This window comes from Flavimarina sp. Hel_I_48 (assembly GCF_000733945.1).
GTDB lineage: Bacteria > Bacteroidota > Bacteroidia > Flavobacteriales > Flavobacteriaceae > Leeuwenhoekiella.
The window spans coordinates 932,544-990,214 of the sequence record NZ_JPOL01000002.1; the positions used below are offsets into that span (position 1 = coordinate 932,544).

54 protein-coding genes (2 of these 54 cut by a window edge) are annotated in these 57,671 nt (G+C 40.5%); 27 read left to right on the forward strand and 27 right to left on the reverse strand.

Annotation, left to right across the window (positions count from 1 at the left end; translation table 11 throughout):
- The 5 genes from P162_RS04245 to P162_RS04265 all read left to right on the forward strand — a co-directional run.
- On the forward strand, nt 1–924 hold the 3' portion of the coding sequence (locus P162_RS04245) for an SDR family oxidoreductase (protein WP_031425992.1). Its footprint begins 531 nt before the window's first position; only the last 924 of its 1,455 coding nucleotides appear in the window; the start codon falls outside the window, past its left edge; its stop codon occupies nt 922–924.
- A gap of 23 nt (nt 925–947) precedes the next feature.
- A complete protein-coding gene (locus tag P162_RS04250; protein WP_241077728.1) occupies nt 948–2,453 on the forward strand; it encodes a BCCT family transporter in 1,506 nt (501 codons plus the stop codon).
- A gap of 98 nt (nt 2,454–2,551) precedes the next feature.
- The gene (locus P162_RS04255) at nt 2,552–3,031 is read left to right on the forward strand and encodes a hypothetical protein (RefSeq protein ID WP_031425994.1); all 480 of its coding nucleotides are present in this window, start codon (nt 2,552–2,554) and stop codon (nt 3,029–3,031) included.
- 235 nt (nt 3,032–3,266) lie between these two features.
- Entirely contained in the window at nt 3,267–4,463 is a 1,197-nt protein-coding gene (locus P162_RS04260) for a hypothetical protein (protein ID WP_051907773.1), read from the forward strand.
- Between the two features lie 8 nt (nt 4,464–4,471).
- Nucleotides 4,472–4,918 (forward strand): DUF6265 family protein, encoded by a 447-nt coding sequence (locus P162_RS04265; RefSeq protein WP_031425996.1) that lies wholly within the window; start codon nt 4,472–4,474, stop codon nt 4,916–4,918.
- A gap of 19 nt (nt 4,919–4,937) precedes the next feature.
- On the opposite strand, the gene ctlX is transcribed toward P162_RS04265, so the two are convergent.
- The 3 genes from ctlX to P162_RS04280 form a co-directional block, all read right to left on the reverse strand.
- Complete coding sequence (ctlX, locus tag P162_RS04270; protein ID WP_031425997.1) at nt 4,938–5,894, reverse strand: citrulline utilization hydrolase CtlX; 957 nt, start codon at nt 5,892–5,894, stop codon at nt 4,938–4,940.
- Between the two features lie 303 nt (nt 5,895–6,197).
- Entirely contained in the window at nt 6,198–6,377 is a 180-nt protein-coding gene (locus tag P162_RS04275) for a CPXCG motif-containing cysteine-rich protein (protein ID WP_081868374.1), read from the reverse strand.
- Between the two features lie 46 nt (nt 6,378–6,423).
- Nucleotides 6,424–8,340 (reverse strand): ABC-F family ATP-binding cassette domain-containing protein, encoded by a 1,917-nt coding sequence (locus P162_RS04280; protein ID WP_031425998.1) that lies wholly within the window; start codon nt 8,338–8,340, stop codon nt 6,424–6,426.
- 136 nt (nt 8,341–8,476) lie between these two features.
- Between P162_RS04280 and P162_RS04285 the strand changes: the two genes are divergently transcribed.
- Nucleotides 8,477–8,869, forward strand: a complete 393-nt coding sequence (locus P162_RS04285; protein WP_031425999.1) for a DUF983 domain-containing protein — start codon at nt 8,477–8,479, stop codon at nt 8,867–8,869.
- 39 nt (nt 8,870–8,908) lie between these two features.
- Here the strand turns inward: P162_RS04285 and P162_RS04290 are convergent, their stop codons facing one another.
- From P162_RS04290 to topA, 7 genes are all read right to left on the reverse strand, one after another.
- Entirely contained in the window at nt 8,909–9,970 is a 1,062-nt protein-coding gene (locus P162_RS04290) for an NAD(P)/FAD-dependent oxidoreductase (protein ID WP_031426000.1), read from the reverse strand.
- Between the two features lie 73 nt (nt 9,971–10,043).
- Nucleotides 10,044–10,934, reverse strand: a complete 891-nt coding sequence (gene gldN, locus P162_RS04295; RefSeq protein ID WP_081868375.1) for a gliding motility protein GldN — start codon at nt 10,932–10,934, stop codon at nt 10,044–10,046.
- A 6-nt stretch (nt 10,935–10,940) separates the two neighbouring features.
- Nucleotides 10,941–12,473 carry a gliding motility protein GldM gene (gldM, locus tag P162_RS04300; protein WP_031426002.1) on the reverse strand — a complete coding sequence of 511 codons (1,533 nt, stop codon included), beginning with the start codon at nt 12,471–12,473 and terminating at the stop codon, nt 10,941–10,943.
- 50 nt (nt 12,474–12,523) lie between these two features.
- Nucleotides 12,524–13,162 (reverse strand): gliding motility protein GldL, encoded by a 639-nt coding sequence (gene gldL, locus P162_RS04305; RefSeq protein WP_031426003.1) that lies wholly within the window; start codon nt 13,160–13,162, stop codon nt 12,524–12,526.
- A gap of 65 nt (nt 13,163–13,227) precedes the next feature.
- On the reverse strand, nt 13,228–14,589 hold the full coding sequence (gene gldK / locus P162_RS04310) for a gliding motility lipoprotein GldK (protein ID WP_031426004.1): 1,362 nt from the start codon (nt 14,587–14,589) through the stop codon (nt 13,228–13,230).
- 108 nt (nt 14,590–14,697) lie between these two features.
- Nucleotides 14,698–15,864 carry a formimidoylglutamase gene (locus P162_RS04315; protein ID WP_031426005.1) on the reverse strand — a complete coding sequence of 389 codons (1,167 nt, stop codon included), beginning with the start codon at nt 15,862–15,864 and terminating at the stop codon, nt 14,698–14,700.
- A 3-nt stretch (nt 15,865–15,867) separates the two neighbouring features.
- Nucleotides 15,868–18,426: a type I DNA topoisomerase gene (gene topA / locus P162_RS04320; RefSeq protein ID WP_031426006.1), complete on the reverse strand. Its 2,559-nt coding sequence runs from the start codon at nt 18,424–18,426 to the stop codon at nt 15,868–15,870.
- Between the two features lie 410 nt (nt 18,427–18,836).
- Between topA and P162_RS04325 the strand changes: the two genes are divergently transcribed.
- Nucleotides 18,837–19,745, forward strand: coding sequence for an SMP-30/gluconolactonase/LRE family protein (locus tag P162_RS04325; RefSeq protein WP_031426007.1), 909 nt, complete (start codon nt 18,837–18,839; stop codon nt 19,743–19,745).
- Between the two features lie 71 nt (nt 19,746–19,816).
- On the opposite strand, the gene P162_RS04330 is transcribed toward P162_RS04325, so the two are convergent.
- The 3 genes from P162_RS04330 to P162_RS04340 form a co-directional block, all read right to left on the reverse strand.
- On the reverse strand, nt 19,817–21,079 hold the full coding sequence (locus P162_RS04330) for an LVIVD repeat-containing protein (RefSeq protein ID WP_031426008.1): 1,263 nt from the start codon (nt 21,077–21,079) through the stop codon (nt 19,817–19,819).
- A 32-nt stretch (nt 21,080–21,111) separates the two neighbouring features.
- Nucleotides 21,112–21,495 (reverse strand): hypothetical protein, encoded by a 384-nt coding sequence (locus P162_RS04335; RefSeq protein WP_241077729.1) that lies wholly within the window; start codon nt 21,493–21,495, stop codon nt 21,112–21,114.
- A 106-nt stretch (nt 21,496–21,601) separates the two neighbouring features.
- Nucleotides 21,602–22,021 carry a lipocalin family protein gene (locus P162_RS04340; RefSeq protein ID WP_031426010.1) on the reverse strand — a complete coding sequence of 140 codons (420 nt, stop codon included), beginning with the start codon at nt 22,019–22,021 and terminating at the stop codon, nt 21,602–21,604.
- Between the two features lie 193 nt (nt 22,022–22,214).
- Here P162_RS04340 and miaB point away from each other — a divergent pair, with 193 nt between their 5' ends.
- From miaB to groL, 7 genes are all read left to right on the forward strand, one after another.
- Entirely contained in the window at nt 22,215–23,678 is a 1,464-nt protein-coding gene (gene miaB, locus P162_RS04345) for a tRNA (N6-isopentenyl adenosine(37)-C2)-methylthiotransferase MiaB (protein WP_031426011.1), read from the forward strand.
- 113 nt (nt 23,679–23,791) lie between these two features.
- Nucleotides 23,792–25,045 (forward strand): sigma-54 interaction domain-containing protein, encoded by a 1,254-nt coding sequence (locus P162_RS04350; protein ID WP_031426012.1) that lies wholly within the window; start codon nt 23,792–23,794, stop codon nt 25,043–25,045.
- 110 nt (nt 25,046–25,155) lie between these two features.
- On the forward strand, nt 25,156–25,641 hold the full coding sequence (locus P162_RS04355) for an LptE family protein (protein ID WP_031426013.1): 486 nt from the start codon (nt 25,156–25,158) through the stop codon (nt 25,639–25,641).
- A 3-nt stretch (nt 25,642–25,644) separates the two neighbouring features.
- A complete protein-coding gene (locus P162_RS04360; protein ID WP_031426014.1) occupies nt 25,645–26,514 on the forward strand; it encodes a hypothetical protein in 870 nt (289 codons plus the stop codon).
- A 6-nt stretch (nt 26,515–26,520) separates the two neighbouring features.
- Nucleotides 26,521–26,877 (forward strand): preprotein translocase subunit SecG, encoded by a 357-nt coding sequence (gene secG / locus P162_RS04365; protein WP_031426015.1) that lies wholly within the window; start codon nt 26,521–26,523, stop codon nt 26,875–26,877.
- A gap of 148 nt (nt 26,878–27,025) precedes the next feature.
- Complete coding sequence (gene groES / locus P162_RS04370) at nt 27,026–27,301, forward strand: co-chaperone GroES (RefSeq protein WP_031426016.1); 276 nt, start codon at nt 27,026–27,028, stop codon at nt 27,299–27,301.
- Between the two features lie 78 nt (nt 27,302–27,379).
- On the forward strand, nt 27,380–29,023 hold the full coding sequence (gene groL, locus P162_RS04375) for a chaperonin GroEL (protein ID WP_031426017.1): 1,644 nt from the start codon (nt 27,380–27,382) through the stop codon (nt 29,021–29,023).
- 205 nt (nt 29,024–29,228) lie between these two features.
- On the opposite strand, the gene P162_RS04380 is transcribed toward groL, so the two are convergent.
- From P162_RS04380 to xrtF, 3 genes are read right to left on the reverse strand one after another with little or no spacing between them, the layout of a single operon-like run.
- The gene (locus P162_RS04380; RefSeq protein ID WP_051907774.1) at nt 29,229–29,780 is read right to left on the reverse strand and encodes a DUF3347 domain-containing protein; all 552 of its coding nucleotides are present in this window, start codon (nt 29,778–29,780) and stop codon (nt 29,229–29,231) included.
- A 29-nt stretch (nt 29,781–29,809) separates the two neighbouring features.
- Entirely contained in the window at nt 29,810–30,244 is a 435-nt protein-coding gene (locus tag P162_RS04385; protein ID WP_031426019.1) for an exosortase F system-associated membrane protein, read from the reverse strand.
- Entirely contained in the window at nt 30,237–30,782 is a 546-nt protein-coding gene (gene xrtF, locus P162_RS04390; RefSeq protein ID WP_031426020.1) for an exosortase family protein XrtF, read from the reverse strand. Before xrtF ends, P162_RS04385 begins: the two co-directional genes overlap by 8 nt.
- Nucleotides 30,783–30,818: 36 nt before the next feature.
- On the opposite strand from xrtF, the gene P162_RS04395 reads away from it, so the two are divergent.
- A complete protein-coding gene (locus P162_RS04395) occupies nt 30,819–31,277 on the forward strand; it encodes a GAF domain-containing protein (protein WP_031426021.1) in 459 nt (152 codons plus the stop codon).
- 79 nt (nt 31,278–31,356) lie between these two features.
- Here the strand turns inward: P162_RS04395 and P162_RS04400 are convergent, their stop codons facing one another.
- On the reverse strand, nt 31,357–32,613 hold the full coding sequence (locus tag P162_RS04400) for an ABC transporter permease (RefSeq protein WP_031426022.1): 1,257 nt from the start codon (nt 32,611–32,613) through the stop codon (nt 31,357–31,359).
- A 230-nt stretch (nt 32,614–32,843) separates the two neighbouring features.
- On the opposite strand from P162_RS04400, the gene purH reads away from it, so the two are divergent.
- From purH to rodA, 6 genes are all read left to right on the forward strand, one after another.
- Nucleotides 32,844–34,370, forward strand: a complete 1,527-nt coding sequence (gene purH, locus P162_RS04405; protein ID WP_031426023.1) for a bifunctional phosphoribosylaminoimidazolecarboxamide formyltransferase/IMP cyclohydrolase — start codon at nt 32,844–32,846, stop codon at nt 34,368–34,370.
- A 71-nt stretch (nt 34,371–34,441) separates the two neighbouring features.
- Nucleotides 34,442–35,470: a rod shape-determining protein gene (locus P162_RS04410; protein WP_031426024.1), complete on the forward strand. Its 1,029-nt coding sequence runs from the start codon at nt 34,442–34,444 to the stop codon at nt 35,468–35,470.
- A gap of 141 nt (nt 35,471–35,611) precedes the next feature.
- A complete protein-coding gene (gene mreC / locus P162_RS04415; protein ID WP_031426025.1) occupies nt 35,612–36,436 on the forward strand; it encodes a rod shape-determining protein MreC in 825 nt (274 codons plus the stop codon).
- The gene (locus P162_RS04420; protein ID WP_031426026.1) at nt 36,426–36,932 is read left to right on the forward strand and encodes a hypothetical protein; all 507 of its coding nucleotides are present in this window, start codon (nt 36,426–36,428) and stop codon (nt 36,930–36,932) included. The genes mreC and P162_RS04420 overlap by 11 nt, the downstream gene beginning before the upstream one ends.
- A complete protein-coding gene (gene mrdA, locus P162_RS04425) occupies nt 36,929–38,857 on the forward strand; it encodes a penicillin-binding protein 2 (protein ID WP_051907775.1) in 1,929 nt (642 codons plus the stop codon). Before P162_RS04420 ends, mrdA begins: the two co-directional genes overlap by 4 nt.
- Complete coding sequence (gene rodA / locus P162_RS04430; RefSeq protein WP_031426028.1) at nt 38,829–40,085, forward strand: rod shape-determining protein RodA; 1,257 nt, start codon at nt 38,829–38,831, stop codon at nt 40,083–40,085. The genes mrdA and rodA overlap by 29 nt, the downstream gene beginning before the upstream one ends.
- Nucleotides 40,086–40,405: 320 nt before the next feature.
- Here the strand turns inward: rodA and P162_RS04440 are convergent, their stop codons facing one another.
- The 3 genes from P162_RS04440 to P162_RS04450 all read right to left on the reverse strand — a co-directional run bounded on the left by P162_RS04440 (nt 40,406) and on the right by P162_RS04450 (nt 44,640).
- Nucleotides 40,406–41,215: a DNA/RNA non-specific endonuclease gene (locus P162_RS04440; protein ID WP_031426029.1), complete on the reverse strand. Its 810-nt coding sequence runs from the start codon at nt 41,213–41,215 to the stop codon at nt 40,406–40,408.
- A gap of 70 nt (nt 41,216–41,285) precedes the next feature.
- Complete coding sequence (locus P162_RS04445) at nt 41,286–42,401, reverse strand: ABC transporter permease (protein WP_031426030.1); 1,116 nt, start codon at nt 42,399–42,401, stop codon at nt 41,286–41,288.
- Nucleotides 42,402–42,429: 28 nt separating this feature from the next.
- Nucleotides 42,430–44,640 (reverse strand): carboxy terminal-processing peptidase, encoded by a 2,211-nt coding sequence (locus P162_RS04450; protein WP_031426031.1) that lies wholly within the window; start codon nt 44,638–44,640, stop codon nt 42,430–42,432.
- A gap of 140 nt (nt 44,641–44,780) precedes the next feature.
- Between P162_RS04450 and surE the strand changes: the two genes are divergently transcribed.
- The 4 genes from surE to P162_RS04470 are packed head-to-tail and all read left to right on the forward strand — an operon-like array spanning nt 44,781 to nt 49,300.
- On the forward strand, nt 44,781–45,557 hold the full coding sequence (gene surE / locus P162_RS04455; RefSeq protein ID WP_031426032.1) for a 5'/3'-nucleotidase SurE: 777 nt from the start codon (nt 44,781–44,783) through the stop codon (nt 45,555–45,557).
- A 48-nt stretch (nt 45,558–45,605) separates the two neighbouring features.
- On the forward strand, nt 45,606–46,724 hold the full coding sequence (gene lpxB / locus P162_RS04460) for a lipid-A-disaccharide synthase (RefSeq protein WP_031426033.1): 1,119 nt from the start codon (nt 45,606–45,608) through the stop codon (nt 46,722–46,724).
- A 7-nt stretch (nt 46,725–46,731) separates the two neighbouring features.
- Nucleotides 46,732–47,223, forward strand: coding sequence for a C40 family peptidase (locus P162_RS04465; RefSeq protein ID WP_031426034.1), 492 nt, complete (start codon nt 46,732–46,734; stop codon nt 47,221–47,223).
- A gap of 52 nt (nt 47,224–47,275) precedes the next feature.
- On the forward strand, nt 47,276–49,300 hold the full coding sequence (locus P162_RS04470) for a ComEC/Rec2 family competence protein (protein WP_051907776.1): 2,025 nt from the start codon (nt 47,276–47,278) through the stop codon (nt 49,298–49,300).
- A 7-nt stretch (nt 49,301–49,307) separates the two neighbouring features.
- Here the strand turns inward: P162_RS04470 and P162_RS04475 are convergent, their stop codons facing one another.
- The 3 genes from P162_RS04475 to P162_RS04485 form a co-directional block, all read right to left on the reverse strand.
- A complete protein-coding gene (locus P162_RS04475) occupies nt 49,308–49,853 on the reverse strand; it encodes a thioredoxin family protein (RefSeq protein ID WP_031426036.1) in 546 nt (181 codons plus the stop codon).
- 158 nt (nt 49,854–50,011) lie between these two features.
- Complete coding sequence (locus P162_RS04480) at nt 50,012–51,562, reverse strand: peptide MFS transporter (RefSeq protein WP_031426037.1); 1,551 nt, start codon at nt 51,560–51,562, stop codon at nt 50,012–50,014.
- Nucleotides 51,563–51,584: 22 nt separating this feature from the next.
- Entirely contained in the window at nt 51,585–53,756 is a 2,172-nt protein-coding gene (locus P162_RS04485; protein ID WP_031426038.1) for a S9 family peptidase, read from the reverse strand.
- 281 nt (nt 53,757–54,037) lie between these two features.
- On the opposite strand from P162_RS04485, the gene P162_RS04490 reads away from it, so the two are divergent.
- Nucleotides 54,038–54,391, forward strand: a complete 354-nt coding sequence (locus tag P162_RS04490) for a DUF3140 domain-containing protein (protein ID WP_031426039.1) — start codon at nt 54,038–54,040, stop codon at nt 54,389–54,391.
- A gap of 23 nt (nt 54,392–54,414) precedes the next feature.
- Here the strand turns inward: P162_RS04490 and P162_RS04495 are convergent, their stop codons facing one another.
- Both P162_RS04495 and P162_RS04500 read right to left on the reverse strand, forming a co-directional pair.
- A complete protein-coding gene (locus P162_RS04495) occupies nt 54,415–54,747 on the reverse strand; it encodes a type II toxin-antitoxin system PemK/MazF family toxin (protein ID WP_031426040.1) in 333 nt (110 codons plus the stop codon).
- On the reverse strand, nt 54,744–54,986 hold the full coding sequence (locus tag P162_RS04500) for a CopG family transcriptional regulator (protein ID WP_031426041.1): 243 nt from the start codon (nt 54,984–54,986) through the stop codon (nt 54,744–54,746). The genes P162_RS04495 and P162_RS04500 overlap by 4 nt, the downstream gene beginning before the upstream one ends.
- A gap of 108 nt (nt 54,987–55,094) precedes the next feature.
- Between P162_RS04500 and P162_RS04505 the strand changes: the two genes are divergently transcribed.
- Entirely contained in the window at nt 55,095–55,919 is an 825-nt protein-coding gene (locus P162_RS04505; RefSeq protein ID WP_031426042.1) for a Cof-type HAD-IIB family hydrolase, read from the forward strand.
- 95 nt (nt 55,920–56,014) lie between these two features.
- Here P162_RS04505 and P162_RS04510 read toward each other — a convergent pair whose 3' ends face one another.
- Entirely contained in the window at nt 56,015–57,325 is a 1,311-nt protein-coding gene (locus P162_RS04510; protein WP_031426043.1) for an ABC1 kinase family protein, read from the reverse strand.
- A 12-nt stretch (nt 57,326–57,337) separates the two neighbouring features.
- On the reverse strand, nt 57,338–57,671 hold the 3' end of the coding sequence (locus P162_RS04515; RefSeq protein WP_031426044.1) for a TetR family transcriptional regulator C-terminal domain-containing protein. 359 nt of this gene lie beyond the right edge of the window; 334 of the gene's 693 nt are visible here — the last part of the coding sequence; the start codon falls outside the window, past its right edge; the stop codon is at nt 57,338–57,340.

Here is a 57,671-nt window from a genome sequence, read left to right on the forward strand (position 1 = left end):
CGCTGCCAACCCATTGCTATACGCAACGTTTTACATTTTCTTACCGGCGTTTTGGGCAAAGAGGAATGTTATGACGATTCTTTTGATATTGGTGGACCAGATATTTTGAGCTACAAAGAGATGATGCTCGAGTATTCGCGTATTCGGAAATTATCGCTGACCATTGTTGACGTACCTTTTTTAAGTCCGAAAATCTCCTCGTACTGGTTATATTTCGTGACCTCCACTTCCTATAAACTAGCGCTCAACCTTGTGGACAGTATGCGCATCGAAGTAATCTCCAGGGATACGCGTTTACAGGAAATGCTAGACATTGAACCCATAAGTTATGCCGAAGCCATACAGCTAGCTTTCGAAAAGATTGAACAGCATCAGGTTGTTTCCAGCTGGAAGGACAGTATGGTAAGCGGCCGCTTTAGCAGCGATCTGAAAAAGTATGTGAAAGTGCCGGAATATGGCTGTGTCAAAGACCGGAAAACCCACAAACTTGAAAATCCACAACAAGCGCTCGAAAATATCTGGGCAATAGGCGGAGAACGCGGTTGGTATTACGCTGATCTGCTGTGGAAAATCCGCGGTTTTATGGACAAAATGATAGGCGGCGTGGGCCTTAGGCGCGGCCGCACACATTCCTTTCAAATCTCTGAAGGTGACGTGCTCGATTTCTGGCGGGTGATCCTGGCCGATAAGCAAAAAAAACGCTTATTGCTGTTTGCAGAGATGAAAGTACCTGGCGAAGCGTGGCTAGAATGGGAAATAGATGATAAAAATGTACTTCATCAAACTGCCACCTTTAGGCCTAAAGGACTGCTGGGCAGGCTTTACTGGTATACCATGTTACCGTTTCATTATTTTATTTTTGACGGAATGATACGTAATATTGCCAATTATAGTCCTAAAAATCCGCAAACATTAAACACCTAAACTATCTTCGGCAAAATCCCCTGTTGAGCATACCTCTGGCTTTACTCTTGTTTTGCTGTATTCCTTTCTATTTTTTTACCCAGGCCAGTTACGATGCAATTGAAACGGCTTCTCTCTGGGTTCGCACCTATTTTGGAGCTTTCTACCTTTATCTGGGACTTATTTGTGTTCTACTTTTGATTGCTATCGCTATTTCCCGCTGGGGAAATTACAAACTGGGCAAACCTGATGATAAGCCGGTTTTCAACCGTTTAGCCTGGATCTCGATGCTCTATAGTGCGGGCATGGGCGCGGGTATTTTACTGCGTGCCGTACAAGAACCGGTTTATATGTTTTTGAATCCGCCCTTGCAAATTGACGCATCCGCGGAAATTATATCGCTGGAGTTCACTTTTTACCAGTGGGGATTTACCGCATGGGCATTCTACACGATTTTTGCCCTTGCCATAGGGTATGCCATTTTTAAACGCAAACTTCCCGTGGCGACCAGTAGTAGTTTTGCACGCCTTTTCAAAAACAAAAATAGCAAGGTTTCAACAGCGTTTTTTAACGGTGTAGATGTACTTACCATACTTACAACCGTATTTGGCCTGGTCGCTGCTGTGGGGCTGGGCGCTTCACAAATAAAAGGAGGGCTAAATCACTTACTGGGCTACAAGTTGGAGTATACGGTGATCATCATTTTAGTGATCATCATTTGTATTTTAGCCCTGCTTTCCGCGCTTAGCGGAGTGGAGAAAGGTATCAAAAACCTGTCTACCTGGAACATATACCTTACGGTTGCACTGCTGCTTTTTGTATTGCTGCAAAGTGATATTTTTACCATTTTTGAACAGTTTTTTGCCGCTTTTTACCGGTATATTGTTGATTTTGTCCCCATGAGTATCGCTTATGGAAACTATGATCCTGGGCAGGCATTCCTTACCGACTGGACGTATTATTACTGGGCATTCTGGCTGGCGTGGGCACCATTTACCGGTATTTTTATCGCACGTATTTCGCAAGGGCGCACGCTACGTGAAATCATCATCGGTGTATTGTTGATTCCTTCTTTAGGTACATTCTTCTGGTTTAGTACGTTTGGTACTTCAGCATTCCAATTGATACAGGAATGGGGAGGTTATAATCAGGAGTTTGACAACGTTTTTACTTCAATTTTTAAGTTCCTCGAACACTATCCTTTACAATTTGTCGTGAATAGCGTGGTAATTTTATTACTGGTTAGTTTTTTGGTAACATCGGTAGATTCTGCGATTTATGTACTCAGCATGTTTACCGATAAACGCCCCGAACCCGGGAAATTACACCGCACGCTATGGGGCATTATCCTGATGATTTTTTCGGTAGCCATAGTGCTTTTAGGCCAGGCTCGCGCGGATAGTGATGTGCTTACCGCCATGCAAAAACTGCTTATTATTACTTCGCTTCCGCTAAGCCTGCTTATGGTGCTTATGATCCTGCTATGGTTCATTGATCTTTGGTTTTGGAGAAGGGATACGCAGGAACGGGAGCGTTCGTCGAGAGAATGAATAAAGCCTGACTGAAATTTTAAGAAAAAAATTCCTAATTCCTAATTCCTAATTTTAAGAAAAAGCAAACATCATTTGTTAATCCTCAAAATAAACACATGAAAAATCTAATCCTAATTTTAGTTTTGATGAACACACTCGGCTGCAGCGAAGGTGATGATGATGCGAGTGATCAATATAATTTTGATGTTGGCTTACGTTTTACGGTGGTCAACGATGATGGTGAAAATCTTCTTGATCCCGATAATCCCGAGCACTTTTCAAAAGATACGATCAAACTTTTTTACCTCATCAACGGGGAAAAACAGGAGGTTTATGACGGAAATCTTGATAGTCCCAGAAATTATAAAATTTTTGAAGTTGAAAATGAATATGTAATTGGAATCACTCCCAATTATTCTGAAACCGAAGAAACCCCCATCACCTACATTCAATGGGATGAAAACGATACCGATACTTTAGAAGTTTCCTACGAGCGCAAGCGCAATGCCGTAATTCAGACCAAAATATGGCTCAATGGGGAACAGATCTGGGAGCGCTACACTAATGAAGACCCTTATTTTACGCTGGTGAAATAGACAACACAACTATTAATATTAAACCTGTGGTTTTAAGTGTAAAACCGCAGGTTTTTTGTTGAGGGTGAAAATGTTCTGCAATTTTTCACTTTGGAAATTCATCGATATATCTTATAAATCAGGCTTTTTACCCGATTAAATTGACTTTAAGGAGCTTAAAATGGACGGTATCGTTATATTGCGCGACAAATAGGATCAAACCCAGATTATAATTCATCTTTTACAACAGAACTTCATGAAAAATCTTTTTATTCTGGTTTTTTGCATGGTTTTCAACTTCATGAGCCTTGCCCAGATCACTTTTGAAAAAGGATATTATATTTCTAATCTTGATACGCGTATAGATGGCTATATCAAAAATGAAGACTGGAAAAACAATCCTACAAAGTTCGAATTTAAAGCTGCGGAAAATGAGGAACCAAAGATTATCACTTTAAAATACGCAAAGGAGTTCGCTTTTGAAAACAAACTAAAATACATTAGGGAGACGGTAAATTTAGACCGTTCATCAAATACCCTTAACCAATTAGATAACAACCGACAGCCACAACTAGTAGAAAATGAACTTTTCTTAAAAGTACTGGTGGAGGGCGATGCCTCGCTATATCGATATGAAGATGGCAATTTGACCCGCTATTTTTATAAGCAAAAAGAAAAACCCATAACCGCGCTGATCTACAAAGAATATATGGATGGCAGTCAGGATATAAAGAAAAATGAAGCCTATAAGCAGGAGCTTTACAGTTCTTTAAAATGCAGTTCGATCACTCTTAATGACGCAGAACGCCTCAGATATATCAGTTCTGACCTGGAACGGCTCTTTATTAAGTACAATACTTGCCAAAATCCAGATTATTCAAACACGATTGCCAAACGAGATCGGCAAATTTTTCATCTCAATATAAGGCCGGGAGTTAAAAACGCGAGTCTTGATTATGAACGCTTTTCAACAATAGGCTTGCCTACCATAAATGTGGATTTTGACAGGAAATGGAGCCTTAGGATAGGTCTTGAAGGTGAATTTATACTACCGTTTAATAAAGATAAATGGGCGGTCATACTGGAGCCCACTTATCAATCCTATAACGCAGAGACTGATATAGATGAAGCAAAAACCTCCGTAGATTATAAATCTATAGAGCTTCCGCTGGGGGTAAGACACTACTTTTTTCTTAATGAGGATTCAAAAATCTTTGTAAACGCATCTTTTATACTTGATTTTCCATTTAATTCTACTTTCATCTATAAAAATCGCATTCCTTTAGATATTAAATCGCGTAACAATTTTGCCCTTGGTACCGGTTTTAAATATGGCGATAGCTATAGCCTTGAATTTAGATATGACCTCAACCGAAATGTTCTTAGCGATTATATTTACTATAACTCTAATTATGGCGGATTTTCTATTATTTTTGGTTACACTCTTTTTTAAAAGCAATTATGAAAATAGTTTTACTTAGTTTTTTCCTAGTAGCAATAAGTTGTCAATCTGATAAAAATAGCACTCCTTTTTTCGACAAATTCCCCGGTAAATGGATACGTACGAATGAAGAAGCCGGAAAATCAACGTATGAACATTGGGAAAAAGCGGCTGACCAGGAATTTACCGGGATGGCTTTTACGCTAGAGAAAAACGACACCATTTTTAAGGAAGACCTGAGAATATATAAAGAAGAAAATACCTGGAACCTCGAAGTTACCGCTCCTAAAGAGCAGCCCGCTATTTTTAAAGTAACTGAACAAAATGCTGATGGTTTTACTGCTGAAAGTCCACAGAATAAATATCCTAAAAAAGTGGAATATTCGCTTAAAAACGGTCAATTAACGGCTAAAATCTCCGGCGGCGGACCAGAAATCGTCTTTGATTTTGAGAAAATAAAGGATTAAACCTGGCGGATTAGTAAAACTAAACCTTTGGCAGAAAAATTTCAGCCATCATACAGCGTGCGCTTCCCCCGCCGCAGGTTTCAATGGTGGTGAGGTCACTGCTCAAGATCTTGCAGTATTTTTCTATACGTGAAATTTGTTCTGAACTAAGGGAATTATGTGCACTCTGGCTCATCGCCAGTATTTTCTCTCCCTTTTCATTCATAAGCTGTAACATGTTTCCGGCAAAAAGTTCCAGTTGCTTTTCGGTAATGGCAATGATCTCTTTTCCCGAATCTTTTAAATGCTGAACCACATTTTTACGTTCCTTCTTATCATCAATGCATTCCAGGCAGATCACACAAAAATCTTCTGCCACGCACATCATCACATTGGTATGGTAGATAGGCAAACGCTTTTCATTTTTAGTCTGAAAAGCATTAAAAACTACTGGAAAATACTCAAATTCCTCGCAATATTCGATAAATAGTTCCTCATCTGCCCGCGCTGAAAGGGCACAATATGCTTTTTCATTGGCACGGTCCAGAACGATACTTCCCGTACCTTCCAGAAAAATACCTTCTTCTTCTGCCTTGGTATAGTCTACGATATTTTTGATCTCAAAATCGTGCTCTTCCAGCAAGATAAAGAACGCGTCCCGCCTTTCCCTTCGCCTGTTTTCGGCATACATGGGATAAATGGCGATATCGCCGTTTGCGTGGGTAGAAACCCAGTTATTGGGAAAAATGGAATCAGGGGTATCTTCAGCAAGATCGTCGTTGAGCACGAGTACTTCAATACCTGCATCTTTCAGCTTGTTGACCATGGCATCAAACTCGGCCTGGGCCTTACGGTTTATTTCTGCGTTTTTAACCTTTAGGTCTTCCTGAAAATAATTGTTTACCGCAGTTTGCTCGTTCATTCTAAAGGCCACGGGTCTTACCATTACGATGGTACCGGTTGCTTGCGCTGGAATAACATTTTTTATTGAAGCCATAAAATCAATACTGATTAGGGGAATTTACTTCTTTATTTAGTAGGTAAATCATGTACAAACTTACGTTGCACAACATTATTCTACCTCACTGGAAATTAGATAATATAAACAACTATTTAGCATCTTTAGAAAGAGGAAATACGGCAAAAGGTTCAACCGGAAAACATTTATAAATTGCCAAAAAAGCTGTTTTCACTTCCGTGAAAATTATCTATTCCCTGAAAATCAAAAAGAAAATCTGGGATTAAACATTAAAAAACCATGAAAAAAGGCCTGAAAACGTCTTCTACAACAAGAATCAGTCTATTGTTCTATACTGGTAGCATCAAATTGCACTAATTCCCCAGCCTCAAAACGGACGTGCAGCTCAATAGGGTTACAACACACTTCACAATCTTCAATATACGTGGTGCTGACTGATGGATCGAGTAGCATGGAGATTTCTTCCCAACAGTGCGGACAAGAAAAAAAATGTTCTATCATTTAAAAGGACCGTATTTGTACTAAAATCGGTAAAAAATGACCAATTTTAAGCATATTCTTCCAATTCTTCAGAGATTTTTGCCCAGTCTTCCATGAGGCGCTCCACCTTCTTCTTTTTCGCCTGATAAGTATCAAAAAAGCCATCCTTTGAAGCTGTTTTTTCATAGTTGGCCGCAAGTTCACCATCCAGTTTCTTGATCTCCCGCTCCAGCTTGTTCACGTCAGATTCAATATTGCTTAATTTATTGGTAAGCGACTTATATTTTTTCTGATCGTGCTGTACGTTTTTTTTTGCTTGCTGCTTAGGCGCAACGCTTTTTTTCTGAACGTCACGCTTCTCAATATCACGCATACTTTCTACAGCGCGCTGTTCTAGATAGAAATCTATATCGCCCAGGTATTCCTTGATCTTATGATCTTTAAATTCATAAACGGTCTTGGTAAGCCCCTGTAAAAAGTCCCTGTCATGAGAAACAATGATAAGCGTTCCCTCAAAGCGCTGCAGGGCATCTTTGAGTACATTTTTTGATTTTATATCCAGGTGGTTTGTGGGCTCATCCATCACCAGCACATTAAAAGGCTGTAACATCAGTTTCGCCAGAGCAAGCCTGTTGCGTTCTCCCCCAGAAAGTACGCGCACGTATTTCTCAACCTCGTCCCCTCGAAACAGGAACGAACCTAAAATATCCCGAACGCGGCTTCTGTTCTTTTCATTCGCAGCATCTATCATCGTATCCAGTACCGTCTTGGCACCATCCAGATGATCCGCCTGGTTCTGGGCAAAGTAGCCCAACTGTACATTGTGGCCCAATTTCAATTTTCCGCTATGCGAAATCTCATCGACCATAATTTTTGCCAAAGTGGATTTACCCTGACCGTTCTGCCCCACAAAAGCTGTTTTAGAATCGCGCTCTATAAACAGGTCAATATTCTTTAGCACTTCCTTCTCATCGTAGCTTTTTGAAATCCCTTCGGCTTCTACAACCACTTTACCAGGAATTACAGAAACGGGGAAATTAAGGGTCATCACGCTGTTATCATCTTCATCAACCTCTATGATATCCATACGGTTGAGTTTTTTGATAAGCGATTGCGCCATGGTCGCCTTTGAGGCTTTGGCCCTAAATTTTGAGATCAATTTTTCGGTCTGATCTATTTCTTTTTGTTGGTTTTTCTGCGCTGCAAGTTGTTGACCGCGCATTTCTTCACGCAAGACCAAATATTCTGAATACGGCTTCGGAAAGTCATAGATCCTTCCCAGGGAAATCTCAATAGTCCTGTTCGTCACATTGTCGAGAAACATCCTATCGTGGGAAACGATCGCGACAGCACCCGTGTAACTCTTTAAAAAGCCTTCTATCCAAATGATAGATTCAATGTCCAAGTGGTTTGTGGGCTCATCCAGCAGTAAAACCTCATTGTTCTGCAAAAGGAGTTTTGCCAACTCAATACGCATACGCCAGCCGCCAGAAAAGGTATCTGTAAGCTTATTAAAGTCTTCCCTTTTAAAACCAAGCCCCATCAGGATGCGTTCGGTCTCCCCCTGATAATTATAACCGCCGTGGATCTCGTATTGTTGCTGTACATCGCTGAGCTCTACCATAAGGTCATGGTATCCCTCACTCTCATAATCGGTACGCTCTGCCAGTTGGACATTTATTTCCTCCAGGCGTTTTTCCAGTTTTTTGATGAGTTCAAAAGCTTCGTAAGATTCTTCAAGAACGGTACGGCCTTCCACAAAATCGATATCCTGCTTTAAAAAGCCAATACGGATGTCTTTTTCCATCGCAATCTGACCAGTATCGTACTCCTGCTCACCAGAGATTATGCGAAGCATGGTAGATTTTCCCGCTCCGTTTTTTCCCACGAGCCCTATGCGATCCCCTTCATTGAGCCTAAAGGTCACTTCATTGAACAAATATTCTCCTTGAAAAGAGACGGAAAGATTATGTATATTAAGCATATGTTGTATTTAAATACCTATAAACAAGGGTTTTAATATTGTAGCGCATCCCTTACTTATTTTGTGCAAAGATGCCTAAATTTGTGCTTTCTGGCAATGAGATCTTCATTTGTTTAGATAGATAAAATAAAAGCCTATGGCCCGTTTTCTAAAAGGATCAAAACTCTACAGCATATTTACGGGAAAATGCCCTGTTTGCCATGAAGGCGATATGTATATCAATTCTAACCCCTATCACCTTTCCCAAACCCTTAAGATGCACGAGCGCTGCAGTCACTGCAATCAAAAGTTCAAGATTGAACCATCCTTTTTTTATGGCGCCATGTATGTAAGTTATGGTGTGGGTATCGCTTTTGCGGTCGCTGCTTTTGTAATTGCCCATTTCTTTCTAGGCGGTGGCTTAATGACTTCTTTTATAGCAATTATTGGGACTTTGGTTCTGTTTTTCCCTTTTATCATGCGTCTTTCCAGAAATATTTGGATCAATATATTTATGAAATACGATCCCGAAAAAGCAAAATCATCTTAACTTAAAGAAAGAATAAATTCTTCTGAAATCAAATCGACTTTAGCGCTTCTCAAATTTTTTAGGAAAACGCATGACATCCACTGTTTGAGGCAGCTTTATGCCATTTTCCAGATTCTCGTATAATAAACCGGCCAAATAGGGTGACATCATAATTCCCCGGGTTCCCAGCCCATTAAGAAGTGCCAGATTGGGATAATGGGGATGTTTGCCAAGTAAGGGCCTGCGGTCGCCAGTTGTGGGACGCACTCCTGCTTCCTGATCAACAACTTCAAATTCACAGGTAAGTACCTTGCGTAGTTTGAGAAGGATTTCCTCCCGTGCGCTTTGTGTTGGGTTGTTGTCCTTATCTTTTCCATTAAAAGTCGCGCCCACTTTAAAGCGCTGATTGCCCTGCGGAATGATAAAAAACTGACTTTTAAGCGCGGCGTCGAGGATCAACTTTTCCGCTTTGATAAAAATATATTCCCCCTTGTTACCCACTACAGGAAGTTTAGCGAAAAACGGATTCTTTTTTACGCCATAACCTTCGGCAAATACGATGTATCTGGCGCGATAATTTTTATACATCACATGATCATTTTCTATAACAATCTGCTCATGCTCAAAAACTTCATCCAGCCATTGTTTCTTTTGAATCAAATGCGCTTTATAAGCATCTAAAACGGCAGGAACATCAATGCGACCAGTTTCCCGAACCCTTCCGTAATGAAAAATAGAATCTATACCGTTAATAGGTTCCCTTTCCAGCTTCGGACTTAAAAATCTCGAAAGTCCGGGTTTGTCAAGGGCTTCAAACCAATTATTCTGATCTTCAGCAGAAGAGAACAACCGAAGCACAGGAGTAGGAAACATCGCATTTAGTTGAAGCTTTTTAGTTAGCTGCTCATAGTAAGGGACCGCGATATCCATAAGCTTTTCTGCCTCCCACGGAAGTGTGTAGCGTTTTAATATAACGGGATTGTAAACGCCCCCAGAAACCCGACTCGCGGAAGCTCCCCCACTCTCAATGACCAAAAACTCTTTATGGTTAGCGGTTAATTGTTCGCAAAAAGCCATTCCCGCCAGGCCAAGACCTACAACTATGTAATCTATTTCAACCATTAGTACGTATTATAACCAAAAAACGCCCCAAAATAGGGCGTTTTTGTTCATTTTTATAAAGAATTCTCGAGTTTTAGTAACTCCACATATCGCTTTCCATATTGCGAATCTCATCTTTTAGACGTTCAGATTCCAGCAATTGCATCAATGAATTATCAGCCATATATTCCTTTATTTCCCTATCTCCCTGAATGTTATCAATCTGGTAAATCATACCGCTGAATCTTCTACTGTTAAGCAAATGATCATAAGATAGCGGTTGCGCCGAATTTTGAGGATTGAATACTTTTGCTTCATGCAATACCTGACGCGCTTTTGGAAACCAAACCCAGAATAAAGGTACAAGTACAGGATTCTCTTCATCTATAAAGTTAACATCTGGAGCAACTGGAGCAATACCAATCATTCTATATTTAAGTTCGCCTTGTCTTTTGTCAAAATACCAGTAGCCCCTTATAAAGTATTGCTCAATATCAGCGGCTGTAATGTCCCTTCTATTGATAAATTGCTCATCAAGCTGTTCACCGGCGTTTATCTGCTCAACCCCAAGATCTGTGGTATCCACTTTAGACATTGCCGCAGAAATATCATTTAATGAAATCTTATCATTAAAATAAGAATCTGAATACAGATCGATTTTTCCTTTCTTTGCTGCATTGACCAGCACATCATAAAGAGAGCGGCGATCTGCACCTATACTATTGGTATCAATGGGATAATACAATGGAAAGTTCACCCGCTCATCAAGATCAACGGTCTCCCATACATTACGCCCCCAGAGGACATCACGGCTATCGACATAACCATAGTCCAAAGGCTTATCATTATCAAGAAGCATTTGACCTTCAGTCTGCACATACATCTCATCTGGTGCCTTTGCATTCAGGATGTTATTTTGAGCAAACGCGGTGCCTGCGAAAAGCAATACACCAGAAAGAATATAAGAATACTTAATGCTTATCATATAATTTTAATTAGTAAGTTCAACAAAAACCGGAGAAACCTGCTTCAATAAATAGGAGCTGTTTCCTGCAATTTTTGCATTTATATCAAAAACCTGAACAGTTGAACCACGGGGTGCCTGTCTTATCAAATCATTAGCCCTGGAATCCATTTTACTACCATTTACCTGCACGGTAGGTTTTCCTGGCACATTGACCTTAAATCCAGTTACCTGAAGGTTAAGATCAAAGTCAAAATCAGGCAGGTTTGCACCTATCGTGGATATACTTAACGCATTCTTCTGCATCTTTATTATATCAGACTCGCCCCTTACCGTACCTACTGGTCGTGGAATATCTTTTATACGGAATTGTTTAGAATCGCTCACTTTTGACCCATCGGGCAACGTACCGGAAACATTAATGGTAACCTCACGTCCACTTCCAGGACTCATTGTATAACTACTGCTACCTCCTTTAGATAATCCAGGTGCACTTGCAGAAACATTATTATCTGCAATACCTGCAAAACTAATTGTCATAGGGTTTGCTACTCCACGATATACAACGTTCATCTTATCTGCGGAAATCGTTGCGGAATTAGGCCTGTTGATAACAGCATATTCACTTCTAATGGGAATAGATTTTGGTTCCCCTTCCTCCGTATAGACAAGTTCACCGGTGATTTTTTGCGTACCCACATTACCTGTTGGGAAATCAAGAACAACCTGCCCTGCTTTTAGGTTTTTAATTTCATTTCCGTTCACAACAACTTTATCAAAGTTGAGGGAGTTGTCAAAACGCCCCAAAACGACTTTACCTTTAAAGCGTTCTCCAGAAAAGAATGCAGTTTTTTCAGGAATCACAATCGCTTCATAATTGCTCAATGAAACATCTTTGCTTAATTGACCCTGTAATAATGAGGAATAAACTTCAGATTCATTGGACTTTATATCGTTTTGCATCTGTGTGAACCTGGTAATTGTCGCTGCAAGCGGATAGCCTTCAAAATTATACTTTAACCACGCTACTTCTTTACCATCCTTATTTTCAACAGGTGTCGTATCAAAGCTTGACTGGACAGCCCTGTTCACGTCACTGAATTCTGGTCCCAGTGCAGCAGCCATATCCTCTTTATATTGGTTTAATGCAGCTAAGAAAGCATCACCTTTTTGAGTATAGCCATCACCAGTAAACCATCTCTCATCAAGTACTGATGATTTATCAAGGTTCGCGTAACTGCTTGTATCCACACCTTCAGTCAAGGAATCTTTTATAGTTCCTAAGTATGAATAAAAATTATCAGAAATTGTCTTTACATTCTTAGCCTTCTCTAAAAGGGGTTCATATTTGGCTGCCTGCTCCGTTGCTTTTGCTTCGAGACCAGCGAGTGCCAATTGATTCTCATCAGTCAAACGTGCGTTTGACGATGCGAATTTCATATCAAAAATCTTAAATGCGCTCAAAATCTCCTTATCTACGTTCATTGCGATCATCGCAATAAAAACCAGATACATGAGATTGATCATTTTCTGTCTTGGGGATGTAGTTCCTCCTGCCATAGTCTATATTTTTCTAGTGAATAATACGGTTATCGTTTTATTCTTAGAATTTATTTTTTGTTCATTGCAGAAAGCATTCCTCCGTAAACCCCGTTCAAGGACGAAAGGTTTGTCGCTAAATTTTGCATCTGTTCTTTAAGCACACCTGCATTGTTTACTACTTCATTGTTTATGGCAGCCTGACGACCAGCGGTCTCGACCTGAACTTTATATAGGCCATTAAGAGATTCCATTTGTGCAGCGGCAAGGGACATTTCCTCACTGTAGCGCTGTGTAGAAGACATAGCTTCTGCAGTAGGGGCGATTCCTTTTGCAGCACCTTCAAAACCACGGATGCTTTTACCAAGGCTTTCCATAAGTTGAGCATCTATTTTAGCTTCTTTCAACATATTATCAAGCTTTTTAGACAATAATCCGTCAGCTTCTACTACTTCTTCCTTGATGACCTCCTTTTTCTTAACGACAGCACCACCCGCAAGTTCAGGATAAACCAATGACCAGTCCAGATCATTTTGAGATCTTTCAAAAGCAGAATAGGCAAATACCAAAGCTTCCACAATCATCCCGATAGTAAGAATCAGGGAACCGTAAGGCCAGTGTTGAATTTTAAAAAGAGCCCCAACAATTACCACAGCAGCTCCCATTCCATAAATGAAATTGGTGATTGAAATATTTCCTTTTTTTGACATGTTTTAAAAATTTAGTTTAAGTAATTGAATTGATTAAGTACAACTATATTTGGGAATTTAGTGTATTATCTTCTGTTCATGCTAATATCATTATCCACACCTAGATAATCCTGTACGGTCCTAAAACCGATGTAACTTCTAGCGGAATCAGCATATTCATAATCCCTTGTGCTTACCTGTAGAAAGTAGGCAACATCTTTCCAGGATCCACCACGCACAACTTTACGCTGGTTATCAGGATCTGGAACATCGGGATTCATTGTTGACATATATTCGTAAGAATTGGGATCGTAAGATGATTCTACCCATTCTGCCACATTACCGGCCATGTTATATAGATCATAATCATTAGGGTTATAGGAATCAGCCTCTACGGTATAAAGTGCCTGATCTGCCGCATAATCCCCTCTCAAAGGTTTAAAATTGGCCATAAAACATCCCCTGTCATTTTTAGCATAAGGACCTCCCCATGGGTAGGTAGCGCCTTGCAGGCCTCCACGGGCAGCATATTCCCATTCTGCTTCACTCGGAAGTCTAAAACGGTTAACCTGCTGCTGATTACGGCTCTTTTTATAGGAGTTCTTGTATAATGTACGCCAGTTACAGAACGCTCTTGCCTGTTCCCAGGTTACGCCCACAACGGGGTAATTATCATAGGCCGTATGCCAGAAATAATCATTATGCATAGGCTCATTATAGGAATATGCAAAATCCTTGATCCATACGGTAGTATCAGGATAAATATTAACGGTTTCGGTACGAATGTAGTCTGAGCGGCTTCCATTTTTTTGGCGAGCGGCTTCTTCAACATCAAGATAGGTAAATTTAAAATCAAGTTTATCTACATCTACGGTACGGTGACCATTATATGCTTCTTCTAATGGAATATACATACTATCCATTACCTCAACATAATACTCATCAGGATAATCCTGAGGATCTTCTACAAGGTCAATACGCTTATTAAGTTTTCTACCTGTATAATCTTCACTGAAACTATAATAGTTATCGTACATATAGCGGTCATAGGGACTCATCTCCTCAGGATCATTGTTGAGAAAGGAATACTCCCCTATACCACCATTACCTGGAGTTTCTCCAAGCTCATCGGCAAACACAGCTAAACGCGTACGAATAATAGAATCTTTTACCCAGTCTACAAACTGACGGTATTCGGAATTGGTGATTTCAGTCTCATCCATGTAAAAGGAACGAACTGTTACTGTTTTTGTAGGAGCATCCTTAACATTGGCAATATCATCGTCACTTTTTCCCATGATAAAAGCACCCCCAGAAACCAGCGTCATACCGTATGGTTTCTCAGAGTTCCATTTTTTGCCCTCGGCGCCTACAAGTTCGCCACGATCACTACGACCACAGCTAGTCAACAAGCTTATCATCGCAATAAATGCAATAAACTTCTTCATAGGTAGATAATTTAAATACTAGATTTGAGGCCGTAAACCTATTTATAAAAAATTTAATACACAATTTTTTAATTATAAATTCCCCTTAGTCTTAGTATATTCAACGGTTTATAACTCATTTTTTTGCCTGGCCTTAAACCAGCGTTCCGGGATTTCCTGATTACAGGCGTTCACATAATCCTGATACGTGCAAGGTAATAACGTATGCCTTTTCAATTTATTATTGAGTCCCTGCAAAAAGGGGATTTCTATCCACCATCTCCCGGTACGGTCACTTTTGTAAAAACTAAGCACCTCATCCTCCACAGGTACGGTATAGTGTAGAAAACCCTTGCGCCGTTCTGGAACCAGTTCATCCACTCGATAATTGACGCCTTCTATAAAATACCATATTATTTGTGCCACCAGCGCATCTGCGGTCTGGGAATCGCTCATCTGGCAGTATTCAAAAATACCAAAACTACTTACCCGGTCACTGAGACCAGCATACCTCGCGACAGCGCATATTTCCCTTCCGTTCAGTCCGTTAGGACGGTTCTTGTGCATATGCCCCAGCGCGGCGCTTTCTATACCACCCAGGTCAATACTCACAACATCTGCGTCCCTAAGTACGGGTTCTACCAGCGAAATATCAGGTACCACCTCCCCCAGCCGGTAGGCATCAAAGTACAGCTTTTGCACCAGTTCGATTTCTTCCTGACTATTGGCAAAAGTCTGATAGCCTATATTGGCATAATTGAAAAGATTATAAGGCTTGTCAACGATAATCCTGCCCAGGTAAGAGGTATTGCTCATAGGCTTGCTGCTATCGCCCAGATCAAAACGGTTATCAACATTCACAAAATTGACCATCTGATCAAGTTTATCGTAACCGCGATAGATCGCGTAGGACAAATCTTGACTTCCGCCCAGAAAAATGGGTATAATATCCATTTTAAAGAGACTTTCGGTAATTTTTTTAATGGCAAAATAAGTATCCTCAAGCGAGTTTCCACTATCAATATCCCCCAGATCTGCGATTACCGTGTGCCAATTTCCAGCAAATAAACCATAAATAGCGCTCCGTACAGACTGAAAATCTGGCTTTTCAGCCAAATTATCCATCATGCCCCTGTTTTCCCTCAATCCTATTATAGCCACATTAACTTCATCAAGGGAGGGCATACCCTCCTGAGAAGTGTGCATCCTAATGGTATTGCCCAGGCTTTGCTTATGGAATAAGGGCGCGTGCGCAACCACTGCATCAGCGACCGGTACCAGGTTCTCAAATGGCATAGATTATTTCTTTTTCGGTGTAGTTTTTTTTGCGGCTGCTTTCTTTTTAGCCGGAGCTTTCTTGGCTGCGCTTTTCTTTTTGGCCGGGGCTTTTTTCTTGGTTGCCGCTTTTTTCTTGGGCGCTTTTTTGGCCAGGATATCCTTGACCTCTTCTAATGTAAGCGCTGCTGCGTCTACGGTTTTAGGTAATTCAACTTTTGTTTTTCCCTTAATAATGTTGCTTCGACCCCAGCGCGCTTTTTCTACACGGATTCCCTCTTCTTCAAAATTATGGATGATCTTATCTATTTCTTTCTGCTTCTTATCTTCAATCAACTGGATAAGATCTTCTTCGCTTAGGTTATCAAAATCATACTTTTTATTGACATTGATAAACATACCGTCCCACTTAATAAAGGGGCCAAAACGACCTACGCCCTTTTGTACTGGTTTTTCATCATAATGATAAATAGGGGCATCTGCCTCCTGCTTTTCTTTAATATACTCTATGGCTTCCTTAAGCTCTACGTCAAGCGGATCCCTACCTTTGGGAAGTGATATAAACTTCTTGCCATGCTTAACGTACGGGCCGAAGCGGCCATTGTTTACCGCTACCGGTTCGTCTTCAAATTCACCCAGGTCTTTAGGCAATTTAAAAAGATCCATTGCTTCTTCAAACGTAATGGTGTTTAACTGTTGGTCTGGACCCAGACCTGCAAAAAGCGGTTTTTCTTCATCTTCCACACTTCCTATCTGCACCATCGCGCCGTATTTGCCTAAACGTACGCTTACAGGTTTTCCTGTTTTAGGGTCTTTACCCAGAATGCGCTCCCCTACTTCACGGTCGGCATTTTCTGCCACGTCCTGTACATTGGGATGAAAGTCTTTGTAAAAGTCCTTCATCATTTTAGTCCAGTCCTCATTTCCTTCGGCGATCTCGTCAAAATCCTGCTCTACCTTAGCGGTAAAATTATAGTCCAGTATATTCTTAAAATGGTTTACAAGAAAATCATTAACCACCATTCCCACATCGGTAGGTACCAGTTTTCCCTTGTCTGAACCCACTTTTTCGCTAAGTTCTTTTTCCTTTATTTTCCCTTTTTTCAGTATCAATTGCACATATTCCCGCTCTGTACCGTCTATATTGCCTTTTTCGACATATTTTCTGTTTTGAATGGTCGTAATTGTAGGCGCATAGGTAGAAGGACGACCGATGCCGAGCTCTTCCAGTTTTTTTACAAGCGAAGCTTCCGTATAGCGATAGGGTGCGCGTGTAAAGCGTTCGGTGGCGCTGATAAATAGATTATTCAGCGTTTCACCTTCTTTCAACGGAGGCAGGATTCCGCTTTCTTCATCATCCTCATCATCTGTTCCTTCCAGATATACTTTTAAAAAACCTTCAAATTTTATCACTTCACCGTTAGCGGTAAAGTTGGTAGGATGGTTTGAAGAGGAAATCTGCACATTGGTGCGTTCCAGTTTTGCTTCGCTCATTTGTGAGGCAATGGCCCGTTTCCATATCAATTCATACAGACGCGCCTGATCCCGCTCTATATTGACCGAATGTTTGCTGAAATCTGTGGGACGTATCGCCTCATGCGCTTCTTGCGCGCCCTTGCTCTTGCCCTTATAATTGCGTTCTTTATGAAAATCTTTACCATAAGCCGATAAAATTTCCTTTTCCGCGGCAGTTTTAGCATCCTGGGAAAGGTTTACACTATCGGTTCTCATGTATGTAATAAGACCAGCTTCATAAAGGCGCTGTGCCATGTTCATGGTTTTACTTACCGAAAAATAAAGCTTTCGCGAGGCTTCCTGTTGCAGTGTTGAAGTCGTAAACGGTGGCGCCGGATTCTTTTTTGCGGGTTTTTTAGTAAGTGCCTCAACTTTAAAAGTAGCTGTTGCGTTTGCATTGAGCAATTCTTCCGCTTCCTTTTTTGTATCCAGGTTTTTAGGGATCTTGGCTTTTAAAGTTTTCCCATCCCCATTGGCAAATTCCGCATCAATCCTGAAATAATCCTCAGCCGTAAAATCGCGAATCTCCCGCTCCCGTTCTACAAGCAAACGCACGGAAACCGATTGTACACGGCCGGCTGATAGTCCGCCTTTTACCTTACGCCATAGTATTGGCGAAATTTCATAACCTACCAGTCGGTCAAGTACCCTTCGCGCTTGTTGGGCATCGACTAAATTATAGTCAATATCCCTGGGGTTTTCAATGGCTCGTAAAATGGCTTTCTGGGTAATTTCAGAAAAAACGATACGCTTGGTCTTGGCTTTGTCCAGGTGCAATTCTTCCGCAAGGTGCCACGCAATGGCCTCACCCTCCCGGTCCTCATCACTTGCTAACCAGACCATTTCTGATTTATTGGCAAGGTCCCTAAGTTTCTTGACAACTGCCTTCTTATCGCTGTTTACGATGTATTTAGGTTTGAAATTACCATCCACATCAACACCCAGTTCCTTTTTGGGCAAATCTGCAATATGGCCGTAACTGCTCTCCACCTTATAATCTGCACCCAGAAATTTCTCAATGGTTTTTGCCTTAGCCGGGGACTCAACAATTACTAAATTCTTAGCCATAATCAGTTTTTTATTTGCTTACCGAAGCTCCTTTTTCGGTATACAACATACCTTTTATATCAAACTTTGGAAGTGCAAAAGTATATTAAAAAATTTTCTTGGGCATGAAAGCAATTCTTTTGAGTGAAAATCCAGGAAACTTAGGGATCAAAAAAGTCGCGGTTTAGCAGGTCGCAAAAGTTCTGCAGACACTAATAAATTAGATATTTTGCCTATATCTTTTTGGATAAAAGAAAACATTGGTATTTGTTTCAAAGATCATAAAGTTTACGTTGAGCGCAGGGATTTTGTCCTTATAAAAAAGGATTAACTTTTCTATTTGCAATCGCATGAGCACTTCCGTAGCGGTGCACAATTAAAAATAGAGTATCTTAGGATTTTAAAACCTTAGTCTAAGAAACCATATTTTTATGTTTACCACTTCATATTTATATTCGTTATCGTCCCTTTTTATACTTCTGGGCATTACTTTTTGCCAGGCACAGGAAAATGACCTCATAGCCTCTGGCGAAAAACTTCACCTGGTTGCAGATGGCTATTCTTTTACCGAAGGTCCCGCAAGTGATAAGGACGGAAACGTTTATTTTACAGACCAGCCTAACGATCGCATTTTGTTATGGGACGCCGCCACAGATTCTGTGACTACATACATGCAGCCTTCCGGGCGTTCTAACGGTCTTTATATGGATACTGATGGCAGTTTGCTTTCAACCGCAGATGAAAAAACAGCCCTGTGGCGCATAGATAGCATGAAAAATGTAAGTGTTTTGATCAATGCCTTTGATAATAAAAAGCTGAATGGCCCCAATGACCTCTGGGCAGATCCCAATGGTGGCATTTATATTACGGATTCTTATTATGAGCGCCCCTGGTGGGATCATAAATCTCCCGAACAAACGGCAAGAAGAGTCTATTTTTTACCTAAAAATGGCAAAAAACTGATGATTGCTGCCGAAAATATGCTGCAACCTAATGGTATTATAGGTACTCCGGATGGCAAAAAGCTTTATGTGGCAGATATTGACGATAAAAAAACCTATGTTTTTGACATTGATAAAGATGGCCAACTCAAAAACCGTAAGCTTTTTGCAGAGATGGGCTCAGACGGGATGACCATTGATAACAAGGGAAATGTCTATTTTACCGGTGATGGCGTTACCGTTCTTAACGACAAGGGCGAAAAGATAGCGCATATTGAAGTTCCACAAAACTGGACCGCAAATGTGACTTTTGGAGGGCCTGATGAAAAAACGCTTTTTATCACCGCTTCTAAAGCTGTTTACACTTTAAAAATGAATGTTCACGGCGTGCGATGGTAATTTTTCACAACTTAAAAGCGCATCTCGAGTATCCCGATGAAAAATCGGGATACTCGAGGTGACACGATATATTAATCCAATTGAAAAGTGCTCATTTCTGAAATTCCATTTACGGTGTATTTATATTGATGCAATACCTGCCCTCCTATCATCAGCAATTTATCTTCCATAGGAATAACATCAAAAATGTTCAAATCACCCTTGTTTATGACCAATTTTAAGGCTTTTGGGTCGGTTTTATCGTAAATATGAAGTCCGTACTGACCATCGCTAACAAACAGTTGGTCACCATGAATCCCCAGTCCGTAGGGCTCTATCATATCGTAATCATTAACGATGACCGGATTGGTCTTGTCTGAAATATCAAGGACTTCTAGAAAACTAAGGTCCTGTCCACATGCATTGCCTCCGCGTACGGTAACGTATGCATAATCACCTTCCACCACTACAGGATCACAACCTAAAACATGAGTCACTTCAGAGACGTACAGCGGGTTGTCAATATCTTGAATATCGTAGATAAGCATTCCGCTGGGACTGCCCATATAGAGAAAATCACCCTGGTTAAATATGGTTTCCACATTCCAGGTAAGGTTTTGTTTACCGGTCAACGCAGGATCCTGCTGACTGGTAACGTCAAAAACAAAAAGCTGCCCTTCATTGATAATGTAAAGCCTGTCATCAACGACATTAAAACGTGCAAAAGAGCCACCCAGGCCACTACCGGAAAAGCTGTTGTTTCCATTTGCGGTATTTATAAGAGCATCCTCAAAAGAACCATCAGGATAGAAATTAACAGGACGTAGTTCTCGAGCATATTCCCAGCCCACCACAATTTGCTTTTCAGCATCAAAATCCTTATAATCTATTTGATCTACCTGCTGGGAAAGCCTTGGCCATTCATAGCTGCCATTGCCCAGAATGTTCTCATAGCTTTTTAGATATTTAATCGCATTGATGTTTGAAAGATCAAACAATACCAGATCTGAATAACTATCAACATAGAGAATATTGTCTTTAGCTTCCATATCCCGACTGCCCGGTACTTCAAGAAAACCTTTTTTTACCGGGGCACTGGGATTTGTGTTGTCTATTATATGAATACCGGCACCCAGATCATTTATAAAAATGAAATTGCCATAAGCATAAAATTTACCAGAGTTTTCGATAGGCTTGGGACTTTCGATTACCAGCTGATTATAACTTGCGCGCAGATCTGCTTTGTCAACGACTATTGGCGTCGCGATATCCTGTACTGCATATTGTACATTGTCATCGTCCTTGCAGCTAATTATCGCGCTTATAAATAATAAAAAAAGTAATGCTTTATTCATAATTTCTATTTTTATAATTTAAATATTTCAGTTTAATCAATTTTCTGTTTTGTCAACAAGTACCTATCGCCAAATTTATTCGTTAAAATAAGATTATTATCCTCAAAATCAATATTCCACGAACCATTCAAAATTAAGGTCCAGTCAAATTCAGCCGTCCAGGGACATACATTTTCAAAAGTCACCGAAGATCCCGAAACGATAAAAGCACCTCTGCAAATTGCAGGGAATTTTTGCACCTCACTTTCACCTGAAAATGTTGCATTTTTTAAAGAAAGCTGAACATTAGATACACTATCATTTCTCTCAAAAACACCTGTATAGTTTCCCTCAAGATTATAATTAACAGAATCATCATCTGAATCACAGCCTACCAGAGTGGCCATACATAGCAAAAGAAATAGTACTTTTTTCAAAACAAATTTGTTTTTAAGAAACTAATCTGATAAAGAGTATTACCTATAGCATGCCCTTTATTAGTTAATCTAACGTTTTCTACAAGTTTCAAAACTTCAAAGAACCTCACTTAACATTTAATCTTTTAAACTTTTGAGAAAAACCTTCATTAGAAGCAAAATTTAAAATCAAAAAGCCTTCTTTCATTTCAAAACTTATAAACGAAATGTTTACGTTATCACAATTGGTAGTGATTCCTTGTGTAGATAATGAATATGTTCCTTTAGAAATTTGCTGCTCGGAATAGGGCTGACATAGGGAACCATCATAAACAGTTATGATTCCATCTTCAGAAAATTCCAAAACCTTCTTACTTTCTATAGTTCTAAAGGTTCCACTCCCGTCACCAGGATCTGCTAGCTGCTCTATCAGTTTCCATTGCCCTAACACTATATTCATTTCAGACCGGGAATTATCGTCATCTCCACTGCAACTCGAAAAAGCGATTATTACAAAAGAAAGAATAAAAAATACTTTTGTGTTCATAAAATATTATTTTTAGAGACTTAGATTATACCATAGATACAGAATAATTTAAAAGGTTGCGTGATAAGTCATTAATATTCAGCAATTATTTTAAACTATTTAGCGCAGCGCAAAATATTATCATGCTGCCAGTTTGTCACAAATTCCATACGTTGTATCTTTGCAACCTTGAAAAATTGAGAAGCACCGCTTTATGGAGAAGGTTATTGATGAACAAAAACAAGGAGAAGCCCTCGTACTGGAAGGTGCTCAGGCAAATACCAAAAAACTTTTCATTGAAAGTTATGGTTGCCAGATGAATTTTAGCGACAGTGAGATCGTTGCTTCCATACTGGCAAAAGAAGGTTTTAACACCACCCAGAGTCTTCAGGAAGCAGATCTTGTATTAGTAAACACCTGTTCCATTCGCGATAAGGCAGAGCAAACGGTGCGCAAACGCCTGGAAAAGTACAATGCCGTAAAACAGACCAACCCAAAAATGAAAGTCGGTGTGCTGGGTTGCATGGCCGAACGTCTTAAAAGCAAGTTTCTCGAAGAAGAGAAAATCGTAGATCTCGTTGTAGGTCCAGATGCCTATAAGGATCTGCCTAATCTCATTCGCGAAGTTGAAGAAGGCCGCGATGCCATCAATGTGATTTTATCAAAAGAAGAAACCTACGGTGACATTTCACCTGTGCGCCTACAAAGCAACGGCGTTTCCGCATTTGTGAGCATCACGCGTGGTTGCGATAATATGTGCACGTTTTGCGTGGTGCCTTTCACCCGTGGAAGGGAACGCAGCCGCGATCCACAGAGTATCATTGAAGAAGTAAACGATCTTGCCGCACGCGGATTTAAGGAAATTACCTTACTGGGTCAAAACGTGGATAGTTATTTATGGTACGGCGGCGGACTCAAAAAAGATTTTGAAAAAGCTTCTGTTATGCAGCAGGCTACATCGGTCAGTTTTTCCAATTTACTGGCGCTTGTTGCAGAGGCCCAGCCTAAGATGCGCATTCGGTTTTCCACTTCAAATCCACAGGATATGACGCTTGATGTGATACACACCATGGCAAAATATCCTAATATTTGCGACTACATTCACCTACCGGTACAAAGCGGCAGCGACCGTATTTTAAAGAAAATGAACCGTCTGCATACCCGGGAAGAATATTTCACCCTAATAGATAACATACGCAAGATCATACCTAATTGTGCGATCTCGCAGGACATGATGACCGGCTTTCCCACAGAAACCGAAGAAGATCACCAGGATACCCTCAGCTTAATGGAATACGTTAAATATGACTTCGGGTTTATGTTTGCCTATAGCGAAAGACCGGGCACCATGGCCGCAAGGAAGTTTGAAGACGATATTCCGCTTGCGGTAAAAAAACGCCGTCTGGCGGAAGTAATTGCGCTACAGCTGGAACATTCATACCACAACACTAAAAAAATGGTGGGCCAGACCATCGAAATTCTTATTGAAAAAGAATCTAAAAAGAGCGATGCCGAATGGAGCGGAAGAAATTCACAGAATACGGTGGCCGTATTTCCCAAGCAACATTATAAAGTAGGCGATTTTGTCATGGTGAAAATAGACAGCTGCACAAAATCTACGCTAATTGGTGAGGCAGTGGGCTATTCCCAATCCCCCCAACCTCCAAAGGGGGTGTAACTTACTCAGACGAGTAAATACAAATAAGATATTTTAACAAATAAAAATTTTATGAAAGCATATAATTCTGAATATAAATACACTATAAATTCCCCCTTCGGGGGCTAGGGGAAATGGAAAGCGTACAAGCAACCAAACAGCGCTTTGGCATTATAGGCGACGACCCTAAACTTAACCGTTCTGTCGAAAAAGCCATTCAGGTGGCACCTACTGATATCTCTGTTCTCGTTACCGGTGAAAGCGGTGTGGGTAAAGAAAGCATCCCACGAATTATCCATTCCCTTTCCCATAGAAAGCATAATAAATACATTGCCGTTAACTGTGGTGCCATCCCAGAAGGAACCATAGACAGTGAACTTTTTGGTCACGAAAAGGGGGCTTTTACAGGAGCGACAGCTTCCCGTAGCGGTTATTTTGAAGAAGCCGATGGCGGGACCATTTTTCTGGATGAAGTAGGTGAATTACCGTTACCTACGCAAGTCCGGCTTTTGCGGGTACTTGAAAATGGCGAATTTTTACGTGTGGGTTCCTCAAAAACCCAGAAAACCGATGTGCGCATTGTCGCCGCGACAAACGTAAACATGTTTGAAGCCATAAAAAAAGACAAATTTCGGGAAGATCTCTATTATAGGTTGAGCACTGTGGAAATTCACCTTCCGCCGCTGCGCGATAGAAAAGACGATATTCACCTGCTTTTCCGCAAATTTGCCTCAGATTTTGCCAATAAGTACAAAATGCCCACCATTCGGCTGGAAGATAACGCGATACAATTATTGTTAAAATACCGCTGGGGCGGAAACATTAGGCAGTTGCGCAATATTGCAGAACAAATTTCAGTTCTGGAACAGGAACGCGTCATAGGATTTGAAAAATTGCGCGGCTATTTACCTGACGCGGGATCAAATTTACCCGCAGTGGTAAAACCGAAATCAGGTGAAAGTGATTTCAGCAGTGAACGTGAGATTTTATACAAAGTTCTTTTTGACATGAAGGGTGACCTCAATGATCTTAAAAAGCTCACGCTTAAACTGATGGAAAAAGGTACAAGTGAAGCGGTAAAAGAAGAAAACAAAACGCTTATCAATAAAATTTACAGTGAAGATCCTGAAGACGAGTTTGAAAGCGCAGAAGATATAACGGAAGTGCTGCAGATCCCGCAAGAATCAAAACAGCAGGAAAATGGAAGCGATAAATATTCCTTTGCCGAAGATGTAGAAGAAGAGGAAACCTTATCGCTACAGGAAAAAGAACTTGAACTGATCATGAAGTCCCTGGAGCGCCACAGTGGTAAACGCAAACTTGCCGCAAAAGAATTGGGCATCAGCGAGCGTACCCTATATAGAAAGATCAAACAGTACGACCTGTAATCCCCCTAACCCCCAAAGGGGGAATTAAAATAAAAGGGATTTTTCACATGTACGTAAACGTTAAATCATAAAAAATCAACCTTTTGAATAAATTAAAGATCATCGGTTTAATGGGCTGTCTACTTCTGATGGTAGGCTGTAAATTTTATTCCCTGAGCGGTATTAGTATTCCCGCAGGAACGGAAACCTTTCAGGTAAACTATTTTCAAAACAATGCGCCGCTGGTAGAACCCGGCATAGAGCGTACGTTTACTTTTGCACTTCAGGATCTTATTCAAAATCAAAGCAGCCTAACCCTGGCGCCAAATGGAGGCGACCTTATTTACGAAGGGGAGATCGTAGATTATTATATTGCCCCACAAACTGCGACTTCAGATAATGTCGCTGCCCAGAACAGGCTTACCATTGCGATAAATGTGCGGTTTGTGAATACTAAGGTTGAAGATGGGAGCAAGGATTTTACCAAGCGTTATTCTTTCTTTGTTGACCGCCCGGCAAGCGAACAGTTTGTAGGTGGGGGCCTGGATGATGCGCTCGCAGAAATTTTTGAACGTATTACCCAGGATATTTTTAACGATTCGCTGGCAGACTGGTAATTTATGAACCTGGAAACTTTTACATACCTTCTGGAACATCCCGAACATATCACCGCCTCACAAACGGATGAGATGAAAGAGGTCGTCACAAGATATCCTTTTTTTCAGCCTGCACGCGCGCTTTACCTCAAAGTCCTGAAAAATCAGGAAAGTTATAGATACAACAAAGAATTGAAACGCACAGCCGCTCAGACGCAGGACAGAAGTGTTCTCTTTGAATTCATTACTTCTTCTATTTTCAATCAAAATGTCATAAACAGCCAGATCAAACAGCAAGAAGAACGGCTTCATAATATGACCGTCAATGGGGCGCTGAATATTTCCAAACAGGTGGAAGAGGAAGAACTTCAGAAAGCGTACACTATTCTTGATCCAGATTTCTTTGAGCCGAAAGCATCGGAAAATACTGCAAAAGCAAGCCCTCAAGAAATCCTTGAAACTGGAAAACCCTTGGATTTTACAACAGATGAAACCCACTCCTTCAGTGAATGGTTAAAAATCACCTCTTTTAGCCCTATAGAGCGGAAAAATGAACCGAATTTAGGCGAAAATGAGGCAAAAAAGGAAGAAATTCCCCCAGCCAACCCAGAACGCAAGCGCAAAATAAAACTCATAGACCAGTTTATTGCAAACAATCCCAAGATCAAGATGAAAGCTAAGGAGGAAGCTCAGATCAAAAACATTCCCGAGGTCAAAAACGTACCCGATGAGGCGCTAATGACCGAAACATTGGCAAGGGTTTACGTCGAACAAAAAAACTATGGCAAGGCGAAACAAGCCTATAAAATTTTAAGTTTGAAATATCCGGAAAAAAGTGGTTTCTTTGCAGACCAAATTCGGGCAATAGACGAATTACAGGACTTTAAAAAATAACCAATTATGTTTTTAATATTTTTAGGACTCATTGTGATAGTGGCATTTTTGCTGATCGTAGTGATTATGGTACAGAACCCAAAAGGTGGCGGATTATCCTCTTCATTTGGTGGAGGAGGCACCCAGCAAGTAGGAGGCGTTAAGAAAACCACAGACTTTCTTGACAAAAGCACCTGGGCATTGGCAACTCTTTTGCTTGTGCTTATCCTAATTTCAAATGTAACTATTTTTGGCCGTGGGGATTCATCAGAATCCAAGATCATCCAGGGCTCTGATGTTGAGAATATAGTACCTGCAGCTCCTGCCCAGGAAGCACCTCAAAATATTGCTCCATCAACTACAGAAGACAATACCGACAATTAAATTGACAACTTTGTCGTACTAATTATAGAGACCGCAATATTGCGGTCTTTTTTTTGTCGTTTTGTCAGCAACTGTGGAGTGGCATAATTTCTGCCTTTTAGCAAATGAAATTTAAAAGAAATTGTTCAACTTAAAAAATAATAAAACAATGGGAGTAAACATCAAACCACTTTCAGACCGGGTCTTAATTGAACCTATGGCTGCAGAGACTAAAACAGCTTCAGGACTCTATATCCCTGATACAGCTAAAGAAAAGCCACAGCGTGGTAAAGTAATTGCAGTAGGAAGCGGTAAAAAAGATCACGATATGACCGTTAAGGAAGGTGACACCGTACTTTATGGTAAATATTCTGGTACTGAACTTAAATTAGAAGGTACAGATTATCTTATCATGCGTGAAGAAGATATCCTGGCCATAGTATAACGGCAGCTTTTACTTCTTAGATTATAGTTTATTAATAATAAGACATTTTCGCTAAGCGAAAATTTACAAATATATAAAATGGCAAAAGACATAAAATTTGATATTAAAGCACGCGACGGGATCAAACGTGGCGTAGATGCATTAGCAAACGCAGTAAAAGTAACCCTGGGGCCAAAAGGTCGTAATGTTATCATCAATAAATCCTTTGGCGCACCACAAGTGACTAAGGATGGTGTAAGCGTTGCAAAAGAAATAGAGTTAAAAGATCCGCTCGAAAATATGGGCGCTCAGATGGTAAAAGAAGTTGCTTCTAAAACCAACGATCTTGCGGGTGACGGTACCACTACCGCAACCGTACTTGCTCAGGCAATCGTAACAGAAGGCCTTAAAAACGTAGCTGCCGGTGCAAATCCTATGGATTTAAAGCGTGGTATTGACAAAGCTGTAGCTGCCATTACCGCTAATCTTGAACAACAAGCTGTTGAAGTAGGAAATTCTTCTGAAAAAATTAAGCAAGTTGCTTCAATTTCTGCCAATAATGATGATGTTATAGGTGATTTGATTGCCAAAGCATTTGGAAAAGTTGGTAAAGAAGGAGTAATTACCGTAGAAGAAGCTAAAGGTACAGATACCTATGTGGATGTAGTTGAAGGTATGCAGTTTGACCGTGGTTACCTTTCCCCCTATTTTGTTACTGATAGTGAGAAAATGCAAACTGAACTGGAGAATCCATATATCTTGCTTTTTGACAAGAAGATTTCTTCAATGAAAGATTTGCTTCCTGTATTGGAGCCTGTTGCACAATCAGGTAAGCCGTTGCTTATCATCGCAGAGGATGTAGATGGTGAGGCACTTGCGACTTTAGTGGTGAACAAATTACGTGGTGCGCTTAAAATTGCAGCTGTAAAAGCTCCAGGCTTTGGCGACCGTCGCAAAGCAATGCTAGAAGATATCGCAATCCTTACTGGTGGTACCGTAATAAGCGAAGAGCGTGGGTTTACATTAGAGAATACCACTATTGATATGCTGGGTACTGCAGAGACCGTGACTCTGGATAAAGACACGACCACTCTTGTAAACGGTGCTGGTAAAAAAGAGGATATTCAGGCACGTGTAAGTCAGATTAAATCTCAGATCGAGACGACCACAAGTGATTATGACCGTGAAAAACTTCAGGAGCGTCTTGCTAAATTAGCAGGTGGTGTTGCCGTACTTTATGTAGGTGCTGCTTCAGAAATTGAAATGAAGGAGAAAAAAGACCGCGTAGATGATGCACTTCACGCAACCAGAGCAGCGGTTGAAGAAGGAATCGTAGCTGGTGGTGGAGTAGCATATGTACGTGCTAAAAAGTCACTTGAAAACCTTGAAACGATCAATATGGACGAGACAACTGGTGTTCAGATCGTATTCAAAGCTATTGAGGCTCCACTGCGCACCATCGTTTCTAACGCAGGTGGTGAAGGTTCTGTAGTTATTGCAAAAGTAATTGAAGGAAAAGAAAACTTTGGTTATGACGCGAAAACGGAAACTTACGTAGATATGCTTAAAGAAGGTATTATTGATCCTAAGAAAGTAACCAGAATTGCCCTTGAGAACGCGGCTTCAGTTGCTGGAATGATCCTTACTACCGAATGTGCCCTTTTTGACATCCCAGAAGAAAACGCTGGTGGTGGTGGCCAAATGCCCGGAGGGATGGGCGGCGGTATGCCAGGCATGATGTAATACACATTTAAATTCAGTATACTGAATTTTAAAAAGCCACTTCATTTTATTGAAGTGGCTTTTTTTATTGGTTTTACCCAAACTATAAATCTTAAGATTTTAAAAACTGCCTCTTTAATCCCTATTTTACAGTAAAAAACCACCTGTTTTAAGCTAAAAACAGGTGATTTTCTTATTAAATAGACTCTTTTAAGGTAAAATATATTTATTCCAATTTGCCTTCTACTGTTCCGCAATTGAGCATCTTATCGCCAAAATACGGATTCTGTATCTGTTCCTCATTAGCTAACCAGTACGCACCCTTTCCATTAAATGCCATTGGGCAATAGTCATAGTAGATGGTGCCTGATGATATTTTACCTTCCACCATGTTCTTTACAACCGCAGTGAATGCGGAGAAACTTTTCCGTTGCTCCTCAATATCCTGGGTATTTGCCATTATAGAAATACTTTCCCTAAGACCCGTAGATTCAAGCTCTGGCCCGGTAGATTTCAGTAATTCTACCGCAACCATTTTAGCGGTTTTAGCATCAGAATTAACCAGGGCGGTCTTAATCTTATTGTATTGATCATATACAGATGATGCGAGTTCATCATCTATGACCGCACTTCTCTCTGCGGAAACATGTTTATTCAGTTCCTTTTTCTGCGCCATAGTGTCGACTTCTATAAGTTGCTCCTGTGCTTTATTTTCCGATTTATTTTCACCGCAGGCCATTAAAAAGGCTGCCAGGCTATAAACAAGTATTTTTTTCATGTTTTCTTATTTTATACAAATATACAAACCTATTCCCGTATTTGGCTTTGATAATAAAAAGCCGGCAACAAAAGGATCACAAACAAAGGCTGAATCAAAAACCGCCGCACATAAAAAAGTGTAAGATAACGGTCTGGGCTGTAATTATTTAAAAGATAGAAGTAAGCGCTTAAAAGAACAATATATACAAAGACGTAGAAAACCAGCGAAAATTTTACGATCGCGACTTCGGCAAAAGCCACATAAAGAATAAGCAGCGAGATGATCGTATTTAGCCAAAACCGAAAACTTATAGAAATAAAAACCTCCCATAGTTGAAGTGATGGCAATTGATTTTCTTCAAGGTAACCACCTTTAAAATAAACGAGCAACGGATCGTAAAATAAACGTTCTTCAAAAAAACGCACCAGGCAAAGGGCTATGAACAAAAGAAAAACTATTCCAATTTTAGACCATTTACCCATGATTTTTACCTTTAAATATAGCTACCCAGTAAAGCCATAATAAAAATACAAAACCATAAATAGCTGCTGGAAAAATTATAGTATGCAGAAATTCTGTATACTCAGGGTACTCATAAATTGCCATCACCAATAGCACGATTCTTAAAATGTTGATCACATAGATTCCCATGCTACCCAGAATGATAAAAACAAGTGTTCTTTTTAATCCGTTGTAGAAAGCCAATACAAAAGACCAGAAAAGTATGATCACGCTTATGCTATTACAACCTTCTACCACGCGCGCCATGAGCTGGTCATTTACCATTAAATTCATAGCGGCCTCCTCAGCATGCGGGAGTATCATGGCTTGATATCCTATAGCGTTCAACAACCAGTTGCATTGTTGTGCTACCACATGAGTAATGTAATCAGGATAGTACAATTGGCTTTCAGCTTGCTCCAGATACATACTGTAAAGCAAGGTTAGTATAATATAGGTACCTAAAAAAGTAAGGATAAATCGGAGTACCGACTTATATTTGCCCAGTAATTCTATCAAGATAATGTGGGTTTAAAACCCTAAAAGTACGTAAAAATGACATTCGAAGCACTAAAACCCCAGGTATCAGATATTTTAAATAATAATGCGATTGAAGCAGATGAGCGTTTACAGAAAGTCTGTGATCTATTAAAAGAAAATATAGCGCATTACAACTGGGTAGGTTTTTATTTTAGGAATGGAGATAAACCTGAACTTTTACTTAGAAAATTTGCCGGCAAACAAACAGATCATACCGTAATCCCCTTTGGTCGCGGTATTTGCGGACAGGTAGCTCTTTCAAACCAAAATTTTGTTGTTCCAGACGTTGCCGCTCAGGACAATTACATAGCATGCAGTATTGATGTAAAGTCTGAAATCGTGGTTCCGTTATTTGTAAATGGAGAGAACATAGGTCAAATAGATATTGACTCGAACACACCAGATCCCTTTACTAAGGAGGACGAGCGTTTTCTGGAATGGGTCAATAAAGAAGTTGCGCTGATTTTAGAATAAAAAAGCCCTAAAATTTGTAACAAGGTATCGATTTTGTTCAATAAAACGGCGTTTTTGCTCAAAAGACGCCGTTTTTAATTTACATTCCTGTGCGTATCGCTTCAACAGGATCCAGGCGCGACGCCATTACCGCAGGAACTATACCGGCAATAAGACCAATGAAAATGGAAGAAAACATTCCGTAGAATATATTTTTGAGGGAAAGTATAAATTCAAAATCACCCGTAAATTGCGATGCTATCAGGGTTATGATCCATACCAGGAATAAACCTATAAGTCCGCCAAGAATCGCCAGTATGATAGACTCAAAAAGAAACTGTAAGAGGATAAAGCGGTTTTTTGCGCCCAATGCTTTTTGAATACCTATTAGATTCGTTCGTTCTTTTACGCTAACAAACATGATGTTCGCTATCCCAAAGCCACCTACCAATAAGGAAAACAAGCCTATAAACCCGCCAATGGTGGACATAGTGCCCGTAATATTATCCACAAAATCTGCGAATCCCTGCAACTGGTTAACAAAAAAATTGTTGACCTCACCAGGTTTAAGTCCTCTAAACTGACGCAGGCGCTGTGCAAGAACCGCAGTGAATTCTGGTATATCAGTTCCTTCCTCAGGACGTACATTTATTTGTGGAAATGCCGATTTATTATTACTACCGTAGATACGTCTTACTATATTGACCGGCAAAATGACCATACCATCTTTAGAAGGTCCAAATAGACTCGAACCTTCTTTTTTCAAAACTCCGATTACTGTTAAACGTTGACCATAAAGACGCACTTCTTTTCCCAATGGATTTACTGTACTGCCAAATAAACCTTCCCTAATTTCATCGCCTAGGATAATTACTGGAGCCCCCCTATTAGATTCAGATTCGTTGAAGAAACGACCATCAACAAACTGTAAGGTCTCAATATCGTTATAACCCTCTGTTGCAGGATTTATACTTACTCCGGTCACCAATTTGTCGCCATATTTAATAGTTTCTTGAGCCACGTTTAGGCTAAAAGAAACGGCAGCAAGATCAGGTACTTCCCGTTTTATAAACTGGTACTCATCATAAGTAACATCGGGAAATTGTTCTCTTTTCCACTGAGGGATTTCAGATGGGCCAAAAGAAAACCGCATGAGGATCATCGTGCTGTTATCTAATGAAGATAAGCTGCCCTTGATCTCTGCTTTAAGGGAATCTACAGCGGCAAGCACACCTATAATACTAAAAATACCTATGGTCACTCCCAGAAGGGACAGCATGGTGCGCAGTATATTGTTGCGCAACGCATTTATCGCAAACGCAAGACTCTCTTTTAAAACCCTGAGGTAAATTAACATACAGTTGTGTTTTCCTTACGCTTTATAGGACGCAAGTTGTCGCTTAACGTTACAGATTTAAAGTTATAAAATACGCTGATATGCTTTTAATTTTTAGTGGTTAAATGCATACTTTTGCAGCTTATTCAAAAACCTCTGGTCAACTACCCGAGAAAATTATAAAATATTCTGGAAAGTTAGGGGCAAGCCTTGACTATTTAGACCCTTGACAGGGATAAAAAAATTCACGCATGAGCAATGCCATACAGGCCAGGGCCGCACTAGTTTCCGTATTTAGTAAAGAAGGACTTGAGCCTTTGATAAAAAAATTACATGAACTGGGTGTTACCCTTTATTCCACAGGTGGTACGGCACAGTTTATCAAAGATCTGGATATCCCTGTTAAAGCGGTAGAAGACGTTACCTCCTACCCTTCTATTCTGGGCGGTCGTGTAAAAACATTGCATCCTAAAGTCTTTGGCGGGATTTTGAACCGACAGGAAAACACGAGCGATCAGCAGGAAATGGAAGAATATGACATACCGCAGCTTGATATCGTGATCGTAGACCTGTATCCTTTTGAAAAAACGGTGGCTTCTGGCGCTGTGGAACAGGATATCGTAGAAAAAATAGATATTGGTGGCATCTCGCTTATACGCGCTGCTGCGAAAAATTTTAAAGATACGTTGTGCGTTTCTTCCGTAGAGGATTATGACGAAGTGCTACAGATGATCACCACTGGTGAAGGCAGTACAGAACTTGCGGACCGCAAAAGGTTTGCCGCAAAAGCGTTCAACATTTCCTCGCATTACGATACTGCGATCTTCAATTATTTCAATAATGAGGAGCAAGTTTATAAAACCAGTATAAAACAGGCAAAAACGCTTCGTTATGGTGAAAATCCGCACCAAAGTGGCACTTTTTATGGCGATTTTGATGCCGTTTTTAACCAGTTGCACGGTAAAGAACTTTCTTATAACAATTTGCTGGATGTGGACGCAGCAGTCAATTTAATGGCTGAATTCAATGCGGAAAAACCCACTTTTGCCATTTTAAAACACAACAATGCCTGTGGACTGGCCCAGCGGGAAACCCTGCGTGAAGCCTATGTAGATGCTCTTGCCGGAGATCCTGTTTCTGCTTTCGGCGGAATTTTGATCTGCAATACGGAGATAGATGAAGCCACCGCTCAGGAAATCCATAAGCTTTTTTGCGAAGTGGTCATTGCCCCGTCTTTTTCCGCGGAAGCACTAGAACTGTTGAAAGGGAAGAAAAACCGGGTACTTTTAGTTCAAAAACAGGCAGAAATGCATGAAAACCTCGTTCGCAGCTGCCTTAATGGCGTACTCGTACAGGACAAAGATCACAAAACCGATAAACAGGAAGATCTTGATTTTGTAACTAACAACAAACCGGACCAAAAAGAGTTAGAAGATTTATTGTTTGCCTCAAAAATATGCAAGCATACCAAGTCAAACACCATCGTTTTTGTAAAGAATGGGCAGCTTTATGCAAGCGGTACGGGGCAGACCTCTCGTGTAGATGCGCTGCGACAGGCTATAGACAAAGCAGTTTCCTTCAACTTTGATCTAAAAGGAGCGGCAATGGCCAGCGATGCATTCTTCCCATTTCCAGACTGTGTTGAGATAGCGGGCAACGCAGGGATCACCTCTGTTATACAACCCGGTGGCTCTATAAAAGATCAGTTGAGCATAGATTATTGCAATGCAAATAAAATCGCAATGGTAATGACCGGAACACGTCATTTTAAGCATTAAAATGCATTTATTTTAACTATATTTAGGCAGTATTAAAAAATTAGCATAAACCTCAATCCCCCTCACAGCTTATGGGCTTTTTTGACTTCTTAACAGAAGAAATTGCAATAGACCTGGGTACGGCAAATACCCTTATCATACATAGCGGCAAAGTAGTCGTTGACAGCCCTTCAATAGTGGCGCGTGACAGAACGACCAATAAAATTATTGCCGCTGGCAAAGAAGCGGCCATGATGCAGGGAAAAACCCATGAAAATATAAAGACCATAAGACCTTTAAAAGATGGGGTGATTGCAGATTTTGACGCCAGCGAGCAGATGATCAGCATGTTTATCAAAGAAATCCCTGCTTTAAAAAAGAAACTCTTCCCCCCAGCCCTGCGCATGGTGGTGTGTATTCCTTCTGGTATTACAGAAGTTGAAATGCGTGCGGTAAAAGAAAGTTGTGAGCGCGTCAACGGCAAAGAGGTGTATCTTATTCATGAACCTATGGCGGCAGCGATAGGTATAGGTGTGGATATCATGCAACCTAAAGGAAACATGATCGTGGATATAGGAGGTGGTACCACAGAAATTGCGGTGATCGCCCTGGGCGGTATCGTTTGTGACAAATCCATCAAGATTGCAGGAGATGTGTTCACAAATGATATTATCTATTACATGCGTACGCAGCACAACTTATATGTAGGGGAGCGTAGTGCAGAAAAGATCAAAATACAAATAGGTGCAGCCACGGAAGATTTAGAAACTCCACCAGAAGATATGAGCGTTCAGGGACGTGACCTGCTAACCGGGAAACCAAAACAGGTTCAGATTTCTTTTAGGGAAATTGCAAAAGCTCTGGATAAATCCATTTTGCGTATCGAGGATGCGGTAATGGAAACTTTATCTCAAACGCCACCAGAACTCGCTGCAGACATTTATAACACGGGTATTTATCTTGCCGGTGGCGGAAGTATGCTCCGTGGTCTGGACAAGCGCCTTTCTTTAAAGACAGATCTTCCCGTTTATATCGCAGAAGATCCCTTGCGTGCCGTGGTACGTGGTACGGGAATCTGCTTGAAAAATCTTGCGAAATTTAAAAGTGTCCTTATAAAATAAGTGTTTTCTGAAGATTATCCAGCTCATAATATGTGGCCTTGATTGCTAATAAACAATTATACTGGGCTGGATCCATAATACGATATACTTGTAGTCAGAAAATAGATACCTACCGTCCATCCCATAAGTTCTGAATGATCCATGCAGCAAATACTCAATATTTTAATCAAGTACAGAAATTTTTTATTATTTCTGGTACTGCTGCTACTATCCTTATTTTTTACAATACAGTCCCACTCTTATCATAGGAGCAAATTTGTAAACTCGGCGAATTTTCTTTCTGGCGGGATTTATACTTCCCTTAGTGATGTTTCGACCTATTTCAACCTTAAAACCTATAATGAACAATTGCTCGAGGAGAACAGGATGCTGCGTCAACAGCTGTTCAATACGATAGATACGGTACTTGTAAAAAAGGATACCGTACGATTTGATGGAACATATAAGTTTTATAAGGCGCGCGTGATCAATAACAACTATGCCCTGCGTGATAATTTTATAACCCTTCGAGCAGGTACGCGGGATAGTATTACCAAAGATTTAGGGGTAATTACCAGTAAGGGTATTGTAGGCGTTATTGACCAGGTCTCCAATAAATTTTCTACCGTGGTCAGCATATTAAACAGTAATTCCCAGATCAACGCAAAACTCAAAAAGAGTGGGCATTTTGGAATTTTAGAATGGGACGGAAAAGACTCAAATATCGTAAAGCTTGTTGATGTACAAGAAAAAGCACCAGTGGCAAAGGGAGACACGATCATTACCGGCGGAATGAGCACAATTTTTCCAGAAGGAATAGGAATAGGTACGGTTAGTAATTTTAAATTAGATGCCAGTGAAAATTATTACGATATAAACATCAAATTATTCAATGACATGACCAATCTGGGCCATGTGTATATTATCAAAAACCTGGATCGCAATGAAATTGAAATCCTAGAAGAGCAGACCAGCGATGAACAATGATTTTATAAGAAATAGCCTGCGCTTCATCTTTTTGATACTTGCCCAGGTACTTATTTTCAACCATGTCAATTTTTTAGGCTTCATAAATCCGTATCCCTACGTACTTTTTATTCTCCTATTTCCTATAGGTGATAATAAGGGTCAGCTTATACTCTTAAGCTTTTTACTGGGCATAACACTTGATATGTTTAGCAATAGCGGTGGGATGCATGCTGCCGCAAGCTTAGTCATGGCCTACTCCAGACCATGGGTGCTGCGATCTGTATTCGGTGTGGCTTATGAATACAACACCATTCGCATTGCGAATATTTCGTTTACAGAGCGCTTTATTTACATTATAATTTTGGTTTTTATTCACCATTTTACCTTGTTCTTACTGGAGACCTTTAACGTTTCTGATATACTATATATACTTAAAAAGACGTTATTCAGTGGTATATTCACCCTGATTTTATGCTTGATTTTCATAACCCTGTTCAGCGTTAAACGCAAATGAGGAAACTGCTTCTATTTACAATTGTCATACTCTCTGGTTTTGCTTTTACCGGGCGTCTGCTCTATTTGCAGGTGCTCGATGACTCATTTGTGGGCTTATCTGAAAACAATGCGATCAAACGGCTTTACGATTATCCGCAGCGAGGGCACATTTACGACCGTGAAAACAAACTACTCGTAAGCAACCAGCCGTCTTATGATGTCATGGTCATACCCAGGGAAGTAAAAGCATTTGATACCCTGGAATTTTGCGGACTTTTAAAAATGGACAAGGAAAAACTGATGGAACGTCTCGACAAGGCGCGCGTATATTCCCCCAGATTGCCTTCCGTTATTATCCCGCAACTTACCAAATCTGAATTTGCGTACCTTCAGGAAAAAATGCGCAAATACGAAGGTTTTTATATTCAGAAGCGCTCTTTAAGGGATTATCAAATAGAATATGGCGCGAATTTTCTGGGCTATATTGCCGAAGTGAACAACCGGGATATTAAGAGAAATGCCTATTATCAATCTGGTGACTTAATTGGACGACAAGGTGTAGAAGAGTTTTATGAGAAAACACTTCGCGGGGTAAAAGGTGTAAAATACCTTCAAAAGGACCGTTTCAATCGGGATATTGGCTCCTATAAAAAAGGTAGCCTTGATACATTGCCACAAAAAGGAAAAGACTTACACCTTACCATTGATTCTGAACTTCAGAAATATGGTGAGAAACTTATGGTCAACAAGCGCGGTGGCGTTGTTGCCCTTGAACCTTCAACAGGTCAAATACTTGCTTTGGTCGCCGCGCCCAACTATGACCCGGCGCTCCTTGTGGGGCGTGAACGTTCTAAAAATTTTACAGACCTCTATTTGGACAGTATAGCAAAACCACTTTTTGACCGCGTACTTAAAGGGGAATATCCTCCGGGATCTCCATTCAAAACTTTAAACGCACTCATTGCACTGCAGGAAAATGTGGTAGATACAAAGGAAAGTTTTGCCTGTCATGGCGGCTTTTATTACGCCCGGGGTGCTAAATTAGGTTGCCACCATCATAAAAGTCCGTTGAGTATGATTCCCGGTATTGCAAATTCCTGCAATGCCTATTTTGGAAACGTGTATCTACGGGTGATAGAAAAATATGCTACTCCGCAAAAGGGAATAGATGCCTGGAAAAAGCATTTGGAAAGTTTTGGACTCAACAACTATATGGGATATGATCTGCCTAATGGAAGCAAAGGCAAAATCCCTGGTAGTGAGCTGTACAATAGAGCCTACGATTATCCCAACTATAAATGGTATGCGACCGCTACAGTCTCTAATTCCATAGGACAGGGAGAAGTACTCACCACACCCATGCAGTTGGCAAATGTTACCGCTGCAATAGCAAATAGGGGTTGGTACTATACACCACATATCATCAAGAGCATAGAGGGCGTTGAAGAAGAAATACCTAAGGAATACCGCACAAAACACCATACGACAATAGATCCAGAAAACTTTGACCCTGTGGTTCAGGGAATGGCAGATGTTTATAATTATGGTACGGCGGAAGCTTTGCAAATTCCAGATATTGAAATGTGTGGAAAAACCGGTACAGCCGAAAATTTTGCCAAAATAGATGGCAAAAGGGTGCAACTGACAGATCATTCCATATTTGTCGCGTTCGCACCAAAGGATAACCCTAAAATTGCCATAGCGGTTTTTGTGGAAAATGGCTATTGGGGTGGTCGTTATGCCGGTAAAATTGCAAGCCTTATGGCAGAAAGTTATTTAAAAGGCGAGGTTACCCGTACAGATCTTGAAGACTGGGTACTCACTCACAGCCTCAAAGAAGAATATGAAAAACCATTAAGTGGAAAACCATTCCCTATCAATGATGGAAAAAAAATAAGTGGGAAATTTTTAGAAGATGACAAAAAGATCAACGGGAAACTTTGATTGGATACTCATTATCCTGTTTCTCGCCCTGGTGAGCATAGGATGGATGAACATATACTCAGCCTCCCTGGACCCTGAAGCGGTTTCAGGGAGTTTTGATTTTTCAAACCTATACACAAAACAATTTGTGTGGATTGTACTGAGTTTTGTGCTCATTGTATTTATCCTCTTTCTTGATGCCAAATTCTTTGAGCGTTTTTCCAGTGTAATTTATATAGGATCCCTGCTCTCGTTGCTGGGCCTCTATGTTTTTGGTAAAGAAATCTCAGGAGCAACAAGCTGGTATGACCTGGGCGGTTTTAGTATTCAGCCCAGTGAATTCGCGAAAGCAGCAACGGCACTTGCCCTTGCCAAATACCTGAGTGACATTCAGACCGATGTTGCATCCTTTCAGCATCAGTTAAAAGCATTTCTTATAATTGCATTGCCCGCTGTTTTTATAGTTCCACAACCAGATCCAGGATCAGCGATCGTGTATGCGGCATTCTTTTTCCCGTTATATCGAGAAGGTCTTTCCGGGATTTATCTGATTATTGGCGTGACCATAATCAGCCTTTTTGTTTCCACACTTGCCTTGGGGCCTTTATATGTTTGTTTGGCAATTCTGGTAATTACTATTGGTCTGTTTTTCGTAAAAAGAAAGAAAAGAATTAGCAAAAGGCTATTTATTATTCTCCCTATGGTCTGTATGGCGCTCGTGTTTTCAGTAAATTATATTTTTGAAAATGTCTTTGAGCAGCGGCACCGTGACCGGTTTAATGTGGTACTGGGGAAAGAAGTCGATGTTAAGGCCATAGGCTATAATACCCGCCAGTCTGAAATTGCCATAGGAAGCGGTGGCTGGACGGGACGGGGGTTTTTAAAAGGAACGCAGACGACCGGAAATTTTGTGCCAGAACAGCATACCGATTATATCTTTAGTACCGTGGGGGAAGAATGGGGTTTTCTGGGAAGTACTTTTGTCGTGTTCTTATTTGTGGCCCTTATGACACGCATCATCTTTCTGGCCGAAAAACAGAAAAATCAATTCAGCAGAATTTACGGTTACAGCGTGGCAGGGATACTTTTTATCCACTTTTTAATCAATATAGGCATGGTTACGGGTGTTTTTCCCACGGTGGGAATACCACTTCCATTTTTCAGTTATGGTGGTTCCGGCTTGTGGGGCTTTACCATTCTCCTTTTTATTTTTGTACGCCTTGATGGGAACAGACTTAATGAGTGGTAAGCTAAGGTTGAAGGTTGAAGGTTGAAGGTTGAAGGTTGAAGGTTGAAGGTTGAAGGTTGAAGGTTGAAGGTTGAAGGTTGAAGGTTGAAGGTTGAAGGTTGAAGGTTGAAGGTTGAAGGTTGAAGGTTGAAGGTTGAAGGTTGAATACGTAAAAGTTAAAATTTTTAATCTTACTTTTATTACTACCTACGGTTTTTAGCGTATAAAATTCTTCCTCTTAGAATATAATGGTTTTTTAAAAACTATTTGGCTGTGTTTTCTACAATCTCTTCACTAGGAAATACTTGCTAAGATGTTCCTGAATTGTGATATCCTTGAATTTACCTAAAACTCCAGTTCTTATAATCTGAAGAAGCCTCCAGTTTATTTTCTATGGAATCTTCTAACTTTGGAAAAAAATCAATCCCGGTAAGCTCCTCGACTTCATCAACTGATACGACAAATTCCTGCAACCCCTTGTCTGACTTCTCGTGAGGGAAGAGAAAAGCGATCATGGTATACTCTTCTCCCCTTTGATCCAAAAGGATTTTATAAAAATGTGAGGGCACGGTAACTTCTTCCTCTCCTATGCTCAAGGATTTATCTTTGAGAATTCCTCCGGTTACGATATACACGCCATCATATTTATCTGCCCAATAGCGCACTTTTTGTTCCAGACGGTTCCAGATACCGCTATTGAAAGGATGCCGCTGCGGCGAAATATTACTCGTCAAAAAGGTTTCTAGATAGGCCTGCTTGTCAAACTTGCGGTCGCCAGCGGGGCATAAATGCCCTCTGTCATATCCAGAACCCCTATAATTGCGCCAGTCTGCCGCACCGGTAGAAACATCTGGATCAATTTCAAAATAAGGCCGCTCATAACTTTTGCCCGTTAGTTGTGCTTTTGTCAATGCATAAGCTACCCACTCTGCCTGCTCATCAGGTTCACTATACGAAAGTGTATAATAGTTATGGTAAACAATTTGACCGGTCGTTGATGTGGGCAACAAAGAGATATCAGCAACCAGTCCACTTTGCCTATTTGATTGTACATTTTTTTCCTTATCAGAGGTATTTATTGACTGTTCTGCCCAATAAATAAGGGCTATTGCAATAAAAAGGATTATAGGGTAAATAAACTTTCGGTTCATATTAAAAAGAGTGAAATTTCATTCCGAAAAGGCCAAAAAACGACCATTTATGGGTGAATATGAGTTAAAATCAGGCACTTTTTACATCAAGGGCATCACGAAGCGCATTTCCCATGAGCATAAATGCCATAACGAGCAACATAATTGCAAGTCCAGGAATTATGGCCAGGTAGGCCTTACCAAGAATGATGTAGGAATAATGATCTTTTATCATTGCTCCCCAACTGGGAACGGGCGGCTGTGCCCCTATTCCCAAAAAACTGAGGCCGCTTTCTATCAATATGGCACCGGCAAAATTAGCTGCCGAAATGACGATTACGGGTGCCATAATATTCGGTAAAATATGCCGAGTGACAATGCGGTAATCCTTGTACCCTAAAGCACGTGCCGCGGTGACGTACTGCATCTGTTTTACGCTTATAACCTGCCCGCGCACAACACGCGCGACTTCTACCCACATGGTAAGCCCCACGGCTATAAAAACCTGCCAAAAACCTTTTCCCAGCGCTAGGGTAATCGCAATGACAAGTAAAAGTGTGGGAATAGACCAGGTAACGTTGATAAGCCACATAATGGCAGCATCTACACGCCCGCCATAATAACCGCCCAGGGCACCTAAAGATATACCTATCAAAAGGGAAATTATAACGGCCACAAAACCTATACTAAAGGAAATACGCGCCCCTATAAGCATGCGACTAAGCAAATCGCGGCCGTATTTATCTGTACCCAAAATAAATGTATGTTCCTTAACGTATTCCTGAGCAAATAGCGTTTTTAAGGTTACCACATTGGGATCAAAAAATGAAAGATCAATCGTTTTGGTTAGCGTTTCACCTCCATTTTCAACATAGGGTGTGTACTCGACGCTATTGCCATGCAGCGTAAAATCACTAATGGGAATTTCAGTTCCGGTATCTTTTATACCCGTGAAGTACCGGCCCAGCCAACTCTGTTCTATCGTATCCCCTGGCACCCTGAGCATACTCACGGTAAAGCCAGGCTTTTTTGAATGAATGGAGAGATGCATCTGGTTTGCATTCTGGGAATCGTCTGGGGCAAGCACATAAGCAAATACCGCGAGCAGGCCTACCGCAACGATAAATATAAAACTAAAGACGCCCCAGAAATTCTTTTTGAACTTCTGGAGCGCCAATTGCGTTAAGGAATTTGCCTGTTTTGCCATTCTTACCGGTAAACAATTAAAACACTAATTATTGTTTAACCCCTGCAACTTTACCGTGTTTAATGGCATTTACTTTAAGATCCTCAAGTACGTTTATGGCCTCTTCCATATAAACATCTTTATTGAGGCTCTTGTGCCAACGCTCTCTTTTTTCCTGCAAAACGGTATCTTGTTTAAACATGGCCCTCTCATAGGGAAGCGATGAATAACTAAGATTGGAATTGTATTTTGTCAAAGCATCAAAACTTTCAGCTTCTTTGTCATTTTCTGAAATTTTAGACTTATAAGCCTCGTAGTTGAGCGGCCATACGACATCGCCCTGCTTCGATTTGATCCACTGGGCGTTTTTATCTATCAGTTGCAATTGAGAGTTTTTGGCCATACGTGCTTTGCTGTTCTTAATGGTCTCATCATAATCAATATAACCATCCCACGTCTTATAATCTGCTGCAGCTATTTTATCCCATGGTAAAGGATTGTCCATATCTTTCTCACCTATATCAATATAACTATAGCGATCTGGAACCACAACATCACTTTTAACACCTTCAAGTTGGGTAGAACCACCATTAATCCTATAAAATTTTTGCGTGGTAAGTTTTAAAGCCCCCATATCGCCATAATCATTTTCACGTATCCAGCGGTTCAGGTCATAAACATTCTGCACGGTACCTTTACCATAGGTTTGCTTGCTACCTATAATTACAGCCCTTTTGTAATCCTGCATAGCAGCCGCGAGAATTTCGCTAGCCGAAGCCGATATTTCATTTACTAAAATCACAAGTGGACCATCCCAAAGAATATCCTTACTCTTGGCCTTTAAAATCTCAGGTTCTTCCCCATTCGATTTCACTTGTACCACCGGGCCCTCTTTAATAAATAGACCAGCAATGTCAACTACCGTAGAAAGGGAACCACCTCCATTGTTACGTAGATCAATGATAATACCTTCGGCATTTTGTGCTTTAAGGCGCATGATTTCTTTCTCAATATCTGTAGCTGCATTACGCTGTTGCGTATTTTCCATGTTAAAGTAAAACTTCGGAAGATTGATCACTCCAAACTGACGGTTATTCTTCTCTACAACGGCCGTTTTTGCATAGGTTTCTTCTATTTCAACAACATCGCGCGTGATGGTAATATTCTGGATAGAACCATCTGCTTTTTTCCTTACATTAAGGGTTACATCTGTTCCTTTAGGGCCTTTTATAAGTTCTACCGCATCATCCAGTCGCATACCAAGTATACTTGTCGCTACTTCATCATCTGCCTGTTTTACCTTAAGGATAATATCGCCCTCTTCAAGTTCCTCCTGACGCCAGGCCGGGCCGCCTGAAATTATTTCGGTAATCTGAACCTCGTTGCTTTTTTTCTGTAAACGAGCACCAATTCCCTGAAACTGACCGCTCATCTGCATATCAAAACGATCTTTTTCTGTAGGTGCAAAATAATAAGTATGCGGGTCAAATTCTTCTACAATTGCATTGATATAAACCGTAAAATAATCCTTGCGCTCTAGTTCATTTGTAAATTCAAAATACTCGTCAAGGGCCATTTTTGTATCCTCGCGCGCTGCTTGCTCAAGTTCTGTATCTGTCTTTGCCGTTGCGGTCGTATCTTTTGCCGAAGCTACCACAGTTTCAGCTGAATCAACCTCACCTTCTTCGGTATTATCAAAATCTTCCTCATTAAATGCTGATGATTGTGCTCGTTCAGTGTCCTCCTTTTTGTCAAAATAAGAACCAATAGTGTTGAACTTAAGTTGCTGTTTCCAGCGTTCCTTGAGTTCCTTTTCGCTGGTTGCGTAACCCATCTTATCGTAATCCGTATTTATGGAATCTGCCTCACTAAAGTCAAAAGGGGTATCAAGAATGGAGGTATAAATTCCTTTGGCATCTTCCATGCGCTTCATGAGACGGTTGTAGGCCAAATCAAAAAAAACGAACTCTTCATTCTTGATCTGGTCGTCTATTTGAGTTTCATATTTGGCAAAATCATCAATATCACTTTGCAGAAAATACCTTTTTAGCGGATCAAGACTTGTTAGGAAATCCTTGTAAACTGCCTTGGAAAAATCATCATCCATTGCTTTTGCATCATAGTGACCGCGCTCAAGCACATAGGATATTAACTGAATAAGGACTTTATCTTTTTTAGGGTCTGGATCACTAGTGGTAAAACTGCAAGAAGCAGCCCCAAGTAGTAAAGCCAACACTAGTACTTTAACATTTTTGATCATAATTCTTCGCATTTTCATCTTTTCAAACAATGTGTATTAAAAACCGTGCCATCAACCGCGCTTCGGAAAAATTATTGTTAAACCAAAAACGGAATTAAGGAGAGGTAATTTAGTATTTTAGCAGCAGAAACAAAACCTATATGTCCGTTAAAAAGCCCCTTATTTTAGTGACCAATGATGATGGCATTACCGCACCCGGAATACGCGCTCTCATAGAAGTGATGAAGACACTGGGCGAGGTCATTGTTGTAGCGCCAGATAGCCCCCAGAGCGGTATGGGCCACGCTATAACCATTAACGACACTATTTATTGTGACCCTGTAAAACTGAAGAAAAACGTTGCCCATAAAGAGTACAGCTGTTCTGGCACTCCGGCAGATTGTGTTAAGATAGGCAAACAGGAGATACTTCCCCGCACGCCAGACCTGTGCGTAAGCGGTATAAATCATGGCTCAAACTCTTCGATTAACGTTATATATTCTGGTACCATGAGCGCGGCGGTTGAAGCCGGCGTCGAGGGGATTCCCGCTATAGGCTTTTCCCTTTTGGATTATTCCCTTGATGCAGATTTTGAACCGTGCAAGCGTTTTATCAAAACAATTGCGCAGCACGTCCTTAAAAATGGAATGGCGCCCGGCGTTGTACTCAACGTAAATATTCCGAAATTGAGCGAAAAAGAGATTAAGGGAATTAAGATCTGCCGACAGGCCAAGGCACGATGGGTGGAAGATTTTGACAAACGTCAAAATCCACAGGGTCGTGACTATTACTGGTTGACCGGTAAGTTTGTAAATGAAGATAAAGGTGAAGACACTGATGAATGGGCCTTGGAAAACGGTTATATTTCTGTCGTGCCCATTCAGTTTGACCTCACCGCACATCATTATATAAATGAGCTGAATTCCTGGGAATTATAACCTAAAAATGGCCAAAAACCGATCAAAAACAGCTAAAAACCTCCTGTAATGAAATATTATCTGATTGCCGGTGAGGCTAGCGGAGACCTGCATGCATCAAACCTGATGAAAGCATTATATGCAGAGGATGCTGAAGCAGACATTAGATTCTGGGGCGGCGACCTTATGCAGGAAGTGGGCGGCACACTCGTAAAACATTATCGTGACCTGGCATTCATGGGTTTTATGGAAGTGGTCATGAACCTGCGCACCATTTTTAAAAACCTATCCTTCTGTAAAAAAGATATATCCCACTTTAATCCAGATGTTATCATTTACATCGATTATCCAGGTTTTAATTTCCGTATTGCAAAATGGGCCAGGAAAAAGGGGTATAACAACCAGTATTATATTTCGCCACAGTTATGGGCGTGGGATGAAAAACGTATCAAAGCCGTGAAAAGGGATATTGATGCGATGTATGTCATCCTCCCTTTTGAGAAAGATTTCTACGAGAAGAAACACAATTTCCCAGTTCATTTTGTGGGCCATCCACTTATTGATGCTATTTACGGAAGGGAAAGACCGGTACCGAAAAACTTCAGAAAAGACAATAACCTGGATGATCGCGACATCATCGCACTGCTACCTGGTAGCCGAAAACAGGAAATCGAGAAAATGATGAAAATCATGTTGAGCGTTCTCGACGACTTCCCGCACTATCAGTTCATCATTGCCGGTGCGCCCAGTCAGGACAGGGAATTCTACGCGCCCTACTTAAAGAAAAAGCAAGTGCATCTGGTCATGAACAAAACCTATGACATCCTGAGCATGGCTACTGCGGCGCTGGTAACTTCCGGTACGGCAACGCTGGAAACCGCTCTTTTTAAAGTACCCGAAGTGGTTTGTTATAAAGGCGGCAGAATATCTTACGAGATCGCAAAAAGACTGATCAAACTGGAGTATATATCCCTGGTCAATCTTATTATGAATCGAGAGGTGGTAAAAGAACTTATTCAGGCGGAATTGAATACTAAAAACCTTAAACAGGAACTGACCAAAATCCTTCAAAAAGATAAACGTAAACAGCTTTTTGAAGATTATTTCAATCTGGAAAAGAAACTGGGCGGCGTGGGCGCAAGTAAAAATACAGCTTCGCTAATTGTCAAGTCCATAACAAAGCGATAAAACATTCATGCGGAAAATTCTGTACTTCATAACGCTAAGTATTCTACTGATTTCCTGCGGAAGTACTAAATCTGCACGGAAAAGTGGCGAGACCAAATACTATGAGGTGCCAAGCGATAAACGCCTGGTAAATATCGTCAATGACGCCCTCAGCTTTCAGGGAACGAACTACAAATGGGGCGGCACTACCAGAAAAGGCATGGATTGCAGCGGGCTGGTCTATACCGCGTTTAAAAGTGAACAGATTCTATTGCCACGGGTAAGCCGCAATATGGCGCAGGAAGGTACCCGTATAAAAACAGGGGAAGTCAACATAGGCGACCTGCTGTTTTTTAGGACTGATGGGAGCAAAAGGATCAATCATGTAGGTCTGGTGGTAGATATTAGACCGGGAGAAATCGTTTTTATTCATTCCACTACTTCGCGCGGGGTCATTATCTCTTCCTTAGAAGAAAAATATTGGAAAAAAGCCTATATAGAGGCCCGCAGGATTATATAATGTGCTGATATTTTGACTATTATTGTAAAGAGGAACCCAATTCCAACGTACAATGAAAGGTTTTAACCATCCCATTTTCAATCTGCTCTGCTGCCTTGTCGCAGGTATTGTTCTGCAAAAATGGCTAACCTTTTCTGTTCCTAAAACTGCACTTTTCACCCTAATATTGGCAATTTTTGCCCTTATTTTTCACCTTTTATTCCGTAAACGGAAAAATTTCTGGCTCAGTCTCCCGCTGTACGCTTGTTTTGTAAGTATCGGCATACTTACCACGATAGTAAACGATCCACTTCAGGAGGAAACACATTTCAGGAACCACGTTCACGAGCGCGGCCTTATATCCCTGAGCATTCAGGAGGTTTTAAAACCCACCAACTACGCGCGGCGCTATGTGGCAGGAGTCAATCAAATAAATGCCCAAAATACCACCGGAAAAGTCCTGCTAACCATTGCACGAGACAGTACAACCGAACTTCAGCGCCATTCAAAACGCTTTGAAGTTGACAACGTACTTGCTTTACAAAGCACTATCAAAACAATTCCCAAACCACGAAATCCTTACCAATTTGATTACGCCGGGTATATGTCAAATTTGGGAATTCATGGACAAATTTATACTCATAATAAGGAAATCTTCATTTTAAGTCAAAACATAAGTTCTGCTTACGGGTTTGCCGCACGGCTTCGTAATTTTCTTCAACAACGTTTGATAAAATACGATTTTGCACCCCGGGAATGGGGCGTGATCAATGCACTGCTTCTGGGACAACGTCAGCAACTTTCTCCAGAAACGCGCCAAAATTATATAGATGCCGGTGTGATTCATATCCTGGCAATTTCTGGTTTGCACGTGGGCATTATCCTTTTTTTGCTTCGTTTTATTTTTAAACCTTTAGGCAACAAACGTACTATGCGGCGACTAAGAAGCATACTGGTTATTCTTGGCGTCTGGATATTTGCCTTTATTGCCGGCCTTTCACCTTCGGTTTTACGAGCGGCCACGATGTTCACGTTCTTACAAATTGGGCTCGCCAGTAACCGGAAAAATGGTGGGATGAACGGCCTCATCGCTTCGGGGTTTTTCCTGTTGCTTATTGATTCCTCGCTCTTGTTTCAGGTAGGTTTTCAGCTCAGTTATGCCGCGGTGTTTTTCATTTTATGGCTGCAACCGTCAATTTATGCGCTATGGAAGCCGAAAAACCGGATTTTAAGCTATTTCTGGGGTGTTTTTTCGGTAACCTTTACTGCCCAACTGGGTGTTTTACCGCTGAGCTTATTTTATTTTCATCAGTTTTCAAGCTTGTTCTTTATATCGAATATACTCGTGATTCCATTTTTGGGAATTGTGCTTGGAGTCGGGATTTTCAACCTTATTTTGGCCGCTTTTGGTGTACTTCCGGCAATTTTTGCCGAAGCTTACGAACATCTTGTGCGCGTGCTCAATGATTTTATATTCCTGATGGCTGGGTTTGATACGTGGATATACAAACACATTTACTTTAGTACAGGTTTGCTCGTTTTGACCTATTTAGTAATCGTAAGTAGTGGAAGATTTATTAGAAATCTTAAGTACAACACTCTGATCTTTATGCTAGTCAGCTTTTTGATACTGATATCCTATACCATTTTCGAAAAGATTAATAAAAAAAAAGGGCATATTACCGTTCTTCATCAATATAAAGAAAGTACACTTATTGAAGAACATAGTGGTACGTTACGCCTGTTTTCTGACAGTGAGAGCGATGCTAAAATTATTGGTCTATATCAGGAGAACACTCGGGTAGAACAAATTCAGAAAAAAAACATAGGGAATTATTACATCCATAATAACAAAGAAGTTTTGATCATAGACAGTCTGGGCATATACGCGATTGAGGGTGCGAAACCCGATTATATTTTGCTGCGGCAGTCGCCCAAAATCAATCTAAACCGCCTGCTAAAGAAATACCCTGATGTTGAACTTATCGCAGATGGCAGCAATTACAAAAGTTACATCGAACGCTGGGAAACTACTTGCGCAAAAGAAAAAATCCCTTTTCACAGCACGTATGAAAAGGGAGCTTTTATTGTAAAATAAGGTTTATTTATTCTTTAAAAGTACTTACAAAATTATCTTGATATTTTTTCCAGGCTTCGGAAGTAGTGACCTCTTTATAAGCATCAGTAGCTACGAGTTTTAAAAATAACTCTAACTGTTTCGGTGTATGATAACCGGGTACAGGCTGGATTAGATCTCCGCTTTCATTGAAGAAAACCATACTGGGATACGCATTGATCTTGAGTGCATGCGCCAGGAAATGCTGGCTGTTACGGCCTTTACGATCCGGGTCGTGATTGGGGTTCGTGTACTTAAAATCCTTATAGGTGATCTCCTCAGTGCCTTCGGCGTTAAATTTTACAGGGTAAAAATTTTCATTGATATAAGTAGCAACATCGTCATTTGAAAACGTGTTTTTATCAAGCAGTTTGCACGGTCCACACCAGTCTGTATAGACATCCATAAAAATCTTTTTGGGATTTTCCTTTTGTGCGGAAAGCGCTTCGTTCATGTTCATCCACTTGATTTTGCTCTGTGCGGGAAGAATATGAACGAACACTAAAATTATCAATGCAGTGAATAACGTCTTCATCTTAACTTGTTTTTTAGGTCATGACTTCAAAAGTTGTTCCAAAAGAACTCAAAACTTCAAGTAGCTTGACACACATGGATACACGTCCTATAAGAATATTCTATTCGCTACTAAAATAAAAACTTAAGAAACAAATTAGCATCTATAGACCTTCGCAACTATTTGGTTACTTCAGGGTCACCTAATTCATAATCCTCCTGCTCTGATATCTCACGTTCATTATCTTCGGCACCGTGTGTAAGTCGTTTTAAAGGCTTCAGCATAAGAAGAACAATACCGGCAAAAATAACGGTGAAAATGGTTATTCCCAGGAAAATACTCATTTCTCCTGCCTCAGAAGCTGATTCCCCCAGTACGCCGGCAACTTTATTACCAAGACCGGTTGCCGCAAAATATACACCCATCATTAAGGAAGCGTATTTCGCGGGCGCAAGTTTAGTGATAAAAGATAAGGCTACGGGCGAAGAGCATAATTCCCCTACCGTATGGAACAAATACGCCAAAACCAACCAATACATGGCAGACGATCCCTCACTCTGAAACTGTAAGGATGCAAATACCATAAAGATAAAACCAAGTCCCATGATCAAAACGCCTATTGCCATCTTAAAAAGCGAAGAAGCTTCCTTGCCTTTTAAACGCCTCTTGGCCCAAAACCCCGCGATAAGTGTTCCCAGGGTAATAATGAAAAAAGAGTTGGCCGACTGAAACCATGACGCTGGTATCTCAAAACCCATTAGCATACGGTCTGTATTGTCTTTAGCATAAATATTCATGAGTCCACCGGCCTGTTCAAAAGCTCCCCAGAATACGATTACCAGTATAAACGAAAGCAGCATAACAACATACCTATCTTTCATGATTTTAGAGGTAAGATCCTGATAGACCATCATCATTAAGGCAACGACTACGGTTAGAAAAATAAAAAGCAAACCATACGCCACAGACTCTACCGCCATCCAGTAAACTGAAAATACGAGTAGTCCCAAAGAGATCATAAGCTGCAGGCGTGACTTGAAGAGGTTTGAGAAAAGATTACCAAGTGATGCACCAGAATCCCTATCCTCCTGAGAAAGCAAATTACCAACATTCACAAGGTATTTTTGACCCCATACATAAACTAAAAGGCCGAGGAGCATCCCTATACCAGCGAGTCCAAAACCATAATGCCATCCATAAAACTCACCTACGGTACCCACCGTAATACCGGCTAAAAATGCACCTACGTTAATTCCTATATAGAAAATTGTAAATCCCTTATCGCGGCGTATATCACCCTCTTTATACAAACCTCCCACCATGGTGGAAATATTCGGCTTTAGCATACCCACGCCAAGAATGATCAATAAAAGTCCCGTATAAAATGCCCACATTTCTTCAACAGCGAGTATACCGTGACCTATAACAAGGAGTATACCCCCATAGAGAACGGTCTTTTTCTGCCCCAGTACTTTATCTGCAATTATACCTCCGGGAATAGACATAACATAAACCAGCATCGTATACCAACCGTAAAGGGAAAGTGCTTCTGCATTTGTCCATCCCAATCCTGGATTTTCTCCCATGGTCTGACTTACCAGGTAAAGTGTAAGTATCGCGCGCATTCCATAATAGGAAAAACGCTCCCACATTTCGGTAAAAAAAAGTACGTACAACCCTATAGGCTGTCCAAAAAGTTGCTTTTGAGGAACGCGAGCAGTTTGCGCCATAATAAATCAGTGTTGAAGGTTGTTATAAATTTTCTTTGATGAAATTGGTCATTTTGGTAAAGAGGTGCAAACGTGTATTACCACCATAGATTCCATGGTTTTTATCTGGATAGATCGCCCAGTCAAATTGCTTGTTTGCCTGCACCAGAGCTTCAACGAGACGCATGGTATTTTGTAGGTGTACGTTATCATCTGCACTACCATGTACGAGCAAAAATTTACCTTTAAGTTCATTAACGTGGCTTAAAGGGGAGTTCTCGTCATATCCATTTGCATTTTCCTGCGGAACACCCATATAGCGCTCCGTATAAATGGTATCATAGAAACGCCAGCTGGTGACCGGTGCTACCGCGATGGCCATTTCAAAAGTATCTGCACCTTGAAAAAGTGAGTTGGCAGCCATAAAACCTCCATAGCTCCATCCCCAGATTCCTATTCTTGAAGCATCTATAAAATCTTTCTGACCAAAAAATTGAGCAGCTGCGATCTGATCTTCCACTTCGTATTTACCAAGTTCATTCTGGGTCATTTTCTTAAAATCCCTACCTTTAAAACCGGTACCGCGAGGATCTACACAGGCGATAATTATACCTTCCTGCGCCAGCATTTGAAACCAGTAATCATTACTGCCGCCCCAGCTGTTTGCCACACTCTGAGAACCTGGACCGGAATATTGGGTCATAAATAGTGGGTACTTTTTACTGGGATCAAAATCTTTAGGTTTAATCATGTACGCATTAAGCTCCTCGCCATTTACGGGAACGGTAATAAATTCTTTTTGAGAAAGCGTATACCCAGAAAGTTGTTCTTTTAAAGCTGAATTGTCTTTTATCGTGCGAATCAGTTTTCCGTTTTTTGCATTGTGCAATGTAAAGACGTAAGGCGTTTCGGTATCAGAAAATGTGTTTATATAATAGGTGAAATCAGCACTAAAATCGGCAGAATTTGTGCCTTTTTCAACTGAAAGTTCCTTTTTTCCCTTTCCATTCAGGGTTATTGAATATACACCGCGGTTGATAGAACCATTTTCAGTGCTTTGATAAAAGACTCGATCCGTTTTTTTATCATAACCATAATAACTGGTGACTTCCCAGTTTCCGGAAGTTACCTGGTTTTTCAGTTTTCCATTTTTATCGTAGTGGTAAATATGGTTCCAACCGTCTTTTTCGCTGGTCCAGATAAAACTATTGTCTTCTAAAAAGGTAAGATTATCAGTTACATCTACATAAGCCGCATCTTCATCGCGCACGGCAAGTCTCGCCTTGCCGGTTTCCCCATCTACAAAAATGAGGCTGACCGCATTTTGCTTTCTGGAAAGTGTTTGTACCGCGAGAATATTATTATCGTTGCTCCAGGACAATCTTGGGATATAATAAGTATCAAAATCAGTCAGGTCAACATCCTGTATTTCTTCCGAAGAAACATCGTATATATGCAAACTCACTTTTGCATTGGCCTCGCCAGCTTTAGGATACTTGAAAACATCCTGCTCCGGATACAGTTCCTGACCCATAACATCCATTGAAAACTGGGGCACTTCGCGTTCATCAAAACGTATAAACGCCAGTTTATTGCCATTTTTACTCCAGTCAAAGGCACGTACAAGGGAAAATTCCTCTTCATAAACCCAGTCTGTTATACCGTTGATTATGGCGTTATTTTCACCATCCTGAGTAATTTGAGTTGTTTCGCCGGTAGCGAGATCTTTAATAAAAAGATTGTTGTCCTGGCCGTAGGCAACTTTTGTTGCATCTGGGGGAAAAGTGGGCTCCTGTATAGGTTTATCAGCAACCTGGGTCAGCGTTTTTTCGGCAAAATCATATACAAAATATACACCCAGCGTAGAGCGACGGTAAATAGATTGTACCTGGGTACTAAGCATGACTTTACCTTCATTTTTACTAAAGGTATAGCCAGAAAAAGTATCCAGACCATCCAGCGATTTAGAATCCAGAAGTGTGCGGACTTTCTCGCCCGTTTTATAGCTATAAACGTCTATGCTCTTTGCTTGTGTAGCTTGATCTGTCTGGAGGAGGGAATATTCTGTACCGTTGTTTAACGAACGTAAGCGATCAAGATATTCCATGCGGAAAGCACCGCCCCATATTTCTTCAAGGGTAATTGCCTTCTGCTGTGCAGTTACGGCCACCGAAATCAAAAAGAAAATCCCGGCACACAGTTGTTTTAATTTCATAAAAAAAAGAACCTGTTAAATTTAATGGTCAAGTTTACTAAAAAAACGGCACAAAAAGCCGTTTTTGCTTGTTAAAACCGTATTCTGCAGACAAGGGTTAGATTGACAAAAAGCACCGATTTATGTCAATTTTATAAGGTTTATTGACCTTTTTTATTCCTTTTTATATCAAAAAAACAGCGTTTTTCTGAATTTTAAAAAGAGTTCGTTTATTTACGTAAACTTAACGCTTTGTGTTTTTGCAGTCCTTATATATCTTTTATGTTTGCAAAAATTGCCACATGCTTTTAAAGGATAAAACCTACAAGGAATTACATCAAACACTTAATATGTCTCAGGCCGAATTCCGCGCCTGGCTCATGACAGATCTCGCCCCCATTACCGTGGCTAATTATCCTGACGCGCCCAGTATGGACAAGTCAAAAAAGCTGCTACAAATTATGGGAAAAGACAAAGAGGAGCTAACAACCTCAGATTGTCAATTTGTAAAAATCATACTGCTTCGTATTCACTATCTCAAGCGCATAAAATCCAAAGAACAGTATCGTAAACTGGACTGGGAAAACAGTTTAAGGAATATGGGATATGACATCAAAAAAGAAGCGCGTAAGCTGGAAAAACAGGTAGAATATTAAGTTTTTTGAACTGTATTCCTTAATTAATATCGCAAAATATCATCCAGCGTTTGCTTAATTTCGGTCAATTGTTTTGCGGTTATAGTTCCAATTTTTTCCTTTAGGCGTTCTTTAGTGACCGAGCGCACGTGAAACACTAAAATTTCAGAAATAGCTAGAAGTCCGTTCTCTGTGGAAGGTTCTAAGATTACATTGCCTTTGTAATTTTTTACTTTTGTAGTGAGCGGGCAAACAATCACGATCTTGAGATGTTCATTAAGCAAATTACCGCTAATGATCACCACAGTCCTTCGGCCGCCCTGCTCACTTCCTTTTATGGGATCAAGGTAAAGTTCCCAGATTTCGCCCTGCTTCAAAGCATATTATTTTCAAGATTCTCAAGATAATGGCTCATGCCTTCTTCGGCGACTTCCATTACTTCTAAATCCTGCCCAGCTTCTTCATAAGAACGTACATATTCTGCCCGGTTTAGCTGATCTAAATAGATGGTCAACGCCTTTTCTAAAATTTTGTTTTTGGCAATCTTATGCTTTTTGGCCATTTTAGCTAAATCATCTAAAAGGTCGCTAGGCAAAGAAGATGTGAATGTTGTCATAAGCTAAATATAAAATATATTATGTAAATCTTAATTTCAATATTCTATTCTCGAACAATTCCATTTTTCTTCTTTTCCCATTAAAAAGAAAGCCGCTATCTTTAGCTCATGGAAAAGGAAAATATAAAAGTTATCTGTCTGGATATAGACGGCACCTTGCTGGATAAGGATCGAGCTATCTCGCCCGGAACACAAGAAACCTTTAAAAGGCTCAATGGGAAATACCATACGGTCCTGGCATCGTCGCGTATGCCTTCAGCAATGTATTACCTTCAGGAAAAACTAGGTATTAAAGGTGATCCCCTTATTGCTTATAACGGCGCTCTGATTTTGGATAATCATCAAAAAGCAATCAAGAGCCTGCCCATGACGCTCGATTTTTTACAAGCTATTCTTGATCATCAAAAAGGGCGTAATTACAATGTAAGTACATTTTGTAATGATATTTGGCGCACTGCGGAAAAAGACCAATGGACTCAGCATGAAATATACACGACCAAAGCAAACCCAGAATTGGTTCCCAATGACCAATTGATACAGGTTCTCAAAGAAAACGAGCAGCAACCGCACAAAATAATGTGCATGGGGGAAGAAGAAATCCTGGACGATCTGATCAACCAACTTGAAAAATCAGGTCACGCAGATAAGGTACATTTATACAGGTCGAAAAAAACCTATATTGAAATTATTACCAAAAACATAGACAAAAGTGATGCTTTAGCCTATTTATTAGAAAAAGAGTATCAACTACCCATGAGTTCCGTGATTGCATTTGGTGATAATCATAACGATGTCGATCTGTTAAATAACGCAGGCTGGGGAATTGCCGTGGCAAATGCCAAAGAAAATGTAAAGTCCGTTGCTGATTATATAAGCGAATTCACAAACAAAGAAGATGCGGTAGCCAAAGAACTGAACAGGATATTGAATTAGATACGTAACGCCCAAACATGCGGAAAGCGCGCTCCAACCAAAAAGCACGCTTTCCTAAACAACCTAACCAATAATCTTTAATTTCTTATTTCGCCCTAATCTATATATTTTTTATAGTTATCAACGTCGATTCGTGATCCCAGATCATGCATCAAATTATACAGTCCAAAGAACGTTCTGTTTATGTACAGAAAATGCTTGCTCCCACGATTACCGTTCATTTTTCTAAGCTCTGTATCTTTTGAATACTTTTCACTAAGTTCCCCTATCTTGCTGAAAAAATTATCATCCTTAAAATCAAATTTTTCAGAGTGAAAGGGCTTCGTCAACAAACTGAGCATCTCATAAAAAATATCTGAAAAGAATTTCAATTCTTCCGGGCTATCATCCCTTCGCAATATTTCCAGTTCAAACATTTTTTGCCTAAACAGTTCAGGATTATCTATGTTTTCAGGATTTGCAAGTTCAAAATAAGGCTCATAAAATTCCTGTGGTACTTCTTTGATACACCCAAAGTCTATTGCGACCAGATTATGTTCCTCATCAACTAAAAAATTGCCGGGATGTGGATCTGCATGCACTTGCTTGAGTACGTGCATCTGGTACATATAAAAATCCCATAAGGTCTGCCCTACCTGATCTGCAACCGCCTGATCTGTATTATGAGCGGTAAACTCACTTATATGTTCCCCCTGCATCCAGTCCATCGTGATAATGCGCTCACTTGAGAGTTCTGGATAATATTTTGGGAATTTAAGGTGCCCTATATGATCACACAAAGTTGTGATGTTCATACTTTGCTTTACTTCAAGCAGGTAATCTGTCTCTTCGAGCAGTTTTTGCTCTACTTCTTTGAAGTATTTTTCCTTATCCTTCCCCCTCAGGTTAAACATCCGGGTAGCGATAGGCTTCACTAGAGCCAAATCACTACTGATACTACTTGCGACGCCGGGATATTGTATTTTCACAGCAAGTTTTTTCCCATCCAATGTTGCCTGGTGTACCTGGCCAATACTGGCCGCGTTCACACTTTCGCTAGTAAATGTATCAAAGATATCTTCCGGATATTTATCGAGGTATTTTTTAAAGGTCTTACGTACCAGAGGCGCAGATAACGGTGGCACCGAAAACTGGGAAAGCGAAAACTTTTCCACATAAGCCTTTGGCATAATATTTTTTTCCATACTTAGCATTTGCGCCACTTTAAGCGCACTGCCTTTCAGGCTTTTTAAACTGTCATATATATCTTCTGCGTTGTCTTCGTTGAGTTCGTCACGAGTTGTAGAAGAGTCAAAAGCTTTTTTACTGTAATATTTAGCATAATTACCGCCCAATTTCACCCCCGTAGTGACCAGTTTGCTGGCTCGGGCTAGTTTATTCGTTGGTATATGATCTATGGTTTTCATACTAAAATTTAATTAAGCTTTTACAAAACGATCTTTGAACAAAAATTTGCCAAGATCAAGAACACTCTCTAAGGGCGTCGTTTCAAAAACATCAAAGATCGCTTTTACAGACTTCTCGATAGCAATGTCTGTCTTTTCAAAACCAGCGGAATTATCATCCATCCAGTATTTCAACAAGAACAGCATTTGCACCCAGGCACCTTCACTAAAAATCCGCACCGGGTTTTTTACCAGTTTAGAATTTTTCTCCTCATTCCCACGTTCAATAAGGTCTGCAGCAAAATCTTTGAATTCAAGACGTAATTTGCTCAACTGCTTGAGATTTTTCATCTTATCATTGCGCTCC

What these genes read in the sequence shown, in the direction of transcription:
- P162_RS04255 (WP_031425994.1), top strand. Translation starts at nt 2,552, where the DNA reads ATGAAAAATCTAATCCTAATTTTAGTTTTGATGAACACACTCGGCTGC.
- P162_RS04260 (WP_051907773.1), top strand. Translation starts at nt 3,267, where the DNA reads ATGAAAAATCTTTTTATTCTGGTTTTTTGCATGGTTTTCAACTTCATG.
- P162_RS04265 (WP_031425996.1), top strand. Translation starts at nt 4,472, where the DNA reads ATGAAAATAGTTTTACTTAGTTTTTTCCTAGTAGCAATAAGTTGTCAA.
- ctlX (WP_031425997.1), bottom strand. Translation starts at nt 5,894, where the DNA reads ATGGCTTCAATAAAAAATGTTATTCCAGCGCAAGCAACCGGTACCATC.
- P162_RS04275 (WP_081868374.1), bottom strand. Translation starts at nt 6,377, where the DNA reads ATGATAGAACATTTTTTTTCTTGTCCGCACTGTTGGGAAGAAATCTCC.
- P162_RS04280 (WP_031425998.1), bottom strand. Translation starts at nt 8,340, where the DNA reads ATGCTTAATATACATAATCTTTCCGTCTCTTTTCAAGGAGAATATTTG.
- P162_RS04285 (WP_031425999.1), top strand. Translation starts at nt 8,477, where the DNA reads ATGGCCCGTTTTCTAAAAGGATCAAAACTCTACAGCATATTTACGGGA.
- P162_RS04290 (WP_031426000.1), bottom strand. Translation starts at nt 9,970, where the DNA reads ATGGTTGAAATAGATTACATAGTTGTAGGTCTTGGCCTGGCGGGAATG.
- gldN (WP_081868375.1), bottom strand. Translation starts at nt 10,934, where the DNA reads ATGATAAGCATTAAGTATTCTTATATTCTTTCTGGTGTATTGCTTTTC.
- gldM (WP_031426002.1), bottom strand. Translation starts at nt 12,473, where the DNA reads ATGGCAGGAGGAACTACATCCCCAAGACAGAAAATGATCAATCTCATG.
- gldL (WP_031426003.1), bottom strand. Translation starts at nt 13,162, where the DNA reads ATGTCAAAAAAAGGAAATATTTCAATCACCAATTTCATTTATGGAATG.
- gldK (WP_031426004.1), bottom strand. Translation starts at nt 14,589, where the DNA reads ATGAAGAAGTTTATTGCATTTATTGCGATGATAAGCTTGTTGACTAGC.
- P162_RS04315 (WP_031426005.1), bottom strand. Translation starts at nt 15,864, where the DNA reads ATGCCATTTGAGAACCTGGTACCGGTCGCTGATGCAGTGGTTGCGCAC.
- topA (WP_031426006.1), bottom strand. Translation starts at nt 18,426, where the DNA reads ATGGCTAAGAATTTAGTAATTGTTGAGTCCCCGGCTAAGGCAAAAACC.
- P162_RS04325 (WP_031426007.1), top strand. Translation starts at nt 18,837, where the DNA reads ATGTTTACCACTTCATATTTATATTCGTTATCGTCCCTTTTTATACTT.
- P162_RS04330 (WP_031426008.1), bottom strand. Translation starts at nt 21,079, where the DNA reads ATGAATAAAGCATTACTTTTTTTATTATTTATAAGCGCGATAATTAGC.
- P162_RS04340 (WP_031426010.1), bottom strand. Translation starts at nt 22,021, where the DNA reads ATGAACACAAAAGTATTTTTTATTCTTTCTTTTGTAATAATCGCTTTT.
- miaB (WP_031426011.1), top strand. Translation starts at nt 22,215, where the DNA reads ATGGAGAAGGTTATTGATGAACAAAAACAAGGAGAAGCCCTCGTACTG.
- P162_RS04350 (WP_031426012.1), top strand. Translation starts at nt 23,792, where the DNA reads ATGGAAAGCGTACAAGCAACCAAACAGCGCTTTGGCATTATAGGCGAC.
- P162_RS04355 (WP_031426013.1), top strand. Translation starts at nt 25,156, where the DNA reads ATGGGCTGTCTACTTCTGATGGTAGGCTGTAAATTTTATTCCCTGAGC.
- P162_RS04360 (WP_031426014.1), top strand. Translation starts at nt 25,645, where the DNA reads ATGAACCTGGAAACTTTTACATACCTTCTGGAACATCCCGAACATATC.
- secG (WP_031426015.1), top strand. Translation starts at nt 26,521, where the DNA reads ATGTTTTTAATATTTTTAGGACTCATTGTGATAGTGGCATTTTTGCTG.
- groES (WP_031426016.1), top strand. Translation starts at nt 27,026, where the DNA reads ATGGGAGTAAACATCAAACCACTTTCAGACCGGGTCTTAATTGAACCT.
- groL (WP_031426017.1), top strand. Translation starts at nt 27,380, where the DNA reads ATGGCAAAAGACATAAAATTTGATATTAAAGCACGCGACGGGATCAAA.
- P162_RS04380 (WP_051907774.1), bottom strand. Translation starts at nt 29,780, where the DNA reads ATGAAAAAAATACTTGTTTATAGCCTGGCAGCCTTTTTAATGGCCTGC.
- P162_RS04385 (WP_031426019.1), bottom strand. Translation starts at nt 30,244, where the DNA reads ATGGGTAAATGGTCTAAAATTGGAATAGTTTTTCTTTTGTTCATAGCC.
- P162_RS04395 (WP_031426021.1), top strand. Translation starts at nt 30,819, where the DNA reads ATGACATTCGAAGCACTAAAACCCCAGGTATCAGATATTTTAAATAAT.
- P162_RS04400 (WP_031426022.1), bottom strand. Translation starts at nt 32,613, where the DNA reads ATGTTAATTTACCTCAGGGTTTTAAAAGAGAGTCTTGCGTTTGCGATA.
- purH (WP_031426023.1), top strand. Translation starts at nt 32,844, where the DNA reads ATGAGCAATGCCATACAGGCCAGGGCCGCACTAGTTTCCGTATTTAGT.
- P162_RS04410 (WP_031426024.1), top strand. Translation starts at nt 34,442, where the DNA reads ATGGGCTTTTTTGACTTCTTAACAGAAGAAATTGCAATAGACCTGGGT.
- mreC (WP_031426025.1), top strand. Translation starts at nt 35,612, where the DNA reads ATGCAGCAAATACTCAATATTTTAATCAAGTACAGAAATTTTTTATTA.
- P162_RS04420 (WP_031426026.1), top strand. Translation starts at nt 36,426, where the DNA reads ATGAACAATGATTTTATAAGAAATAGCCTGCGCTTCATCTTTTTGATA.
- mrdA (WP_051907775.1), top strand. Translation starts at nt 36,929, where the DNA reads ATGAGGAAACTGCTTCTATTTACAATTGTCATACTCTCTGGTTTTGCT.
- rodA (WP_031426028.1), top strand. Translation starts at nt 38,829, where the DNA reads ATGACAAAAAGATCAACGGGAAACTTTGATTGGATACTCATTATCCTG.
- P162_RS04440 (WP_031426029.1), bottom strand. Translation starts at nt 41,215, where the DNA reads ATGAACCGAAAGTTTATTTACCCTATAATCCTTTTTATTGCAATAGCC.
- P162_RS04445 (WP_031426030.1), bottom strand. Translation starts at nt 42,401, where the DNA reads ATGGCAAAACAGGCAAATTCCTTAACGCAATTGGCGCTCCAGAAGTTC.
- P162_RS04450 (WP_031426031.1), bottom strand. Translation starts at nt 44,640, where the DNA reads ATGATCAAAAATGTTAAAGTACTAGTGTTGGCTTTACTACTTGGGGCT.
- surE (WP_031426032.1), top strand. Translation starts at nt 44,781, where the DNA reads ATGTCCGTTAAAAAGCCCCTTATTTTAGTGACCAATGATGATGGCATT.
- lpxB (WP_031426033.1), top strand. Translation starts at nt 45,606, where the DNA reads ATGAAATATTATCTGATTGCCGGTGAGGCTAGCGGAGACCTGCATGCA.
- P162_RS04465 (WP_031426034.1), top strand. Translation starts at nt 46,732, where the DNA reads ATGCGGAAAATTCTGTACTTCATAACGCTAAGTATTCTACTGATTTCC.
- P162_RS04470 (WP_051907776.1), top strand. Translation starts at nt 47,276, where the DNA reads ATGAAAGGTTTTAACCATCCCATTTTCAATCTGCTCTGCTGCCTTGTC.
- P162_RS04475 (WP_031426036.1), bottom strand. Translation starts at nt 49,853, where the DNA reads ATGAAGACGTTATTCACTGCATTGATAATTTTAGTGTTCGTTCATATT.
- P162_RS04480 (WP_031426037.1), bottom strand. Translation starts at nt 51,562, where the DNA reads ATGGCGCAAACTGCTCGCGTTCCTCAAAAGCAACTTTTTGGACAGCCT.
- P162_RS04485 (WP_031426038.1), bottom strand. Translation starts at nt 53,756, where the DNA reads ATGAAATTAAAACAACTGTGTGCCGGGATTTTCTTTTTGATTTCGGTG.
- P162_RS04490 (WP_031426039.1), top strand. Translation starts at nt 54,038, where the DNA reads ATGCTTTTAAAGGATAAAACCTACAAGGAATTACATCAAACACTTAAT.
- P162_RS04500 (WP_031426041.1), bottom strand. Translation starts at nt 54,986, where the DNA reads ATGACAACATTCACATCTTCTTTGCCTAGCGACCTTTTAGATGATTTA.
- P162_RS04505 (WP_031426042.1), top strand. Translation starts at nt 55,095, where the DNA reads ATGGAAAAGGAAAATATAAAAGTTATCTGTCTGGATATAGACGGCACC.
- P162_RS04510 (WP_031426043.1), bottom strand. Translation starts at nt 57,325, where the DNA reads ATGAAAACCATAGATCATATACCAACGAATAAACTAGCCCGAGCCAGC.